The sequence below is a fragment of the Streptomyces indicus genome (assembly GCF_900100315.1).
GTDB classification, from domain to species: Bacteria; Actinomycetota; Actinomycetes; order Streptomycetales; family Streptomycetaceae; genus Streptomyces; species Streptomyces indicus.
In genome coordinates, this window is record NZ_FNFF01000009.1 from 286,019 (window position 1) to 328,481 (window position 42,463).

At 71.2% G+C, this 42,463-nt stretch carries 32 protein-coding genes, 2 tRNA genes and 1 pseudogene (1 of these 35 only partly in view); 15 read left to right on the forward strand and 20 right to left on the reverse strand.

Annotated features, from left to right (window positions below):
* Positions 1-1,327 carry the 5' portion of a trigger factor gene (tig, locus tag BLT97_RS23025; protein ID WP_093613155.1) on the reverse strand. The gene continues 62 nt to the left of window position 1, outside the view, so only the first 1,327 of its 1,389 coding nucleotides appear in the window; it begins with the start codon at positions 1,325-1,327; its stop codon lies beyond the left edge, outside the window.
* A gap of 232 nt (positions 1,328-1,559) precedes the next feature.
* A tRNA-Pro gene (locus tag BLT97_RS23030) sits at positions 1,560-1,636 on the reverse strand.
* 187 nt (positions 1,637-1,823) lie between these two features.
* On the opposite strand from BLT97_RS23030, the gene BLT97_RS23035 reads away from it, so the two are divergent.
* Together BLT97_RS23035 and BLT97_RS39180 are read left to right on the forward strand one after the other, a co-directional pair.
* Positions 1,824-1,894, forward strand: a tRNA-Gly gene (locus BLT97_RS23035).
* A 109-nt stretch (positions 1,895-2,003) separates the two neighbouring features.
* Positions 2,004-3,005 (forward strand): hypothetical protein, encoded by a 1,002-nt coding sequence (locus BLT97_RS39180; protein WP_483883502.1) that lies wholly within the window; start codon positions 2,004-2,006, stop codon positions 3,003-3,005.
* A 44-nt stretch (positions 3,006-3,049) separates the two neighbouring features.
* On the opposite strand, the gene BLT97_RS23045 is transcribed toward BLT97_RS39180, so the two are convergent.
* Positions 3,050-3,991 (reverse strand): hypothetical protein, encoded by a 942-nt coding sequence (locus BLT97_RS23045; RefSeq protein WP_093613159.1) that lies wholly within the window; start codon positions 3,989-3,991, stop codon positions 3,050-3,052.
* A 100-nt stretch (positions 3,992-4,091) separates the two neighbouring features.
* Here BLT97_RS23045 and BLT97_RS23050 point away from each other — a divergent pair.
* A pseudogene (locus tag BLT97_RS23050) lies at positions 4,092-4,616 on the forward strand (class I SAM-dependent methyltransferase); the annotation flags it as partial.
* A gap of 262 nt (positions 4,617-4,878) precedes the next feature.
* Here BLT97_RS23050 and BLT97_RS23055 read toward each other — a convergent pair.
* Both BLT97_RS23055 and BLT97_RS23060 read right to left on the reverse strand, forming a co-directional pair.
* On the reverse strand, positions 4,879-7,170 hold the full coding sequence (locus tag BLT97_RS23055) for a protein kinase domain-containing protein (RefSeq protein ID WP_093613163.1): 2,292 nt from the start codon (positions 7,168-7,170) through the stop codon (positions 4,879-4,881).
* Positions 7,171-7,293: 123 nt separating this feature from the next.
* Positions 7,294-7,488, reverse strand: a complete 195-nt coding sequence (locus BLT97_RS23060; protein WP_093613165.1) for a hypothetical protein — start codon at positions 7,486-7,488, stop codon at positions 7,294-7,296.
* 746 nt (positions 7,489-8,234) lie between these two features.
* Between BLT97_RS23060 and BLT97_RS23065 the strand changes: the two genes are divergently transcribed.
* Positions 8,235-9,341: an acyltransferase family protein gene (locus BLT97_RS23065; protein ID WP_245769489.1), complete on the forward strand. Its 1,107-nt coding sequence runs from the start codon at positions 8,235-8,237 to the stop codon at positions 9,339-9,341.
* A 99-nt stretch (positions 9,342-9,440) separates the two neighbouring features.
* On the opposite strand, the gene BLT97_RS23070 is transcribed toward BLT97_RS23065, so the two are convergent.
* From BLT97_RS23070 to BLT97_RS23100, 7 genes are all read right to left on the reverse strand, one after another.
* On the reverse strand, positions 9,441-10,829 hold the full coding sequence (locus tag BLT97_RS23070; protein WP_093613169.1) for a DUF6177 family protein: 1,389 nt from the start codon (positions 10,827-10,829) through the stop codon (positions 9,441-9,443).
* 295 nt (positions 10,830-11,124) lie between these two features.
* On the reverse strand, positions 11,125-15,102 hold the full coding sequence (eccCa, locus tag BLT97_RS23075; protein WP_093613171.1) for a type VII secretion protein EccCa: 3,978 nt from the start codon (positions 15,100-15,102) through the stop codon (positions 11,125-11,127).
* Between the two features lie 80 nt (positions 15,103-15,182).
* On the reverse strand, positions 15,183-16,226 hold the full coding sequence (locus tag BLT97_RS23080) for a MinD/ParA family ATP-binding protein (RefSeq protein ID WP_245769490.1): 1,044 nt from the start codon (positions 16,224-16,226) through the stop codon (positions 15,183-15,185).
* Positions 16,227-16,665: 439 nt separating this feature from the next.
* Positions 16,666-18,018, reverse strand: coding sequence for a type VII secretion integral membrane protein EccD (gene eccD, locus BLT97_RS23085; RefSeq protein ID WP_093613175.1), 1,353 nt, complete (start codon positions 18,016-18,018; stop codon positions 16,666-16,668).
* Positions 18,019-18,031: 13 nt separating this feature from the next.
* Positions 18,032-18,373: a hypothetical protein gene (locus tag BLT97_RS23090; protein WP_245769491.1), complete on the reverse strand. Its 342-nt coding sequence runs from the start codon at positions 18,371-18,373 to the stop codon at positions 18,032-18,034.
* Between the two features lie 73 nt (positions 18,374-18,446).
* Positions 18,447-18,932, reverse strand: coding sequence for an HD domain-containing protein (locus BLT97_RS23095; protein WP_093613177.1), 486 nt, complete (start codon positions 18,930-18,932; stop codon positions 18,447-18,449).
* Between the two features lie 135 nt (positions 18,933-19,067).
* The gene (locus BLT97_RS23100; protein ID WP_245769492.1) at positions 19,068-19,655 is read right to left on the reverse strand and encodes a hypothetical protein; all 588 of its coding nucleotides are present in this window, start codon (positions 19,653-19,655) and stop codon (positions 19,068-19,070) included.
* Between the two features lie 417 nt (positions 19,656-20,072).
* Between BLT97_RS23100 and BLT97_RS23105 the strand changes: the two genes are divergently transcribed.
* Positions 20,073-21,323: a cation:proton antiporter gene (locus tag BLT97_RS23105; protein WP_093613181.1), complete on the forward strand. Its 1,251-nt coding sequence runs from the start codon at positions 20,073-20,075 to the stop codon at positions 21,321-21,323.
* On the opposite strand, the gene BLT97_RS23110 is transcribed toward BLT97_RS23105, so the two are convergent.
* Complete coding sequence (locus BLT97_RS23110; RefSeq protein WP_093613183.1) at positions 21,280-22,446, reverse strand: PP2C family protein-serine/threonine phosphatase; 1,167 nt, start codon at positions 22,444-22,446, stop codon at positions 21,280-21,282. The genes BLT97_RS23105 and BLT97_RS23110 overlap by 44 nt on opposite strands.
* Before the next feature lie 244 nt (positions 22,447-22,690).
* Here BLT97_RS23110 and BLT97_RS23115 point away from each other — a divergent pair, with 244 nt between their 5' ends.
* Positions 22,691-23,920 (forward strand): GNAT family N-acetyltransferase, encoded by a 1,230-nt coding sequence (locus tag BLT97_RS23115; RefSeq protein ID WP_093613185.1) that lies wholly within the window; start codon positions 22,691-22,693, stop codon positions 23,918-23,920.
* A 45-nt stretch (positions 23,921-23,965) separates the two neighbouring features.
* Here BLT97_RS23115 and BLT97_RS23120 read toward each other — a convergent pair whose 3' ends face one another.
* Both BLT97_RS23120 and BLT97_RS23125 read right to left on the reverse strand, forming a co-directional pair.
* On the reverse strand, positions 23,966-24,775 hold the full coding sequence (locus BLT97_RS23120; protein ID WP_093613187.1) for an Fpg/Nei family DNA glycosylase: 810 nt from the start codon (positions 24,773-24,775) through the stop codon (positions 23,966-23,968).
* Between the two features lie 151 nt (positions 24,776-24,926).
* On the reverse strand, positions 24,927-25,412 hold the full coding sequence (locus BLT97_RS23125) for a ribose-5-phosphate isomerase (RefSeq protein WP_093613189.1): 486 nt from the start codon (positions 25,410-25,412) through the stop codon (positions 24,927-24,929).
* A 164-nt stretch (positions 25,413-25,576) separates the two neighbouring features.
* Between BLT97_RS23125 and BLT97_RS23130 the strand changes: the two genes are divergently transcribed.
* Positions 25,577-27,040: an amino acid permease gene (locus BLT97_RS23130; protein WP_093613191.1), complete on the forward strand. Its 1,464-nt coding sequence runs from the start codon at positions 25,577-25,579 to the stop codon at positions 27,038-27,040.
* Between the two features lie 75 nt (positions 27,041-27,115).
* Here the strand turns inward: BLT97_RS23130 and BLT97_RS23135 are convergent, their stop codons facing one another.
* The gene (locus BLT97_RS23135; protein ID WP_093613193.1) at positions 27,116-27,700 is read right to left on the reverse strand and encodes a biotin transporter BioY; all 585 of its coding nucleotides are present in this window, start codon (positions 27,698-27,700) and stop codon (positions 27,116-27,118) included.
* A gap of 269 nt (positions 27,701-27,969) precedes the next feature.
* On the opposite strand from BLT97_RS23135, the gene BLT97_RS23140 reads away from it, so the two are divergent.
* The 5 genes from BLT97_RS23140 to BLT97_RS23160 all read left to right on the forward strand — a co-directional run bounded on the left by BLT97_RS23140 (position 27,970) and on the right by BLT97_RS23160 (position 33,233).
* Positions 27,970-29,406, forward strand: a complete 1,437-nt coding sequence (locus BLT97_RS23140) for an amino acid permease (RefSeq protein ID WP_093613195.1) — start codon at positions 27,970-27,972, stop codon at positions 29,404-29,406.
* A 151-nt stretch (positions 29,407-29,557) separates the two neighbouring features.
* Positions 29,558-31,051 (forward strand): amino acid permease, encoded by a 1,494-nt coding sequence (locus BLT97_RS23145; protein WP_093613197.1) that lies wholly within the window; start codon positions 29,558-29,560, stop codon positions 31,049-31,051.
* 158 nt (positions 31,052-31,209) lie between these two features.
* A complete protein-coding gene (locus BLT97_RS23150; RefSeq protein ID WP_093613199.1) occupies positions 31,210-31,857 on the forward strand; it encodes a superoxide dismutase in 648 nt (215 codons plus the stop codon).
* A gap of 233 nt (positions 31,858-32,090) precedes the next feature.
* Positions 32,091-32,690 carry a zinc metalloprotease gene (locus BLT97_RS23155; RefSeq protein ID WP_093613201.1) on the forward strand — a complete coding sequence of 200 codons (600 nt, stop codon included), beginning with the start codon at positions 32,091-32,093 and terminating at the stop codon, positions 32,688-32,690.
* A gap of 6 nt (positions 32,691-32,696) precedes the next feature.
* A complete protein-coding gene (locus BLT97_RS23160; RefSeq protein ID WP_143041370.1) occupies positions 32,697-33,233 on the forward strand; it encodes a hypothetical protein in 537 nt (178 codons plus the stop codon).
* Positions 33,234-33,257: 24 nt separating this feature from the next.
* Here the strand turns inward: BLT97_RS23160 and BLT97_RS23165 are convergent, their stop codons facing one another.
* Both BLT97_RS23165 and BLT97_RS23170 read right to left on the reverse strand, forming a co-directional pair.
* Positions 33,258-33,869, reverse strand: a complete 612-nt coding sequence (locus BLT97_RS23165; RefSeq protein ID WP_093613205.1) for a hypothetical protein — start codon at positions 33,867-33,869, stop codon at positions 33,258-33,260.
* Positions 33,870-33,994: 125 nt separating this feature from the next.
* Positions 33,995-34,657: a mycothiol-dependent nitroreductase Rv2466c family protein gene (locus tag BLT97_RS23170; RefSeq protein WP_093613207.1), complete on the reverse strand. Its 663-nt coding sequence runs from the start codon at positions 34,655-34,657 to the stop codon at positions 33,995-33,997.
* A gap of 141 nt (positions 34,658-34,798) precedes the next feature.
* Here BLT97_RS23170 and pepN point away from each other — a divergent pair, with 141 nt between their 5' ends.
* Positions 34,799-37,393 (forward strand): aminopeptidase N, encoded by a 2,595-nt coding sequence (gene pepN / locus BLT97_RS23175; RefSeq protein ID WP_093613209.1) that lies wholly within the window; start codon positions 34,799-34,801, stop codon positions 37,391-37,393.
* Positions 37,394-37,582: 189 nt separating this feature from the next.
* The gene (locus BLT97_RS38625; protein WP_245769493.1) at positions 37,583-38,830 is read left to right on the forward strand and encodes a hypothetical protein; all 1,248 of its coding nucleotides are present in this window, start codon (positions 37,583-37,585) and stop codon (positions 38,828-38,830) included.
* 110 nt (positions 38,831-38,940) lie between these two features.
* On the opposite strand, the gene BLT97_RS23190 is transcribed toward BLT97_RS38625, so the two are convergent.
* A complete protein-coding gene (locus BLT97_RS23190; protein WP_093613211.1) occupies positions 38,941-40,698 on the reverse strand; it encodes a TIGR03767 family metallophosphoesterase in 1,758 nt (585 codons plus the stop codon).
* A gap of 356 nt (positions 40,699-41,054) precedes the next feature.
* Here BLT97_RS23190 and BLT97_RS23195 point away from each other — a divergent pair, with 356 nt between their 5' ends.
* Entirely contained in the window at positions 41,055-41,510 is a 456-nt protein-coding gene (locus BLT97_RS23195; RefSeq protein ID WP_093613213.1) for an NUDIX hydrolase, read from the forward strand.
* 182 nt (positions 41,511-41,692) lie between these two features.
* On the opposite strand, the gene BLT97_RS23200 is transcribed toward BLT97_RS23195, so the two are convergent.
* Positions 41,693-42,463: LLM class flavin-dependent oxidoreductase (locus BLT97_RS23200; RefSeq protein WP_143041371.1), on the reverse strand; the 771-nt coding region annotated here is incomplete at its 5' end.

A 42,463-nucleotide genomic window follows, 5' to 3' on the forward strand; every position in this document is an offset into this window, starting at 1 on the left:
CGGCGGCCTCGTCCTCGTCGTCGCTCAGGTCGACGACCTCACCGTTGGTGTCCTTGACCGTGGCGGCCTCGACGACGACCGCGAGGGCCTTGCCGCGGGCGACCTCGCCGACCAGCATCGGGACCTGGCCGCCCTCGACGACGGCCTGGGCGAACTGGTCGGGGGACATGCCGGAGGAGGCGGCGCGGCGCATGAGGTGCTCGGTGAGCTCCTCCTGGCTGACGTTCAGCTTCTCCTTGTTGACGAGCTCGTCGAGGACGAACTGCGTCTTGATGCCCTTGACCGCCTGCTCCTTGGTCTCGGCGTCGAACTCCTCGACCGTCTTGCCCTGGATCTGCAGGTACTGCTCCAGGTTCAGACCCATCTGACCGAGCTGGTGGTGCTCGAGGTTGTGCTTGCGGGTGTTGACCTCGTCCTCGAGCAGCTTCTCGGGAACGGGGACCTCGACCAGCTCGAGCAGCTTCTCCAGGACGCGCTCCTGGGCCTGCGTGGCCTGGTCGTACTCCTTCATGTTCGCGAGGCGCTTGCGGCTGTCCGCCTTGAGCTCCTCGAGGGTGTCGAACTCGGAGGCGAGCTGCGCGAAGTCGTCGTCCAGCTCCGGCAGTTCGCGCGCGGCGACCTGGGTGACCTTGACGGTGACCTCGGCGTCCTTGCCCTCGGCCGAGCCGCCCTTGAGCTGCGAGGTGAAGGTGGCCTCGCCGCCGGCCTCGAGACCGGTCACGGCCTCGTCGATGCCGTCGAGGAGCTCACCGGAGCCGATGGTGTACGAGACGTCCTTGGCGACGCCGTCCTCGAGGACCTCGCCGTCGACCTTGGCCTCGAGGTCGATCGTCACGACGTCGCCCTCGGCGGCGGCGCGCTCGACCGGGGAGGTGGAGGCGAAGCGCTCACGGAGCTGCTCGACCGACTTCTCGACGTCCTCGTCGGTGACCTCGATGGCGTCGACCTCGACCTCGATGCCGGAGTAGTCCGGGATCTCGATCTCGGGGCGGACGTCGACCTCGGCGGTGAAGTTGAGCGTCTCGTTGTCCTTCAGCTCGGTGATGTCCACCTCGGGCTGGCCCAGGACGTTCAGCTCCGCCTCGTTGACGGCCTGCGTGTAGAACTTCGGAAGCGCGTCGTTGACGGCCTCCTCCAGCACGGCGCCACGACCGAAGCGCTGGTCGATCACGCGGGCGGGGATCTTGCCCTTGCGGAAGCCCTTCACCGTGACCTGCTGGTTGATCTTCTTGTACGCCGCGTCGAGGCTGTCCTTGAGCTCCTCGAAGGGCACCTCGACAGTGAGCCGAACCCGGGTCGGGTTCAGGGTCTCCACGGCGCTCTTCACGGTTCGGTCTCCTTGTGGCTGACTGCTTTAGGTTTCCTGCTGAGCCAGACAGCTGCAGCGGATGCGCGTCGCCGGGAACAACTCGTGGGGGCCGGAGAGGCTCACGTGATGGGGCACACGGGCGCGCAGCTTGCATAGTAACCGCAGCGCGGACGCACCCCAAAAGGTGATCTTGCCCAGGGGCCGAGGTGGGGCCTGGCCGGTGGGCAGAGGTCCTGGCTGATGGCCGAGGTGGTCGGGGTGGCGGGATTTGAACCCACGGCCTTCCGCTCCCAAAGCGGACGCGCTACCAAGCTGCGCCACACCCCGTCGGTGCGACACGTAGGGTACATGCCCGCAGGTCCCGCGGACGCCGCATTTCCCGCGCCCGCCGCCGGCGGTCCACGGGCTTGGACCCGGGCCGCGGATATGGGGTGTGCACCGCACACCGGGGACCCGCTACGATGCAGATGCGCCGCGGCCACTGTCACCTGGTGGTTCCTGCGGTGCAGGCCTTGCGGGCGTAGCTCAATGGTAGAGCCCTAGTCTTCCAAACTAGCTACGCGGGTTCGATTCCCGTCGCCCGCTCTCATGGAAAAAGCCGCTGGTCAGAGGCGGCTTTTTCCATTTCTACAAGATCGTTTGAAGTCTCCGGGATGGGTCACGTCCCCCAACCTCCCCTACAGGGTTTCCGAGAGTGAGACGAGACAGGGCCCGTGCTCCCCGTCGAGGGACCGGATCCGTCCGGCAGCTGAAGTCCGGACGGTACGAGGTTCGGTACACCGGACCGGATGGCAAGCGGCGCAGCATGCCTGGCACCTTCCCCACCAAGAAGGCCGCCGAAGAGGCGTTGGCGAAGGTCACGTCCGAGCGCATCGACAACAAGTGGATCGCGCCTGAGCTGAACAAGGTGCTCTTCAAGACCTGGTTCGTGCCGTGGCTGAAGCGCCACTGCGAGGACAGACAGCCCCAGACAGTGGAGTTGTACGAGCGGATCGCACGGAACTTCATCCTGAAGCCGGTAGGCGGGATCTGCATCGGCGAGATTCCGCTGGGGCGGATCACTCCCACGCTTGTAGCTGAGTGGCGGAGCGCGGTGAAGCGCCAGGTTCACAGGACCGTTGTTGAGCGGACTGGGCAGAGGCAGGCCGCACACCGCAAGGCACACACTGCCGTAGTACAGGCGGCACGAGCCGGAGCACCCCGCGGAGCAAAGAACGCCGCCGAACGGTCCGCCGCCGCGACATCATCGACGGACTCGTCATCACGCTCCAGGAGGCCCGGCTCTCGCTCCCAGAGACCGCGCAGGGGCGTGCGCTCGGTGACAAGCTGCTCGCCTACCGGCACCCCGGTCCCACCGTCCTCGGTGGTGACGCGCACCGCGTTGGTGAACTGGACGACCTCGTCCTGGCCCTCGCCGCCGCGGTGCATGTCGCCGACCAGCGGCCCGGCACACTCCACGTCCCACGAGGCTCGGTCTCCGAGATCGCGGCCGGAGCAGCCACCCGACCCGGCCGCCGCGTCAGCCGTCACGGACCCCGTCCCGAGCGGTACTACGACCTCGGCGGTGGTATTTCCGGTACGACGGCGGCGTACTGAGCCACGACCGACCAAGGTCCTGCGAAGTGAGGGCGGGAGAAGGCCGCAGCCAAGCACGTCACGAAGGTCCGGAGCCACACCGACTACACCGGCGGTGTGATGGGCGGCCACAACGGTGAGGGCAAGCTGTTGGCCACCAGGCACTCAACGGTTGAGTTGCGCATCGCAATATGCGAGCAGCGACCGGCCCAGCGTGAGCGCCTTGTTGTAGTCCATCGGCTGCTGCTGCTGCATCATCGCCGACGCGAACTGCTCCGGCGTGGTATCCGGATAGATCGCGCGCTTGGCGCACGAGCTGTTGATGACATCGGATATGTCATCGTCCGAGCCGCCCGGGTAGACAACCCGCATCTGCTCCATGACGGTTTCGCGCGATGGCGCGTCATCGCTGGTGACGGCGAACCCGATTCCCGTGCCCGCACCGGCGACCACCATGCCGGCCGCCACGGCGAGCGTGACACGACGACGCCACCACGGACGTGAATTCGCCGCGGTGTCGTCCATGCCCGCATCGGCGGTCGGCTCGTCGAGACCGGCGGCCTGCGGGACGGCCCGTGTGCCATGCGACCGGAACACCTTGGCGACAGACGCGACAGTCGTACCCTCCGCACGCATCCGGCGCACACTCAACACCACCAGCACCAGCGCGCAGACCAGCACCAGGTACATGCCTGCGCCGACGCTCGGCTTCACCAGGAGAGCGAACGGGTTGTCGTCGAGGCCATCGGTGAGATGTCCGGTCCAGACGATGCCGTACAGGGCGGCGCATGCAGTGATCGTGGCGAGGAAGGCCGTGGCGGGAGCTGGCCAGGGGTCGGTTCGCCGCGGCCCGTATGCGGACAGCGCGGCAGCAGCAGCCATGAGGATGACGATGCCCGCGGCGATACCTCCCCAGCTGAAGGGGTGCGCGTCGGTGACGGTGAAGCTGATGGCGCCAATTTTGAACCAGGGCATAAACAGGCCCACGATGGCGAGGCCGCTCGCTGCCAGGGTGACCTTTTCCGCGGTAGTCGGCTTGCGTTGCGGCTGGGGTGCAGGTGCCTGGGGCGGGGCAGTGGGCAGCGACGGCATGTCAGTGGTGGGCATACTTCGACTTTACGAAGCGCTTACATGATCCACAGGCCGCTGGAAGTCCCCACGTCCAGGGACGGAAGTCCCCAATGAGAGGGCGTACGGCTCTTGCCAAGGGGACCCGGCGACCGTCCTAGAGATCGGGTGTGGCAAGGGCCGAGCCCTCGCCTATCTGGCCGAAACGGGAATCAAGGCCACGGCCGTCGACCTGTCCCCGGTCATGGTGGCCAAGATCCAAGAGCGATGGGGGCCAACCGGGGCGCGGTTCGAGTGCGCGGAGGTTCTCGACTTACTCGCCGAGAACGACGAGACGTACGACGCGGTGTACGCGATCTTCGGCGCGGCCTGGTTCACCGACCCCACCAAGTTCTTCCCGCTCGTCGCCGAACACCTGAACCCAGGCGGAACCTTCGCCTTCTCTCACCCGCCGGCCATCCCTGGCGCATACGGGCCGCAGGGCATGTACAAGGGCGGCTTCGCCGGGCCAGCGATGTTCACCTACCGCTACTCGTACACCCCGCGAAAGTGGACGGCCCTGCTCCGCCGGACCGGATTCATCCACACCGATGCCAGGGTGCTTGACGCCCCCACCGAGGGACACATCGGAACCCTGATCATGACAGCCCAGATGGGCGGTTGATGATCCCCCCAAGCCTCCCCTACGCATCCCCTAACTGGGGCGGGACTCTGCCCACTCCGGCGCAACGTGGGCGCGGGTCACAACGCACCCGTTGCAGGTCAGCAGCGCGAGTTGGCTTCAGTTGCAGCCGGCGCCCCACCCCGGGTGAGACTTCCAAACTAGCTACGCGGGTTCGATTCCCGTCGCCCGCTCTGCATGGCGAAGGCCCAGGTCGGAGGAGGTTCTCCTCCGACCTGGGCCTTCGCCGTTCGCAGGGGTGGCGTCAGTTCGTCGGGGCCGGGGGCGGTGGCTTGCTGGGCTTCGGGGCCTTGTGAAGGGGGGCCTCGGGGGCGTCCACGTCGATGCTGAAGACCGCGCGGGTGCCGTACGGGATGTAGAGGGCGTCGCCGTGGAGGTGGGCGGTGGGGCCTGTGTCCGAGCCGGGGGTGCCCGCGTCGGCCGGGGCGCCGCGGGACCAGGCGAAGGTGCCGTCAGTGCGGTTCAGGGCCGAGACGCGGCCGCCCGGCGAGACGACGTAGACGTGGGTGGCCGAGGTGGTGGCGGGGCCGGGCTGGTCGAGGCGGGCGTCGCCCCGCCAGAGGCGACGGCCGGTGTCCGGGGAGACGGCGTCGATCCTGCCGTTGGGGTGGGAGAAGTAGAGGCCGTGGGGTGTCAGTTGGGCCACGGCCTCGGAGGACTGCGGTGGGTTCAAGGTGACGGGGGCCACCGCCGGATCGTCGGCGGAGGACGTGCCGGCTCTGGGCAGGCGCCCGGGATCGACCGCGAGCAGGCGGTCGACTGCCGTGTCGTCGGACATGCCCAGGAGCAGTGCCCTGCCCCGGTGTTCGCCGAGCCAGGCGAAGTACCCGGAACCCAGGTCGGTCCAGGTGACCCGGCCCGTGCCCTGGTCGATGAGGCCGATGCGGTAGCGCTCGGATTCCTCGTCCGAGCACATGAGGTAGGCCGCACCTGCGGCCGCGTGCAGGGAGCAGTACTGCCGCGCGGGAAGCGGCCGGCTCCAGCGGGGTTCGCCGGTGCGCAGGTCCAGGAGTGTGTACGAGCCGCCGTTCCTGCCGGTGACGGCGACGAGGCCGTCGCGCAGCAGGGCCGCTCCCCCGGCGTCGGGGCTCGGCGGAGTGACGATGAAGTCGTCGCCGTGACCGGCCTGTTGCTGCCAGCGGGGCCGGCCCGTCGCGGTGTCCAGGGCCAGGATCCGGAAGTGCACGGTGGAGGAGACCTCGCCGTTCTTCTCCTTCGGCTCGTCCGCGTTGGTGTAGACGAAGGCGGTAGTGCCGCGGACGCCGATCAGCGACCCCTCGTCGCCGCTGAAGTCGTCGGGCGTCGGGTCCACCGGGAGCTGCCAGCCGGCCCTGCCGTCCGCGAGGGCGAACTGTGCTGCCGCGAGGTCGCTGCCCGCGCAGACGAGGGCGCGGCCGCCGTCGGCCGCGCAGCCGGCGAAGGGCGTCCCGCTGCCGCCGGCCAGGCGTGACTGCCACGGCCGATATCCGGCCGGCAGTTCGGAGGCCTGGTCGGCGGGGGGATTTCCGTCGTCGCTCCGGAGCGTTCGTACGAGGAAGAAGCCGGCCACGACGGCGAGGGCCACGGCGAATACGCCGAGCACGGCCGCCGGGGAGAGGCGGCGGGACGGGGTGCGGTGGGGCAACGCGGTCGCGGGGGCGGCCCGGCGCAGGTCCGTGGTCGGGGTGTCGGACGGGTCTTCCGGACGGGGTGCGGCGGACTTGCCGGGGGCCGCTTCGGGGAGCGGGAGTTCGCCGCGCAGGAGGGCGAGGAGTTCGGCGGGGGTCGGGCGTTCCTTCGGGGACTTGTCCAGGCAGCGCTCGACGACGGGGCGTAACTCGGCCGGGACGCCGTCGAGTTGGGGCGTGCCCTCGACCACCCGGATCGCCGTCTCGTACGGGCTGTCGCCGTCGAAGGGGCCGCGGCCCGTGGCGGCGTACACGAGGACCGAGCCGAGCAAGAAGACGTCCGCGGGCGGGCCGACCTCGCGCGGGTCGGCGAGCTGTTCCGGGGACATGTAGGGCGGGGTGCCCATGACGCGGCCGGTGTCCGTGAGCGGCTGGCCGTCGTGGAAGGTGGCAGCGCGCGAGATGCCGAAGTCGATGACGCGCGGGCCGTCCTCGGCCAGCATCACGTTGGCCGGCTTGAGGTCGCGGTGGACCACGTCGGCGCGGTGCAGTTCGCGCAGCGCCTCGGCGAGCCCCGTGGCGAGTTCGCGCAGCCGGTCCACGGGCAGCGGCCCGTGCTTGCGGACGTGACCGCCCAGGTTCTCGCCGGGGATGTACAGCGTGGCCATCCACGGCCGGTCGGCCTCCGGGTCCGCGTCGACCACCGGCGCCGTGAAGGCGCCGCTGACCCGCCGCGCGGCCGCGAGTTCGCGGCGGAAGCGGACGCGGAACTCCTCGTCGTCGGCGTAGTGCGCGTGCACCACTTTCACGGCGAGCGGTCGCCCCGAGGCGGTGCGCGCCCGGTAGACGACGCCCATGCCGCCGGAACCGAGCCGCTCCTCGACGACGTAGCCGCCTATCTCCCGTGGATCAGCGTCACGCAGTTCCATACGCGGTGCGCCGCCCCCTCGTCGCCACCGGTACGGCACATCCGGTAACCAGTCCGCCCCGATATGACCGTGAATGCGCACATTGCATGGCGGTGAACGGCGCGATCTGCGTGGACCGCACGCCTAGAACTGGATGTCGTTCAACGTGCGGGCTATCGAGTCCAGGAAGCGTTGGATGTCGTCGGCCATTCCCGTGGACGCGAGGAAGAAGCCGAAGAGGACCGCGACGACCGCCGGGCCCGCCTTGAGCGAACCCCCGCGGATCAACACCACAAGGATGATCGCCAACACGAGCACCGCTGAAAGCGAGAAGACCACAACTGATCACACCCTAGGTCGGTCCGCACTACCGCCCGGAGGCACGCGCCCGCACACCCCCGCCAGAACCATCGTGCCACCAACGGGCCCTCCGTATGCGGCGGGTGACGCATCGTCGGCCACTGCTTTCGCGACCCCGCGCCGCCCCGCTCCCTCGCGGCACACCCCGCGCACGCCGGCGGCACGGCGCCGGAGCGGAGGCGGCAGTAGGGCCGTGCGGCGGCGGCGAACACACACCGGATCCTCACGCGACGGTCACGCGTACGAATTTCCCGGGCACATGCCGCACGCAATTCGGCTTGATCGTTGCCCTGCACACGCGTCGTGTTCGCAGGGAATTCGAATTGTTGCGGCGCGCACAGCAGTTGAAGGGTGCAGGCCGGATCCGTGTGCGCATTCACACCGTACGAGCGGAAGACAGTAGGCGGGTAAAGGGTAAGAAAACAGGCATTTCCCCGGTGTCGGCTGCGGATGTTATGCCCAGATATAGGGGGACAGATGAGGGCATAGGGTGTCGAGAGGTAGGTCACTATTTCGTGCCGGGATCTCTAAGTCGACTTACCCGTAAGCGAGATACTGGCCACGCATGGCGCTCATCACGCAGCTAATTCACCGGAAGGGTTTTACGGATTCAGGACGCCGCGGCTAGGGTGCCTCAGATGTTCCACGCTGCCACTACCCCCGAAGGCGCAGTGCGGTCACAGCACCGGACCCCGCTCCCCCCGACCCGGGAACCGGCATCCGGTGTGCCGAGTCCGCGCCCCCCGCAGAGCGCCCAGGACCGTCCCCCCACGACGGCAGGTGAGAAGAAGCCCGGCAAACAGCGCGACGCGTTCTTCGACAACGCGAAGTATCTGGCGATCGTCCTCGTCGCGATGGGGCACTCCTGGGAGCCCCTCACCGACGGCAGCCGCGCGGCCGAAGCGCTGTACATGGTCGTGTACACCTTCCACATGCCGGCCTTCATCGTGATCTCCGGCTACTTCTCGCGCAGCTTCGACATGCGCCCGGACCGGCTGCGCCGCCTGATGACGGGCGTGGTGGTGCCGTATGTGGTCTTCGAGGTCGCGTACAGCCTGTTCAAGCGGTGGGCGGACGACTCCCCGGACCATCCGATCAGCCTGCTCGACCCGTGGTACCTGACGTGGTTCCTGATCGCGCTGTTCGTCTGGCGGATGACCACTCCCCTGTGGAAGATGATCCGCTGGCCGATCCCCGTGGCACTCGGCATCGCGGTGCTCGCCTCCGTCTCGCCCGACATCGGTGACGATCTGGACATGCAGCGGGTGCTGCAGTTCCTGCCGTTCTTCGTGATCGGGCTCTTCCTCCGGCCGGAGCACTTCCAGCTGGTGCGGCGCCGTGAGGTGCGGATCCTGTCCGTGCCGGTGTTCGCCGCGGCTGTGGCGCTCGCCTACTGGGCGGCTCCGCGGATGACCTCGTCGTGGTTCTACCACCGCGACAGCGCCCAGGAGCTCGGCGCCCCGTGGTGGTCCGGCGTCGTCATGACGCTGGCGCTGCTCGCCTGCTCGCTGGTGCTGACGGCCTGCTTCCTGTCCTGGGTGCCTCGGCGCCACATGTGGTTCACGGTGCTCGGCGCGGGCACGCTCTACGGCTACCTGCTGCACGGCTTCCTGACGAAGGGCTCCAACTTCTGGGGCTGGTTCGACACCTACGCGTGGCTGCACACGCCGCTGGGCCAGATCTTCGTGACCGTGGTCGCGGCCGTGGTGGTGACGCTGCTCTGCACGCCGCCGGTGCAGCGGGCGCTGCGGTTCGCCATGGAGCCCAAGATGACCTGGGCGTTCAAGCGGGATGCGGCGGAGGTGGCGCGGGAGCGGTCGAAGGCCGGGTGACGGGGGCGTTGTCGGTTACGGAAAGGGCGCCCACGATCCGTTCGTGGGCGCCCTTTCCGTGCGCAGCAGAGGCGTTCTTCCCGTACGTACGACGGGAGTTCACTCCCCCTTGAGGTGCCGCATCAGCTTCTCGAAGTCCGTCCAGCCGGTGAGGTCCGAGGGGTCGCCCGGGAGCGGGTAGTACAGGGCGGGGCGGGTCTTGGGGCCGAGTTCGACGGGGGCGGTGCCGAGCGGGGTGCGGCGGGCGCGGTCGCCCGGCATGGCGCGTACCTCGTCGGCGCCGAGCGCGAAGCCCGCGGGGACGGCCGGCGCCTCGAAGTGCGGCGGCACGGCGAGGTCGCGGCGGGCCTTGCGGATCTGGACGAGCAGCGACTGGAGCCGGTGGCGGGTGGCCAGGGTCTCGGCGAGCGCGGGAAGCGCGTCGAGCGGGGGCCGCTCCTCGGCTCCGTATCCCGCGATGACGGTGATGTCCTCCTCGACTCCCGCCTTCGTACGGTTGACGCGCAGGGTCGCGAAGAGGTGCTCGCCGACCGCGTACAGGAGCGTGGGCTCGGGGGCCCGCTCGTGGGCGAGGTCCGTCAACTGGCGCAGGGACCAAGGGAGGTTGACGGGCTCCGCGGTGCCCCAGCCGGCCGGCGGAGCGCTGCGCAGGGCCTCGCAGACGGATTCGAGCGCGCCGCCGAGCACGAGGCGGTCGTCGGCGGGGTGGACGGTGCGGAACTGGAGGGTGAGCTGACGCTCGCCGGTGTCGCTGACATCCTTGAACACTGCGGGCACAGGCGTCGTGCCATCCTCACCGGGCACCGGCTGGAACAGCCCGCCCTGCCAGGCGAGCACCGCGCCGGACAGCCCGTCGTAGTAGCCGCACTCCTCGTCGCGTACGACCCAGCGCGAGGGCCAGCCGTCGAGCGCGGCGCGTACGGCCGGGGTGAGACGGGCGTCGGGCGGCGTCACGATCTGGAGGCCGATGCCCGCCTGCGCCGCCGCGCTCACCGCGGTGGACAGCCAGGCCGTCATGGCGACGACGGGGCGGTCCTGGATGACGACCGCGGCCTTGTCGGTGAGCACGTCGACCGCGCCGCCCGCACCCTCCGAAGTCGCGTGTACGCCCTCGGACTTGACGACATCCAGGGTGCGGGCGGCCTCCGGCGGCCAGACCGCGCCGCCGGCGAGCGAGGCGATACGGGAGACGTAGCCGGCGGCGAGCTGTTCGGCCTCCGCGACGCCGGTGGTGGCGCGGGCCTCGCTCCACCAGTACGGGAGGGCCGGCTCGCGCACCCCGAGCAGCCGCGCGGCCTCGCCGGGGACCTGGACCAGGAGCGGCGCCTCGACGGACACCAGGGGCCGTCCCTGCTCGTCGCACAGCTGCACCACGGCGCCGTCACCGTCCGCTTGGACCAGCTTGTCGGGGCCGCCGGCGAGCAGGCCCGCGAGGATGCTCAGCGGGTCGGGCATCTGCTCGGTGAGGGCGATGACGTCCTTGGTCATGAGTCGTCTCTCTGGGGGGTCACGAGTCGTTTCTCTGGTGGGTCACGAGCCGTCGCTCTGGTGGGTCATGAGTCGTCTCGCTGGTGGGTCACGAGCCGTCGCTCTGGTGGGTCACGAGTCGTCTCGCTGGTGGGTCACGAGCCGTCGCTCTGGTGGCTCTTGGCTGGATTGTCAGTGGGTGTCGATAGCCTGGACGGGCTGGCGCGGCCCCCGGGCGGGAGGGGACTGTCCAGCATCCGAGGTGTTCTGGCCCCGGATGCCCGAGGCGTACGCACCCCGCCCGCCCGAAGCACCCTCACCCCGCATGCACCGTCTGGATCAGCCGCGAAGCCTCTCCCCTGCGTACGAACACCCCGCGTCCGGTGGGCTGTTGGGAGGCGTACACGCCGGGGAAGAGCTGGCCCTCGCTGCGGTCGCCGGCCATGACGAGCGCCGACGAGCCGGACTCGCGCAGCCCCTGCACCATCGGCTCGTACAGGCCGCGTGAGGCGCCCGCGACGCGGCGGGTCAGGACGAAGTGCAGGCCGATGTCGGCGGCCGAGGGGATGTACGGCAGGAAGGGTGCGAGCGGCTGCTGGCCCGCGGTCGTCAGGACGTCGTAGTCGTCGACGAGCACCACGATGCGCGGGCCCGAGCCCCAGCTGCCCGGCTCCAGGTCCTCGCTGTCCTGGGCGTCGTCCGGCATGCGCTTCTCGAGCTCGGTGGCGATGCCCGCCGAGAGTCCGGCGGCGAGCTTGGCGTTGTACGCGTAGCCGCCGCGGTACTCCTCGGGGATCGCGCCGCGCAGCCCGCGCCGCGGATCGTAGACGGCGAAGACGAGTTCGTCCTCGCTGTAGCGCTCCATGAGCCCTTCGGCGACGACCTTCAGGAGGTTCGTCTTGCCGCACTCGCTGTCGCCCATCACGAGCAGGTGCTGGTCGTGGTGGAAGAGGTCGAGCAGGACCGGCTTGAGCGCGGACTGGTCGAGCGCGATCGGCACGCGCCGCGGCTCGGCGGCCGGGCCGGGGAGCAGCTCCTTCTCCAGGACGTGCGGCAACACCCGTACGGGCTGGGCGACTTCGCCGGTCCAGGTGGCCCGGACCGTGCGGGCGGTGCGTTCCAGGACCGCGCCGAGCTCCGCGGTGTCGGCGGAGGAGTCCGTACGGGGCAGGGCGACCTGCGCGAACAGCTTGCCGTCGGTGAGGACGCGGCCCGGCTCGTCCGGCGAGAGGGTCTCGGAGAGCTTGCGGTCGATGCTGGACTCGGTCGGGTCGTTGAGCCGCAGCTCGACCCGGGTGCCGAAGGTGGTCTGGGTGGCGATGCGCACGTCGTTCCAGCGGAGCATGCCCGCCACCACGTGGATGCCGTAGCCGCCGCCGCGCTTGAGCAGGTCTGTGACGGCATCGTCGAGGTTCTCGAAGTCGTCGCGCAGGGCGCCGAAGCCGTCGATGAGCAACACGATCTCGGTGGAGGCGAGTTCGGGCAGCCGCCCGGCCGCGCGCAGGTCGCGCAGCTGCTCGACCGAGTCGATGCCGTGCGCGCGGAACAGCTCCTCGCGCTGCTCCAGCATCGAGCGCACCTCGTCGACGGTGCGGGCAGCCCGCTCGCGGTCGGCGCGGCCCGCGACCCCGCCCACGTGCGGCAGGCCGGTGAGCGCCTGGAGGCCGCCGCCCACCAGGTCCAGGCCGTAGATGCCGACTTCCTGCGGCGTGTGGGTCAGGGCCAGGGAGAGGGCGAGGGAGCGGAGCAGGGTGGTCTTGCCGGACTGCGGGCCGCCGATGACCGCCGCGTGACCGCCCGCGACGGTGAGGTCCAGGATCCACTGGCCCTGCCACTGCTTGGTGGGGTCGTCGAGGAGACCGAGCGGCACCCGCAGCGGGCCCTGGCGGCCCCGCAGCTGCGTACCGCGCGCGCCGACCTCCACCGGTCCTGCCACCTTGTCGAGGGCGACCGCTTCCGGGAGCGGGGGCAGCCAGATCTGGCGCACGGGGTCGGTGGGCGCGTTCTCCAACTGGGAGACCAGGACGCCGAGTTCGGTGGGTCCGGTCTCGCGGCGGCGCATCTGCGGTTCGGCGGGGCCCGCGGCCGCGTCGGGTTCGGCGAGGGTGTTGTACGCGTCGTAGGCGAGGGCGAGCGGGCCGGTGTCCTCCTCGTCGCGGGCGACGGGTCCGCGGTAGGCGCCGGAGACGTACGAGGCCTTGAACCGCTCGTAGACCGACATGTCGACCTTCAGATAGCCGAAGCCGGGCAGCGGCGGCAGGTGGAAGGCGTCGGTGGTGTCGAGCACGGTCCGCGACTCGTCGGCGGAGAAGGTGCGCAGGCCCAGGCGGTACGAGAGGTACGTGTCCAGGCCCTTGAGCTTGCCGCCCTCGATGCGCTGCGAGGACAGCAGCAGGTGGACGCCGATGGAACGGCCGATGCGGCCGATGGAGAGGAACAGGTCGATGAAGTCCGGCTTGGCGGTGAGGAGTTCGCCGAACTCGTCGATGACGACGAACAGGTGCGGCAGCGGGTCGAGGTCGGGGCGCTTGGAGGCGCGCAGGGCGGCGTAGTCGCCGATGTCCGCGACGTTGCCCGCGTCCTTGAGCACCTGCTGGCGGCGCTTGACCTCGCCGGCGAGTGAGGCGTGCACGCGCTCGACCAGGCCGGCCTGGTTCTCCAGGTTGGTGATGACGCCGGCCACGTGCGGGAGGTTCGCGAAGGGGGCGAAGGTGGCGCCGCCCTTGTAGTCGACGAGCACGAGGGAGAGGTCCTCGGGCGGGTGCGTGGCGACGAGCGCGAGCACGAGCGTACGCAGCAGCTCGGACTTGCCGGAGCCGGTCGCGCCCACGCACAGGCCGTGCGGGCCCATGCCCAGTTCGGAGGACTCCTTGAGGTCGAGCAGGACGGGCTCGTGGTTGTCGCCGATGCCGATGGGGACGCGCAGGAAGGCGCGTTCGCCGCGCGGCGCCCAGAGCCGCTCCAGGTCGAGCCGGGCCACGTCCTCGATGCCGAGCAGCTCGGCGAAGTCCACAGGTCCCGACAGGGGTGCGTCGGCCATGGACTCGGCGGAGAGCCTGAGCGGCGCGAGCATTCGCGCGATGCCCTCGGCGCCCGGCACGGTCACCTCGTCCACGGTGCCATGCGCGCTGATCGGCTCGGCCTCGCGCAGGTCCTCGATGACCACGCGGTCGCCGTCGACGGTGATACGGACCGACACCTGGCCGGGCTCCTGCACGCGCTCGGCGAGCAGGTGCAGCACGGTCACGCCCATGTCGCGCAGGCCCACCGCCTCGTCGGGGCGCGGGAGTTCGGCCGCGTCCTCGCCGTAGCCGTCCGAGACGACCAGCAGGCGCGAGGACATGGCGAGGGCGTTGCGGTCGGACAGGCCGCGGCGGACCTCGGCCGCGTAGGAGGCGCGGCGGCGCAGCTCGGGGGCGATCTGGCGGGCGAGTTGGGAGGGGGAAGGAGCGATGCGGCGGGCGGCGACCGGACCGTCGAACTGCTCGCTGTCGAGCAGGTGCGGCAGCCACTTCGCCCACTCCCAGTCCGGCATCCGCTCCCCCGGCACCGCGAGCGCCATCGCCACGTCGTCGGGGGCGTGGGTGGCGGCGGCCTGCACGAGCAGGGCGCGGGCCACGCGCAGGGTGTCCTCGCGCGGGCCGACCACGCTGATGTTGCCGACGCGGTCCAGCGGGACGGTGAGCGGGAGTTCGGTGCCGGTGCGGAAGCGGTCCATGAGCGCGGACGCCTCGTTGAGCATGAACTTGTCCGGCGGCGTGAGCACGGAGGAGCCCTGCTGCTGGATCTTGAGGTCGCGTACCGGCATCTCGCCCGTGCCGACCCGTACCCGCAGGAAGTCGCCGTCCATCCGGCGCCGCTCCCACAGCCGTGCCGGGTCGCGCACGATGTCGTACAGCGCCGACGGCGGCGGGTTGAGGATGCCCGCGCGCTCGCGGCGCTGCTTCTCCTCGCCGGAGAGCTCCTCGCGCAGCTCCTCCAGGTATTCGAGGTAGGCCTCGCGCTGGGTGCGGCGGGTGCGGCTCGCCTTGCCCTTCTGCGAGAAGACCAGGACGACCGAGCCGATGATGGTGACGATCAGGATGAGCGCGCCGATCGCGGCGAACGCGCCGTTGCTGCGCAGCACCGTCATCATCACGACCGAGGACATCACACCCGCGACCGGGAGCAGCGAGGTCGCGATGTTGCCGCCCTTGCCGTCGGGCAGGTTCGGCGGCGCCTCGATGGTGCGGGCCTCGGGCGCGGCGGCGGGCCGCGTGGTGCGGGCCGGGCGGTGGATCAGTCGGGTGCTCATCGGGTGCTCATCGGCTTCTCGTCTGCTTCGTCGGCTTCGTCGGCTTCGTCGGCTTCGTCGGCTTCTTCTCGTACGACGGCTCAGCGGCGCTTCTGGGACAGCTGGAACACCTCGGCGGCGAGCCGGGTCGCCGCCGTCCTCGTCGGGTGGGCGAGCAGTTCGGTGCGGATCGCGCCGCCGGAGGCCAAGTGCCGGTCGTAGGGCAGGACTTGGACGGCCGCGCCGGTGGCCTTCAGCTTCTCGGTGGCCTTCGCCAGGTCGAGCCCGCCGTGCGGCACCTGCTCGGTGAGCACGACGACGGTGCCCTCGATCATGTGCCGGGGCAGGCCCTGCATCCACGTGAGGACGGAGTACGTGGACGTGACGCCCTCGAGCGTGGCGGGCGCGACCAGGATGCGGGCCTGGGCGGCGGACAGGGCGGTGCGGGCCACCTCGGCGGGCAGTGTCTCGCAGTCCACGACGGTGATCCCGAAGTAGCGGCGCAGCGAGACCATGACCTTCTCGTACGCCTTCAGGTCCAGCATCGCGCCGATCTGGCCCTGGCTGCCGGGCAGCAGCCAGGCGTTGTCGGGCAGTTGGACGAGGTAGCCGGTCACGTCGAGCAGGGACATCTGCGGGACGACGATCGAGGCGAGGTCGCCGGTGGTCCAGCGCAGGGCCTCGGCGCCCACGCGCAACGGCAGCGTGCCGAGCGCGGGGTCGGCTTCGACGAGGAGCACCGGGTCGTGGCGGTAGTGCGCGTAGGTGGTGCCGAGCAGCGCGGCCACCGTGGACTTGCCGGCGCCGCCGCGGATGGAGGTGACGGCGATCTGGCGGCCGGTGGTAACGGGGGCCTGGAGCAGTTCGCCGAGCCGCTTGGCGTCGGCGACCTCCTTCGCCGCGGACGAGGACACGGTCCTGCGGACGGCGCGCAGGGCCCGGGTCGCGAAGGGCTCGCCGTGCCGGGGCTTGCGCCGCGCGGCGGCGAGCTCGCGGTCGAGCACCTGCCAGGAGTCGGGGGTGTGGGCAGGGCCCTGGGTGTACGGGGAGCGGGCCTCGTTGTGGGGAGGGTGGGGGTGCTGGTGGGGCAGGGGGTGGGGCTGGGCGGGTGGCTGGGCCTGGGCTTGGGCAAGTGGCTGAGCCACTGAGCCATGGGCCGGTGGCTGGGCCTGAGCAGGTGGCTGGGCCACACCCTGCGCAGGTGGCTGAGCCACCGGGCCACGGGCAGGCGGCTGGGCCTGAGCCTGGGCGGGCGGCTGAGCCACACCCTGCGCGAGTGGCTGAGCCACTTCCGGGGCAAGTGGCTGAGCCACCGACGGCTGAGGCGGCGCCACCGGCGGCTGGGACTGCGCCGTCGAAGGCTGAGGCTGGGACGGCGGAGGCGATTGCGGCTGCTGGGGAGCGGACGGCGCCCGGCCCTCCGTACCCCTCAGGTCGCGCAGCACATCGCCCTGCCAGTTGCCGCCGCCGTTCGGCGTCTCCGTGCTCACTTCCCTATGCCCCGTTCCCCTAGGAGTCCCTGCCGTGCGCTCACTGTCCGCACCGCCTTCGCCGCCTTCGTCGCCCTCACTGCCGTCAGCGCTCTCAGAACTTGTTCAGCAGCTGCCCGTACACACCGAACGCGCCCACCGCGAGCGGGAACAGCCCGATCACGCCGATGGACTCGATCAGATCGGCGATCCTGCGCAGCCGGACCACCACATGCTCGGGCGGCTGCACGGCGAGCACCAGGAGCGGCAGTAGGGCGGCCCCGCACAGCACGGCCAGCGGGCCGATCCCGTCGGCGTGCTGCATCCACAGGATCACGAGGCGCACGACGAGGAAGCCGGCCGCCGCGAACAGCGCCACGACCTCGGCGACCAGCGGGAACGCCCTGGCCCGCGACAGCAGCACCACGGCGGTGAGCGAGGCGAGCAGCACGGTCCACACCGTGGGCTCGGCCGCGGTCAGCAGGACACCGGCGGCGGCGGCCGACAGGGCGGTGACGATGGTGGCGAGGGCGAGCCCGCGGTGGGTGGCGGCGAGCGCGCCGGCCACCTGGTGCCGGCTGACCGAGGCGCCGCCCGACCTGCGGTCGTCGAGGCCGGTGAGCCCGGAGGCCATCAGCGCGAGCCGGGGCAGCATGCCGAGCAGGATCACGGAGACCACGGCCATCACGGCGCCGAGCCGCGCGGGGTCGTCCTGGAGTGCGGCGACGCATTCCCAGATCAGCGTGAACGCGCCGGTCGCAGCCGCCCCGATCAGCCCGCCGCGGCCGAGCGGTGAGAAGAAGCCGAGCAGCAGCTGGGTGAGGACGAGTGCGCCGCCCACCGCCGCGGTGCGGACCTCGCCGGACCAGGCGTGTGCGTCGGCCGCGGTCCAGGCGGCCAGCAGGCCGAGGACTCCCGAGGTGAGCAGGAGTGCGGTGGCGAGGCCCCGGTTGCCGCTGCCGATCTTCGCCACGAGCGCGCCGGCGGCGGCCAGGACGAGGGTGGCGACCAGGAGCGCGGTCGCGACGGACGCCAGGTCGAACTCGGCGCGGGCGAGCAGGGCCGTGATCACGGTGAAGACGACGGTGGCGACTCCGGCGCTCGCCCTGCGGGCCGCGGGGCGCCAGCGCCAGGCGCGCAGATCGAGGTCGTCGGCCACCTCGTCGGTGACGTCGTGCACGACGGGGGCCGGGGGCGCCGCGTGCGCCCGTACGAGACGGAGTACCGCGCCGTCGGCGACCTCGGCGGAGGAGAGGGTGCTCTCGTGCGGCAGGACGGAGCCGTCGGAGGTGATCAACTGCCGGGTCATGGGCCGGGCGGCGGCCCGGTCGTCGAGCAACTGGAGGATGTCGGGCAGCAGTTGCCCTATGGGCGTGTCCGACGGCAGGACGATGTCCGCACGCCGGCGCTCACCGACGAGGGTCACTCGGCTGAGTTGCGCTCGGGAACTCGTTGCAGTGCTCACCACTTACCGGAACCTATCATCGCGAAGTCGAGGCGGACGGTGGGTTGTTGGTGCCGTATTGCCCGAAATGCCCGGTCGGCCAGGTCGGCTCGACGACCTCGTGACCGACCAGCTTCTCCTGCTTCTGCTCCTGCTTGCGCTGCTCTTCCTTCTGCTTCTCCATCATGTTCTGCACGAAGGACCAGCCCACGCAGCCCGCGCAGATCACGGCCGCGATGGCGATGCCCGCGAAGACCTTGCCGAGCCGCTCGTCGGCGGTGCGGCGGGCGCGCTGCGCGCCGAAGAGGAGGGCGTCGCGCAGCCGCCGCCGGCGTACCGACACCGACTCCAGCAACTGGCTGTCGTAATCCCGCGCCATGTCCCGTGGCCGTCCCTGTGCCTATCGCTTCCGCTTGCCGTGCATCCCGAACGCGCTGCGCGTCCTGTGCGCCCTACGCGTCCTCGGTGAGACCGAGGAGCTGCCGCATCCGCGCGTACTTGCGCGCGAGCCGCTCCTGGGTTGCCGGGTCGAGTACGGCCCTGCGCTCCGGATCGGAATTGTGCGCAAGATCGGCCGCCTTGACGAGACGGGCGCCCGGGGTCGCGAGGATACGCGCCGCGTACGCCTCCGCTTCCTCGCCCTCCCTTTTGGTGAGGGCGAGCACGATGGCCTTGGTGGCGGGCGTGAGGGCGGCCCGCTCGAGCCACTCCTCGCTGAGCGCGTGGTCCTCGATCGCGTCGTGCAGCCAGGCCGCGGCGATCTGCTCGTCGCTGCCGCCCCGGGCACGGGTGCCTTCGGCCACGGCCTGCAGGTGCTCGACGTAGGGCCGCCCGGCCTTGTCGGTCTGCGTGGCGTGGGCACGGCGCGCGACGGCCTCGACCTCGTCGAGACGCATCGGCTGCGGCGGCGACTGCGGCGACTTCTGCTCGTACGACATGACGCTCCCCCTCGGCTTTGCCTCCGCAACATAAGGCATGAGGGAAGGGGAGGTACAGCTCGCGCCGGGGCGGGTGGGGTGGGTCACGCCGCGGCCCGGCGCCCGCCGCACCGCGCCCCGGCGGCCGCGCGGCTGCTATTCGGCGAGCGGATCGCCGAAGAAGACCCCGGAGATGATCACGAAGGCGATCCAGAGCACCGGGAGGAGTCCGACATACGACAGCGGACGCCTGTGGAGCGGCACACCGGCCGGCACCTGGGGGCCGTGCTGCCCGGGCACCGGCGGCTGCAACGCCTTGACCTTGCGCCGGGCGAAGAGGTTCCACAGCAGGGTGAACGGCGTGAAGAAGACCAGCGAGAACGGGCTCCACCAGCCCTGCCACAGCGTCTTGCCGGTCGTCTCGCGGTAGACGGCCTCGCCGCAGGCGGCACACATGAGGCCGTCGAACTTCTGGAAGCGCATGAGGATGAGCAGGCCCTGATGGGCACGGAACGTGACGTTCGCAACGGGTGCGCCGCCGCAGAAACGGCAACCGGCGTGTGCGGCCTGCTGGTTGGGGTGGCCCCACTGCTGGTGCCCCCACTGCGGATGTCCTTGGGCGGGGACGCCCTGCTGGGGGTGCGCGGGCTGCTGCGGAGGGGGAGCCGCCTGTGCGTACGGGTTCGGGCCCTGCTGCGCGTACGGATTCTGCTGCATCGGCTGCTGCTGCGGTGGCGTGGTCACCGGGGTCCCCCTGGTTGGTGCGTGGTGGTGCGCGGCCGGCCTGAGCGGATGCCTGCTGCCGCTTGATCGTTCGCAGGGGCATGCCTATCAGGCCATACGTTGCTTGTGCAACGGCTACTTGCCGGTACCCGCGCGCCTCCGCGCACTCACAACGCCGCGCTCCGCAGGGCCGCACGTGCCGGCAGATGGGTCGCCAGCAGGCCGAGCGCGAGGGCCGCGGCCGCGAAGGAGCCGTAGGCGGGCGAAGAAGAAGCCACGACCCCGCGTGGCCCGCGTGGGGGTCAGCACCAATAGTTGCCACGTAAACACTTTGGTAAGCTAACTATTGACGAGTTCTTGACGCCTTCTTTGCTCACGACGCCTTCGTTTCTCACGACAGGAGGAAAGCCCATCGGACACGCAGACACCCTGATAGCCATGGGCGGCGCCTTTCTCGCCGCCGCGGTCCTCGCCCGGCTCGGCGGCCGGATCGGACTGCCCACCATCCCGCTGTTCATCCTGGCCGGGATCCTGCTCGGCCCGCACACCCCCGGCATCGTGCTGGTCGCCGACCCGCACGACCTCGAGATGCTCTCCGCGCTCGGCCTGGTCCTGCTGCTCTTCTATCTCGGGCTCGAGTTCCACATGGACGACCTCAAGGCGGGCGGCCGCAAGATGGTCGTCGCCGGAGGCAGTTACCTCGTCCTGAACGTCGGCGCCGGCCTCGGTTTCGGATTCGCCCTCGGCTGGGGCACCTCCGAAGCTCTGGTCCTCGCCGGGGTCCTCGGCATCTCGTCCTCCGCGATCGTCACCAAGGTCCTCGTCGACACCGGACGGCTCGGCAACCCCGAGACCAAGCCGATCCTCGGGATCATCGTGGTCGAGGACATCTTCCTCGCCCTCTACCTGGCCGCGCTCCAGCCGATCCTGTCCGGCGCCGACTCGCTCGCAGCGGCCGTGACCGACGGCGGCAAGGCCTTCGCGTTCCTGCTGCTGCTCGCGCTCGCCGCACGCTTCGGCACCCGCATGGTCGGCAAGCTCTTCGCCACCCGCGACGACGAGCTCCTCGTCATCTCCTTCCTGGGCGCCGCCGTGTTCATGGCCGGGGTCTCGGAGTGGTTCGGGGTCGCGGACGCGATCGGCGCCTTCATGGTCGGTCTGATGCTCGGCAGTACGGCGTCCGGCGAGCGGATCCGCAAGCTGGTGCACCCGCTGCGGGACGCGTTCGGCGCGATCTTCTTCTTCGCGTTCGGGCTCTCCATCGACCCGGGTGATCTGCCCGTCGTGCTGTGGCCCGTACTGATCGCCGTGGCCGTGACGCTGGCGATGAACGTGGTCGCGGGACTCGCCGCGGCCCGCGTCTACCGGTTCGGGCCCGGGCCTGCGGCCAACATCTCCACCACGCTGCTGGCGCGCGGCGAGTTCGCGCTGATCCTCGCGACGATGGCGGCCGGCGCCGGACTCGACGACCGGCTCTCGCCGTTCATCGCGGGATACGTGCTGCTGCTCGCCGTCCTGGGCCCGCTGGCCGCCGGCCAGTCCCACTGGCTGGCACGGGTCCTGCCCGGAAGGCCCGGGACGACCGGGGAGACCGGGAACTCGGGGAGCACCGGAAGCACCGGTGAGTCCGGCGCAGCCGCCGAACTCACGCCTCCCGGCACAGCAGAAGCAGTGCTCGATCGTCGTTGACGTCCTTGGCGACCGCCTCGATCAGATGCCACGCGGCACCGTGGAAGCCGCCCGCGACATAGCGGTCGGCTTCCCCGGTGAGGCGGTCGATGCCCTCGGCGAGATCGCGGTCGGAGGTCTCGACCAGGCCGTCCGTGAAGAGCATCAGGACGTCACCGGGCCGCAGCGAGCCCTTCACCGGGTCGAACTGCGCACCGTCGTACACCCCGAGCAGCGGACCCTCGGCGTTCTTCTCCTCCCAGCGGCCCGACCCCGCGTGCAGCTGGAGGGCGGGCGGATGGCCCGCGGAGAGCAGCTCGTAGTCGCCCGACTCGAGGTCGAGGGCGAGGTGGATCGAGGTCGCGAAGCCCTCGTCCCAGTCCTGGCGCAGCAGATAGCCGTTGGCCGCCGGCAGGAACTCGTGCGGCGGCAGCGAGCCGAGCAGACCGCCGAAGGCGCCGGACAGGAGCAGCGCGCGCGAGGCCGCGCCCATGCCCTTGCCGGAGACGTCGGTGAGGACGACCTCCAGGGTGCGGCCGCCGTTCGTACGGGCCGCGCAGACGAAGTCGCCGGAGAAGGACTGGCCGCCCGCGGGCCGCAGCGCCATCTCGCGGTGCCAGCCGGCCGGCAGCGTGGGCAGCTTGCTCTGCACCCGGATGCGTTCGCGCAGGTCGAAGAGCATCGTGCCGCCGCGCCGCCACGGCACACCGACCCTGCTGCGGAACTGGGCGATGAGCAGCCCGAAGAACCCGCAGGCCGCGACCACGAGCACGATGCCGGGCGTGACCGTCGCCGGACTCTCGTGGTACGGCCCGAGCACCACCGACTCGACGATCAGGGCGGCCGCGGCGGCCGCGTAGAGACCGAGCAGGCTCGCGGGCCGGAGCAGCAGCCCGCCCGCGACGATCGGCAGGCAGAGCAGCGCGGGCGAGAACCACACGGGTATCGCGAGCGTGCCCGCCGTGATCGCGGGGATCATCAGGAGCAGGCCGGCGAGCGCCACCCAGTCGGAGCCCTCGCCGCGGAAGTAGTCGACCCCGGATTTGCGCAGCCCGACGCGGGCCCGGTGCCACCGCTTGCGCATCCGGGCCGGGAACGTCTCCGCCTCCGCGCGGTCCGCGCGGGCGCGCTGTGCACCGGTCATCGTCCGTGGACCCTATCCACCCCGGGCCGCCCCGCGCACGGGAGGTCCGCCTTGTCCCCCGCACGAGCGTGGCCGGTCACACCCGGTGTGACACCGGGATCACGGCAGGTGGTCACCCGCGCACCACCGTTCACGCGCGCCCGGTTCCTCCGGATTGCGCCCGTGTACCGGGGAAGGGCGCCCCCATGCCGGATCGCGCGGAAAATACCTCGCCCGTCTCGCGGGCGGCTGATAGGCAGAGCGTATGACTCTTGAGATCCGCACCCTGGACGCGAACGACTGGGACCGCTGGTTCACCCACCTGGAGACCGCCTTCGGCGGGGTCCGGTCCCCTGCGCAGGAGCGGGAGTTCGACCAGGCCGTCACCGAGACCGAGCGCTCTCTCGGCGTGTGGGACGGCGACCAGGTCGTCGGCACCGCGGGCGCCTTCTCCTTCCGTATGGCCGTCCCCGGCGGGGCGCTGGTGCCCGCGGCCGGCGTCACCATGGTCAGCGTGGCCGCCACGCACCGCCGCCGCGGCCTCCTCACCTCGATGATGCGCCGCCAGCTCGACGACGTGCGCGCCCTCGGCGAGCCGCTCGCGGTGCTCACGGCCTCCGAGCCGGAGATCTACGGGCGCTTCGGATACGGGATCGCCACCCAGCAGCTCAGTGCGGAGATCGACAGCACACGGGCGCGGCTCGCGGTGCCGGCGGGCACGGACGCGGTACGGCTGCGGCTCGTGGACGCCGAGGAAGTGCTCGACCGCTGCGAGGAGTTGTACGCGCGGCTGGTGCCGCTGCGGCCCGGGATGCTCGCGCGGCTCGACACCTGGCGCGCGGGCATGCTCATCGATCCGGCCGAGCAGCGCGAGGGCGCCTCGCCGTTGCAGTGCCTCGTGGCCGAGCGGGAGGGCGAGCTGGTCGGGTACGCGCGCTTCCGCACCAAGCCCGAGTGGGAGCCCGCGGGGCCGCGCGGCACGGTGAAGGTGCACGACCTGGAGGCCGTGGACGCGGCCGCGCACGCCGCGCTGATGCGGCACTTCCTGTCCATGGACCTGATGACGAAGGTCGAGCTGCGCAACCGGCCGGTGGACGACCCCTGGCAGCACCTCGTCTCCGACATCCGCCGCTGCAACCTGCGGCTGCGGGACTCGCTCCACGTGCGGCCGGTCGAGGTCGGTGCGGCGCTCGAGGCGCGGACGTACCGTACGCCGGTCGACGTGGTCTTCGAGGTGTCCGACCCCTTCTGCCCCTGGAACGAAGGGCGTTGGCGGCTCACCGGGGACAGCGTGGGCGCCTCGTGCAAGCGCACGGAGGACGCGGCGGATCTCGCCCTGTCCGTACGGGAGTTGGGGGCGGCGTATCTGGGCGGGTTCAGCCTGGTGTCGCTGGCGGCGGCGGGGCGGGTGGCCGAGCTTCGGCCCGGCGCCTTGGCACAGGCTTCTCTGGCCTTCGGGTCGGATGTGGCGCCCTGGCTCCCGTACGGGTTCTGAGCAGCCCGGGCCCGGTTCAGCGGGACTGGCAGCCCAAGCGGCGGCTCAGCGGGACTGGCAGCCCGGGCACCAGAACAGGTTGCGGGCGGCGAGATCGGCGGTGCGGATCTCGCCGCCACAGATGTGGCAGGGCTGCAGGGCCCTGCGGTACACGTAGACCTCGCCGCCGTGGTCGTCCACGCGCGGCGGACGGCCCATCGCCTCCGGGGTGTGCTCGGGGCGCACGGTGTCGATGCGGTTGAGGCGTACGCCCTCGCGCATCAGCTCCACCAAGTCGGCCCAGATCGCGTCCCATTCGCGGCGCGTGAGGTCCTTGCCCGCGCGGTACGGGTCGATGCCGTGCCGGAAGAGGACCTCGGCGCGGTAGACGTTGCCGACGCCCGCGATGACCTTCTGGTCCATGAGCAGCGCGGCGATCGTCGTACGGGAGCGGCTGATCCGCGCCCACGCCTTGTCGGGGCCGTCCTCCGCGCGCAGCGGGTCGGGGCCGAGCCGCTCATGTATGGCCTGCTTGTCGCCGTCCGTGATGAGCGCGCAGGTCGTCGGGCCGCGCAGATCCGCGTACGCCTTGGCGTGCAGGAGCCGCAGCCGCACCGTGTCGGTGGGCGGGGGCGCGGCGGGGCCGCCGAAGTTCAGCTTGCCGAAGAGGCCGAGGTGGATGTGGATCCAGCCGAGCCGCCCGAAGCCGAGGAAGAGGTGCTTGCCGTGGGCTTCGGCGGCGGTGAGCATGCGGCCGTCGAGGAGTGCGGCGCTGTCGGAGAACTTGCCCTGAGGGCTGGTGACACGGAGCTTGCGCCGCAGGAAGCGCTCGCTGTGGTCCTGTGCGAGGCGGTGGATCGTGTGCCCCTCAGGCACGGGGGTTCTCCTTCGGACGGGACTGCCGACACAGACGCTGACGCCGGCACAGACGCTGACGCCGGCACCGACACCGACGCCGACAGGACGGCGGACGCAGGCGTACGAAGACGGGCCGGCCGGAGCCGACCCGTCGTCCGTGCTGCGGGAATCAGCCCTGCGGGTGGTGGGCCGGGATCGGGGGGAGTTCGCGGGTGCGCTCGTAGTCCGCGAGCATCTCGATGCGGCGGGTGTGGCGCTCCTCGCCGGAGTACGGCGTGCTGAGGAAGATCTCGACGAACTTCGTCGCCTCCTCCAGGGTGTGCATCCGGCCGCCGATGGACACGACGTTGGCGTTGTTGTGCTCGCGGCCGAGCGCGGCGGTCTGCTCGCTCCAGGCCAGGGCGCAGCGGATGCCCTCGACCTTGTTGGCGGCGATCTGCTCACCGTTGCCGGAGCCGCCGATCACGATGCCCAGGGCGTCCGGGTCCGCGGCCGTCTTCTCGGCGGCGCGCAGGCAGAACGGCGGGTAGTCGTCCTGGGCGTCGTAGATGTGCGGACCGCAGTCCACGGGCTCGTGGCCGTGGGCCTTGAGCCACTCGACGAGGTGGTTCTTGAGTTCGTAGCCGGCATGGTCGGAGCCGAGGTACACGCGCATGGGTCCGAGTGTGGCACGTCGCCGAACGGGTAGTCGCGCCCGGGTGTCCACCGCGGCTCTTTTCGCAAGGTCCTTGTGCAACGATCCGGAATCGGGACTTCCGACTCTGGCGTGGGACCGCTTAAATGCGAGGGCTCGTAACCCGAGAACCTAAGGATTCACGCATGACCTCGCAACCGTCCCTTGCGAAGGAAGGCGTCAAGCAGCCCCACAAGGGCGACGACGTGTCCCTCGCCGACGGCTCCGGAGGCCCTGAAGGCTCCGACGGCCTCAAGGCCGGCCTCAAGAACCGCCACCTTTCGATGATCGCGATCGGCGGTGTGATCGGCGCCGGTCTGTTCGTCGGCTCCGGCTCCGGCATCGCCGCCGCCGGACCCGCCATCCTCATCTCGTACGCGCTCGTCGGCGTGCTCGTCGTCTTCGTGATGCGCATGCTCGGCGAGATGGCCGCCGCGAACCCGTCCTCGGGCTCCTTCTCGGAGTACGCGGACCGCGCGCTCGGCCGCTGGGCCGGCTTCACCATCGGCTGGCTGTACTGGTTCTTCTGGGTCGTGGTGCTGGCCGTCGAGGCCACCGCGGGCGCGGTGATCCTCGAGGGCTGGATCCCGGCCGTCCCGCAGTGGGGCTGGGCCCTGATCGTCATGGTGGTGCTCACCGCGACCAACCTGGTGTCGGTCGGCTCCTACGGCGAGTTCGAGTTCTGGTTCGCCGGCATCAAGGTCGTGGCCATCGCCGCGTTCGTGGTGATCGGCGGCCTGGCGGTGTTCGGTCTGCTGCCCGGCTCCGACAACCCCGGCGCGGGCTTCGCCCACCTCACGGACACGCAGGGCTTCCTGCCCAACGGCGCGGGCGCGATCCTCACCGGTGTCCTGATGGTGGTCTTCTCCTTCATGGGCAGCGAGATCGTCACGCTCGCGGCCGGCGAGTCCGAGGACCCGCAGCGCGCGGTCACCAAGGCGACCAACAGCGTCATCTGGCGGATCGCCGTCTTCTACCTCGGTTCGATCTTCGTCGTCCTGACGCTGCTCCCCTGGAACGACAAGTCGATCGTCGAGAAGGGCAGTTACGTCGCGGCCCTGGACTCCATCGGCATCCCGCACGCCGGCCAGATCATGAACGTGATCGTCCTGACCGCCGTGCTCTCCTGCCTCAACTCGGGCCTGTACACGGCCTCCCGCATGGCGTTCTCGCTCGGTGAGCGCGGCGACGCCCCGAAGTCCTTCGCGAAGGTCGAGGGCAACGGTGTGCCGCGGACCGCGATCCTCGCGTCGGTCGTGTTCGGCTTCGTCGCGGTGGGGGCCAACTACTTCTGGGAGGACACCGTCTTCCAGTTCCTGCTCAACTCCTCCGGCGCCGTCGCCCTCTTCGTCTGGCTGGTCATCGCGATCACCCAGCTGAAGATGCGCGGGATCATCCTGAGCGAGGCCCCGGAGAAGCTGGTCGTGAAGATGTGGCTCTTCCCGTTCCTGACCTGGCTGACCATCGGCGGGATCGTCTTCATCTGCGGCTACATGCTGGTGGACGACGCGGGTCGCGAGCAGATGCTGCCCTCGCTGGGGGTCGCCGCCCTGGTCCTGGTGATCGCCGTGGCCCGCGACCGGATGCGGGCGGGCGCAGCCGAGCGCTGACCGTACGGAACACGCCGAAGCCCTCCCCGTGAGCTGCACGGGGAGGGCTTCGTCGTACGCGGAGGAGAAGGCGGTTCAGCCCTTGCGGCCCACCAGCTTCCACGCGGTCGGCAGCGCGCCCATCGCCAGCGCGGCCTTGAGGGCGTCGCCGATCAGGAAGGGCACGACGCCCGCGGACAGCGCGGCCGGGAAGGACAGGCCCGTCGAGGCCATCAGCCACGGCACGCCCACGGAGTAGATGACGGCGGAGCCGAGCACCATCGTGCCGGCGGTGCGCAGCACCGAGCGGTCGCCGCCGCGGCGGGCCAGTGCGCCCACCATGCCGGCGGCGAGCAGCATGCCGATCACGTAGCCGAAGGAGGCGCCGCCCCAGCCGGAGGTGCCGCCCTGGAAGACGGGCGCACCGGCCGCGCCGACCAGCGCGTAGAGCGCGAGCGAGAGCAGACCGCGGCGGGCGCCGAGCGCGGTGCCGACGAGCAGCGCGGCGAAGGTCTGGCCGGTGACGGGGACCGGGGAGCCGGGGACCGGCACGGAGAGCTGCGCGGAGAGCGCGGTCAGCGCGGCGCCGCCCACCACCAGCGCGGCGTCGCGCACACGCGAGGCGGGCAGGAGGTCGGCGAGGACCTCGCCGGGACGGGTCGCGACAGCTGCGGTGCTCATACGGACTCCAGGGGGACGGGCAGGTGGGACCCCGCACGACACGGGTTCGGGACACCGTGACGCTATCCCAGCGGTCAACGCTCGTTCACCATCAGCCGTCGACAAAGCGGCACTTGAGGCCTTCGTGAGGTCCGCACAAAAACTAGCCCGGGAGCCCGGGCCGGGTGACCTCCGTCACTAGGCGCTACGACGCCTGCTGACCGTTTTGCGCAAATCAGCGCACGCGGGCGAGACTGTAGGGTCCCGCCAATCCGTCCCGAGAGCCGACCATGCACGAGACCCCGCCCGCAGGCCCCGCAGAACCGCAGGGCGCGAGCTCGCTGACCGAGGCCCCCGAGCCGCTCGGCCACGGCCTGAAGCAGCGCCATCTGACGATGCTCGGTCTCGGCGGCGTGATCGGCGCGGGCCTGTTCGTGGGCTCGGGCGCGGGCATCGCCGTCGCGGGCCCCGGCATCATCGTGTCGTATCTGATCGCGGGCGTGCTCGCGATGCTGGTGATGCGGATGCTCGGTGAGATGTCGGCGGCGGTCCCGGCCTCGGGTTCGTTCTCCGTGCACGCCGAGAAGGCGATCGGGCGCTGGGCCGGGTTCAGCACCGGCTGGCTCTACTGGTTCCTGCTCGTGGTGGTGCTCGCGGTCGAGGCCACCGCCGCGGCGCAGATCGCGCACGGCTGGGTGCCGGGTGTCGCACAGTGGGCCTGGGTGCTGATCTTCATGTCGGTGTTCACCGTGGCGAATCTGGTCGCGGTGCGGAACTTCGGCGAGTTCGAGTTCTGGTTCGCCGCGCTCAAGGTGTTCGCGATCGTGGCGTTCCTGCTGCTCGGCACCCTCGCGATCTTCGGGATCCTGCCCGACACCGACCCGGTCGGCTTCACCAACCTCACCGGCCAGGGCGGCTTCCTGCCGCACGGCTGGGAGGGCGTGATCTCCGGAGTGCTGGCGGTGATCTTCGCGTTCGGCGGTCTGGAGGTCGTCACCATCGCGGCCGCCGAGTCCGAGGACCCGGCCCGCTCGGTCTCGCGCGCGGTGCGCAGCGCGGTGTGGCGGATCCTCTTCTTCTACGTGGGCTCGATGCTGGTCATCGTGACCGTGCTGCCGTGGACCGCGCAGAGCGGCAAGGTGAGCCCGTACGTCACCGTGCTCGACGCGATCGGCATCCCCTCGGCGGGCCAGATCATGAACATCGTGGTCTTCGTGGCCCTGCTCTCGGCGCTGAACGCCAACGCGTACGGCTCCTCGCGGATGCTGTTCTCGCTGGCCGAACGCGGGGACGCGCCCCGCGCCCTGCTCAAGGTCAGCCCCGGCGGTGTCCCGCGGGTCGCGGTCCTCGCCTCGGTCGCCTTCGGCTTCGTCTCCGTCCTGCTGAACCTGAAGTGGCCGGACTCGGTCTTCCACTACATGCTCAACGCGGTCGGCTCCGTGCTGATCTTCGTCTGGGCGCTCATCGCGGTCGCCCAGCTGCGGCTGCGCCGCCGCATCGAGCGCGAGGCACCGGAGAAGCTGATCCTCAAGATGTGGGCCTTCCCGTATCTGACGTGGGTGGCGCTGGCGGGCATGGCGGCGATCGTGGGCCTGATGCTCACCGACGCGACGGCCCGCCCGCAGCTGCTGTGGTCGGGCGGCGCGACGCTGCTCGTGATCGCGGTCGCGCTCGTACGGGAGTCCGTGCACGGTCGGCGCGGGTCCGCACAGGACAAGCGGAAGTGATCCCTCCAGGGGTGTGACCGCCCCGGTACCGCGCGTGAGCAAAGCGTCCGGATTCCGGTCGGCCCGTACACCTCAGCGGACCGACCGCCCAGACTGATCCCTTGCTTATGCAAGGAACATGACACCCACGCACGTTACGGATCCCCCTGCGATGACTCCGCCCTCCGCATCCGCGCCCGCCAAGGACGCCCCGGCGACCGGTGCGGCAGCCGCCGATGCGCCGTCCGGCGCCGAAGCGCCCGCGCTCCGCCAAGGACTCAAGCAGCGCCACCTGTCGATGATCGCGCTCGGCGGTGTGATCGGCGCCGGCCTGTTCGTCGGCTCGGCCTCGGCGATCGCCGCCGCCGGCCCGTCGATCATCGTGGCGTACGCGATCTCCGGCGCCCTCGTCATGCTCGTGATGCGCATGCTCGGCGAGATGGCCGCCGCCAACCCGGCCTCCGGCTCCTTCTCGGTGCACGCCGAGAAGGCCATCGGACCGTGGGCCGGCTTCACGGCCGGCTGGTCGTTCTGGTTCCTGCTCTGCGTGGCCGTGGGCCTGGAGGGCATCGGTGCCGCGCAGATCGTCCACGGCTGGATACCGGGCGTCCCGGAGTGGGCGTTCGTCGCGCTGTTCATGCTGCTGTTCTGCGTCACGAACCTCATCTCCGTACGGAACTTCGGTGAGTTCGAGTTCTGGTTCGCCACGCTCAAGGTGCTCGCGATCGTGGCCTTCCTGGTCATCGGTGTGCTCGCGATCCTGGGCGTGCTGCCCGGCTCGGACGCCAAGGCCCCGGGCCTGAGCCATCTGACCGGCGACGGCGGCTTCTTCCCGACCGGCACCGAGGGCCTGATCGTGGGCCTGCTCGCGTCGGTGTTCGCGTACGGCGGTCTGGAGACCGTCACGATCGCGGCCGCCGAGTCGGAGCACCCGGTCAAGGGCGTGGCGAAGGCCGTGCGCACCGCGATGTGGCGGATCGCCCTCTTCTACGTGGGCTCCATGGCCGTCATCGTCACGCTCGTCCCGTGGAACGACCCGGCGCTCGCCTCCGGCAAGGGCTCGTACGTGGTGACCCTGGAGTACCTCGGGCTGCCCGCCGCCGGCCAGATCATGAACGTGGTCGTCCTGATCGCCCTGCTGTCCGCGATGAACGCCAACATCTACGGCGCCTCGCGCATGGCCGGTTCGCTGGTCTCGCGCCGGCTCGGCCCGCCGGCCCTCGGCCGGATCTCGGGCGGCGTGCCGCGCATCGCGGTCATCGCCTCCTCGGCCTTCGGCTTCTTCAGCGTGCTGCTCAGCTACTGGTACCCGGAGACCATCTTCGCCTGGCTGCTCAACATGATCGGCGCGATCATCCTGGTCGTCTGGTTCTTCATCGCGGCGGCCCAGCTGCGGATGCGCCGCAAGCTCCAGCGCGAGGCGCCGGAGAAGCTGGTCGTGAAGATGTGGCTGTTCCCGTGGCTGACGTGGGTGGCTCTGGCCGGCATGGCCGTGGTCTTCGTCCTGATGGCACGCGAGGAGGGCACGCGGATCCAGCTGTACTACACGGGTGGTCTGACGGTGTTCCTCGCGGTGATCGGCTACGCGCTGCAGCAGTCCAACAAGCTGAAGGACCTGGAGGCGAGGGTGGCGAAGTTGGCGGCGCGCGAGCCCGCCGGGTCCTGACCCTCCCCCGCACCCAGCGAAAGCCCCGCCCGGACACCCGGGCGGGGCTTTCGCGTTCCCGCGATCATGACGCCCCCTATTGGTGCTAGCCTGCACTTGCAACTAACTTGCAATAAGGACCTTGCGATGAGCGGCACCGCAGGAGGGGACCGATCGCCATGCCCGTCTACACACTCCCTGAACTCCCGTACGACTACTCCGCACTCGCGCCCGTGATCAGCCCGGAGATCATCGAGCTGCACCACGACAAGCACCACGCGGCGTATGTGAAGGGGGCGAACGACACCCTGGAACAGCTCGCGGAGGCGCGGGACAAGGAGACGTGGGGCGCGCTCAACGGCCTGGAGAAGAACCTGGCCTTCCACCTCTCCGGCCACATCCTGCACTCGATCTACTGGCAGAACATGACGGGCCCGAAGGAGGGCGGCGGCGAGCCGCTCGCGGCCGACGGCGTGGGCGAGCTCGCGGACGCGATCACCGAGTCCTTCGGCTCCTTCGCGGCCTTCAAGTCCCAGCTCACCAAGGCCTCGGCCACCACGCAGGGTTCGGGCTGGGGCGTGCTCGCGTACGAGCCGGTGAGCGGCCGCCTGATCGTCGAGCAGATCTACGACCACCAGGGCAACGTCGGCCAGGGCTCCACGCCGATCCTCGTCTTCGACGCCTGGGAGCACGCCTTCTACCTCCAGTACAAGAACCAGAAGGTGGACTTCATCGAGGCGATGTGGGCGGTCGTCAACTGGCAGGACGTGGCCCGCCGTTACGCGGCCGCGAAGGACCGCTCGTACAACCTGCTACTGGCGCCCTGACGCGCGCCGCAGCACCTATGACGCCCTGCTCGTGATCGTCTTCTCAACCTTCACGGGGCAGGCGGAGAGAAGGAGAGCCCCCGCGGTGACGTGAACCGCGGGGGCTCTCCTAGCAGGAACGGTCGACGAGGACGCACACACCCCGAGGTCGGCCCCGACGCCTGAGCGCTCGGCGTGGACACCACACCCCTTGACCTTCGTGACCAGCGATCAGCTCCCTCGTTGCGTGGGTCATGCACGCCACTCGCCGCCACCTGGGGCCGACGGCCGCCCTCGTCACCGCCTGCGTCCTCACTCTGGCCTCGACTTCCGCACCGGCCACGGCGACTCAGGAACGGGCGGCGGCTCCCGCGAAGTGTCTGGGCGGGCGGGCCGACTCCCGGGGGCACTCCTCCGTCGACGGAGGCGAGATCGCCTGGGAGGACGGGACCTCGTACGACGACGCGCGTCGGCATGCCCACAAGGTGTGGTCCTCCAGCGGACTCGACCGGGTGAAGTTCCCGCAGGACGACGCCGGTCGGATCGCGGATTTGGAATGGTCGGACGTCAACAGGACCGCCGGCTTCTGGAAGGACCGCCTCGGACACTGGCAGGGGCGATCCGGCGCAGATGCCATCCGTCTGAACAGCGCCTATCTCGGCAGCGGCAAGCGCTACGGCACGAGGACCGAACGCCGCACCATCGCCGCCCACGAGTTGGGCCATGCCCTGGGCTTCTGCCACAAGGACTACGCCTGGTACGACACGCTGATGGCCCGCTACATCGGCAACATGGCCAGGGGCGGCAAGCCCAGCGCACAGGACCGCAGGAACTACCACCGGCTGTGGGGCTGAAGCACGATGAGGACGAGAACAACCCGCGCTGTCACGGCTGTCGCAGCCGCTGCCCTGGCCGGCACCGCGTGGACCGTGTACGGCGGCTTTCGCGACGGCGTCGGCTCGGTCGCTGCCGGGGAATCGGCTACCGCGTACGATCCCGGCGACCCGCGCCAAGTCGCCGGGTCGGCGGACGACGTGTTCCATGCCGAGGTGCTGCGGCACACCGGGCGACGGGTCATCGCCGAGATCCCCTCCGACGTGTACGAGGTCCGGGTGCTGCACGCCTTCAAGGGCGGCCTGCGCGGCACCGTCACCATCACCGAGGACGTCGGGCACGGGCCCCTGACGCCGGGTGCGGCATACGTCCTCGCCACCGCCTCCTGGGCCGGCGAAGCCTCCGGCATGCACGCGCTTCTGGAGCACGACACCCCCGCGACACCCGATCTGAGCGCCCCGGCCTCCCCACCCGCGGGCCCCGCCGCGAGGGTCGGTGCCACGGTCGGCGAGTACTGGGAATGGGCCGTGGCGCACCAGGTCGACGTGACGCCCGACAGCTAGGGGTCCGCGCCCTGGCCCGTCCCCTCAGCCTCCGTCCACGAGCCCGTCCAGCTCGCCCACCGCGTCGAACTCCCTTGCCAGGCCCGTCTCGTGGAGGCGGGCGAAGGGGGTGAAGGGGATGCCGTATTCCGCTTCGCCGCGGTCGAAATTCCAGGACTTGTGGGCCTCGAAGCGGTAGGTCACCTGGCCCGGTGTGCGGTCCGCGCGCACCTCGACCGTGCCGCGCAGGCGGTACGAGACCCCGCGCAGGGCCAGCCACAGGTCGGTGTCGTCGTGGCGGGTGATGGCGACCCCGCGCCAGCCCGTGTCCGCCGGGTAGGTGCCGGGAGGCAGGTCCGCGGCCCGTTCGCGCCAGATGTCGAGCTGTTCGTCGACCGCGGTGCGGACCACCGGGAGGGCCAGGAGGGCTCGGGCGTCGAGGCGGTACGGGCGGCCCGTGCCGCGCAGGTAGTGGCGCAGGGCGCCGGACGCGGTGCGCCAGCCGCAGGCCCGCCAGAGCGGGGGCAGGGCGCGGGTGGCGAGATGGACCGCGTGGTCGGTGAGGCGCGGCCGGAGCGAGGCGTACGGGGCGTTGTCGTTGGGCAGGCGCGGGTCCTCGCGGCCGCCCTCGGTGCCGATCAGCGTCGTCGTCCCCATACGGGGACGCTAAGCGAGGGCGCGGGCCGCCGCCTCCCGGAGACGTCCGGGAGGCGGCGGCCCGGGGGTGTCACGCCGGGAGGCGGCGGTCCGGGGACGTCATGCCGGGCGGCGGTCCGGGGGTGTCACGCCAGGTTCGAGAAGTCCGGGCCCTTCTCGCGCGTCCGCTTGATCTCGTAGAAGCCGGGGGTCGAGGCCACGAGGAGCGTGCCGTCCCACAGCCGGGCCGCGGCCTCGCCCTGCGGGGCGGGCGTGACGACCGGGCCGAAGAAGGCGATCTGCTCGCCGTCGGCGCCGGGCACCGCGATGACCGGGGTGCCGACGTCCTGGCCGACCTTGTCGATGCCCTCCTTGTGGGAGGCGCGCAGCTCCTTGTCGTACGTGTCCTTGTCCGCGTAGTCGAGGAGGGAGGCGGGCAGGCCGACCTCTTCGAGCGCGGCGGCGACGGCTTCGAGCGTCGCGCCCTCGCCGCGGTTGTGGAAGCGGGTGCCGATCGCGGTGTACAGCGGGCCGACCACGTCGTCACCGTGCAGCTGCTGCGCGGCGGTGACCACGCGTACCGGGCCCCAGCCCTTCTCCAGGAGCTCCTTGTACTGCTCCGGCAGATCGTCGCGGCCCTCGTTGAGCACCGACAGGCTCATGACGTGCCAGCGCACCTTCACGGGGCGCACCTTCTCGACCTCGAGCATCCAGCGCGAGGTCATCCAGGCCCAGGGGCACAGGGGGTCGAACCAGAAGTCCGCGGTCACGCTCTCGCTGGACGGGCCGCCGGCAACCTGCTCGGACATGTCACTCCTCGGAAGTACGGTCGGGATCTGCCTCGGCGAACACCGTCGCACGCGGGGGCATTCCCGGACGCCGGGGCCCCGGCGCGCGTGGCAGGATCGTAGGCATTCGAACACCGACGTACACGCCACAAGGGAGTGCCCGTGCCCGGAGAGAACCTGTCCCGCGACGAGGCCCGCGAGCGGGCCGCGCTGCTGTCCGTCGAGGGCTACGAGGTCTCGCTCGACCTGCGGTCCGCGGTCGGCGACGCGGGCGCACCGGCGGACGGTCCCCGCACGTTCCGGTCGGTGACGACCATCCGCTTCCGCTGCTCCGAGCCGGGTGCCTCCTCCTTCGCCGATCTCATTGCGCCGAGCGTCACGGCCGTCTCGCTGAACGGAGCAGACCTCGACCCGTCGGAGGTCTTCGACGGCTCGCGCATCGCCCTTGAGGACCTGCGCGAGGAGAACGAGCTGGTGGTGGACGCGCAGTGCGCCTACAGCCGCACCGGCGAGGGCATGCACCGCTTCGTGGACCCGGAGGACGGCGAGGTCTACCTCTACACGCAGTACGAGCCGGCCGACTCGCGCCGTGTGATGACCTGCTTCGAGCAGCCCGACCTCAAGGCGCCCTTCCGGATGGAGGTGCGCGCGCCGGAGGGCTGGACCGCCTGGTCGAACGGGGCCGGTGAACTGACCGACGGCGTCTGGCGGTTCGCGGAGACCAAGCCGATCTCCTCGTACATCACGGCCTTCGTGGCGGGCCCGTACCACTACGTGACGGACACCTACACGCGCAAGCTCGCGGACGGCTCGACCCTGGAGATCCCGCTCGGCGCCATGTGCCGCAAGGGGCTCGCCAAGCACTTCGACGCGGACGACGTCTTCCTGGTCACGAAGCAGGGCCTGGACTTCTTCCACGAGCACTTCGACTACCCGTACCCCTTCGGGAAGTACGACCAGGCCTTCGTGCCGGAGTACAACCTGGGCGCGATGGAGAACCCGGGCCTGGTCACCTTCCGCGAGGAGTTCATCTTCCGCGGCAAGGTCACGCAGGCCTCGTACGAGCGGCGTGCGAACGTCATCCTGCACGAGATGGCGCACATGTGGTTCGGCGACCTCGTGACCATGGAGTGGTGGGACGACCTGTGGCTGAAGGAGTCCTTCGCGGACTTCATGGGCTCCTTCTCGATGGTGGGCGCCACCCGCTTCACCAACGGCTGGATCACCTTCGCCAACAACCGCAAGGCGTGGGCGTACCGGGCCGACCAGCTGCCGTCCACGCACCCGATCACGGCCGACATCCGTGACCTGGAGGACGCGAAGCTCAACTTCGACGGCATCACGTACGCGAAGGGCGCCTCGGTGCTCAAGCAGCTGGTGGCGTACGCGGGCCAGGACGCGTTCCTCGAAGGCGCCCGGCGCTACTTCAAGCGGCACGCGTACGGGAACACGCAGCTGGGCGATCTGCTGGCCGTCCTGGAGGAGACCTCGGGCCGCGACATGGCCAAGTGGTCGCGCTCCTGGCTCCAGACGGCGGGGGTCAACTCCCTGACTCCGCAGGCCACTTACGACGCATCGGGCCGAGTCGTCGAGCTCTCCGTGCTTCAGGAAGCCGCGGAATCGCACCCGACGCTGCGTCCGCACCGCGTGGCCGTCGGCCTCTACCGCCGTACGCCCGAGGGCACCCTGGAGCGGTACGCGCGCGCCGAGGCCGACGTGGACGGGACGCGCACGGTGGTCGCGGAGCTCGCGGGCGCCGAGAAGCCGGACCTGATCCTGGTCAACGACGACGACCTGACGTACTGCAAGATCCGCTTCGACGAGGGCTCGCTCGAGACCCTCCGTGCGCACCTCGGTGACATCACGGATCCGCTGGCGCGCGCCCTGTGCTGGTCGGCGCTGTGGAACCTGACCCGTGACGCCCTGATGCCGGCGCGCGACTTCGTCTCCCTCGTGCTGGCCTTCTCGGGCCGCGAGTCGGACATCGGCGTGCTCCAGATGCTGCATACCTGGGCCCGCTCGGCCCTGGTCAACTACGCGGCGCCCGGCTGGCGTCCGGAGGGCGAGCGGCTGCTCGCCGAGGGTGCGCTGCGCGAGCTGCGCACCGCCGAGCCCGGCAGCCAGCACCAGCTGACCTGGGCGCGCTTCTTCGCCTCCGTCGCGTCCTCGGACGCCGACCACCAGCTGCTCGAAGGCCTCCTCGACGGCTCGGCCCGGATCGACGGCCTGGACGTCGACCAGGAGATGCGCTGGGCGTTCCTGGAGCCGCTGGCCGCCGCGGGCCGCGCCGACGCGTCCGTACTCGACGCCGAACTCGCCCGCGACGACACGGCGTCCGGCAAGCGCCACCACGTCCGCTGCCTGGCCGCGCGCCCCTCGGCGGCGGTCAAGGCGCAGGCCTGGGCGGAGGTCGTCGAGTCGGACGCGCTGTCCAACGCCCTGGTGGAGGCGACGATCTCGGGCTTCACGCAGCCCTCGCAGCGCGAGCTGATCGCGCCGTACGCGCCGAAGTACTTCGAGGTGATCGAGCGCATCTGGTCGGAGCGCTCGATCCAGATCGGCATGGATGTCGTACGGGGGCTGTTCCCGGCGCTCCAGGACTCGGTGGCCACCCTGGCCGCCACCGACGACTGGCTGTCGGCCCACGAGGACGCGGCACCGGCGCTGCGGCGTCTGGTGCTCGAAGCGCGGGACGATCTGGCGCGGGTGCTGCGGGGGCAGGCCTGTGATGCGGGGGCCGCTGCGTCGGCCGGATAGGTCCGGTGGGAATACGGGCGGCGGCGGGGCCGAACTGTGACACTGCGGTCCCCCGCTGCCCGTAACCCCCATCCGGACCAGCCCTTCTCGGCACTCGAACGTCCGTCCTTTAGTGCAGAATTGTCCGGTTCATGCGACGGGACGGTAACAGGGGTTAGAGCGCCGTCACTCAGCGGGAAACCCCTGGCCATGAACCACAACACCCCGCTCTCCCCCCGCCCCCTGCACCACCTCTCCGATGTCTCGCGCCGCGTCCTGAGCGCCGCCCAGCTGCGCAGCCACGGAGTGTCCGCCGCCGAGACCAACGCCCAGTGCCGGCCCGGCGGTCCGTGGCAGCAGGTGCTGCCCGGTGTGTTCCTGCTGCACCCCGGCCCGCCGACCAGCGAGGAGCGGCTGCACGCCGTGCTCCTCTACTCCGGCCGCCCGCCCGGGGGCCCGGTGCCCGGCGTCACCGCGGGCGGCACCGGCACCGCCCCGGGCCTGAGTACCATCCCGCCGCAGACCGGCGCCCTGTCCATGCCCCGGCAGTCCGCCGCCTCCGCGGCCGCCGCGTCCCTGCCGCCCGCGGCGCGACCACCCGTCGAGCGGTCCGCGGACGAGCGCCGCTCCATGGCGGCGCACCCGTCCTCGTACCACCGCAGGAAGGCCCAGGCGCAGGGCGGCGGTTCGCCGTCCGGGTACGAGGACGTGATGATCACCGGGCTCGCGGCGCTCACCCTGCACGGGTTCTCGGCCGCTCCCCCGCTGCTCTCGCTCGACCGGATCGACGTGCTGGTGCCGCGCACGCGCCGGCTGCGGTCGGTGGGGTTCGCACGGATCGTACGGACGCACGCGATGCCGCAGGCCCAGGACGTGACGGGACTGCCGATGGCCCCGGTGCCGCGGGCCCTCGCGGACGCGGTCGCGCAGCTGACCGACGCCGGCGCGGTACGGCGGCTCCTGATGGAGGCCGTGCGCGGCGGGCACTGCGAACCGGCCGCTGTCGTACGGGAGTTGAACCACGCACGGCTGCTGACCCGGCCCCACGTGGTCGACGCCGTGGACTCGCTGCTCGCCGAGGGGCGGGCCATCGCCGAGGACCGGCTGTACCGGATGGTGGCCGAGTTCGGTCTTCCCGACCCGCTGTGGAACGTGGACCTGCGGCTGCCGGGCGGCCCGCACCTGGGGGGTGTGGACGCGTACTGGCCCGATCAGGCCGTGGCGGTGGAGCTGGACACCCGCGCCACGAGGCAGGGCCATCGGCAGGATGAGGACGCGCTGTGGTCCGAATACGCCCGTAAGCGGGAGCACTTGGAGCGGCTCGGGATCACCGTCGTGCACCTCACGCCGCGCAAGCTGCGGGACTCGCTGGAGCAGCAGGCGGCGGTGGTGCGCACGGCGCTGATGGCCTCGACCGACCGGGAGCCGGCCGCGTATGTGGTGGTCCTGCCCCGCTGAGTGAGGGGTCGCGGTCCGGGGGCGGGGCGCGTGCAGGAGGGGAGAGGGGTGGGTTCCGGCCGTGCGACCGGGGCCCGCCCCTCCAGCGCGCGCCATCGCCTCGGCCTGACTCACCGCTTGCGCAGCAGCAGTTCCGTGTTGCGGTCGTAGGACTCGCCGAGCAGCTTCGGGTTGCGGCCCGGGGCGTTGAAGGACAGCTCGCGGTACAGGGACGCCAGGCCCGTCTGCGAGAGGTCCTCGTACGAGGTGCGGTGCGGGGCGGCGGACTCGATGAGCGTGGTGAACAGCGAGAGCGTGCCGTCCTTGTTGTCGGCGATCTCGATCACGCGGGCCAGCTGCGGGTAGTCCGTGTGCGAGGCGGTGCTGATCTCCCAGAAGGTGCCGCGCGGGCGGATCCGGTTGCGGTGCGTGTGGCCGTTCACCCAGGCCAGGACGCGCGGATGCCGCTTGAGCAGGCCGACGAGCTCCTGGCCGGCGTGGCGGGCCTCGCCGGGGCGGGCCGGGTCCGGGCGGGTGTTGCCCATGGACGCGCTGGTGTGGTGGCTGAAGACGATCGCGTACCGGCCGTCCTTCGCGGACCGCTCCAGGGTGCGCTCCAGCCAGTCCCACTGCGCCTGGCCGAGCGAACCCTCGTAGTGGCCACCGGAGTTGGTGGTGTCGAGGCTGATGCCGAGGACGTCCTCGGCGATGTCGAAGCTGTAGTAGCGCGTGCCCGCCTCCAGGTTGGCCCGCGTGTAGCCGTGGCCGACCGGCCCTGGGCCCGTGTACACCGGGTCGAGGTGCGCCTGGACGTACTCGCGCGGCGAGAAGGGCGCACGCGCCGAGTCGGGGGTGACCGGGCGCAGGGCGCGGCGGTGGCTGCGGATGAGCTCCTTGAAGTACGCGCCCTTGGGGTCGTCGCCGGCGCGCACGGTCTTCCAGAACCGGTCCGCCTCCGCGGGGTCGATCTCCATCAGCTTGCGGGCGCCGGTGGAGAACTCCGCGAACCAGGAGTCGCCCGCGAAGCAGCCGCCCTGAAGGAAGTCGTGGTTGCCGACGGTGGAGTACCAGGGCACGTTGAGCCCGGGGCTGCGCACCGCGCCGATCGCCGCGTCGAGGAAGCCGGGCACGTGCGGGAAGCCGGCCTTCTTGTCGGCGTCCCGCAGCTCGCGGTCGGGGTGCCAGTAGAGCGGCAGTCCGGAGTCCTGGACCCCCTCGTAGCGGCGCGGGTCCCCGCTGTTGGGGACGATGACGCCGCCGCTCATCGCCTTGAGGAACCAGTCGAGTTCGCACCGGGAGTTGTTGTCCGTGTTGTCGCCGGTGGTCATGACGAAGCTCAGGGGCGCGCCGGTGGCGGGCGCGCCCCTGAGGGCGTTGACGCGCTCGACCAGGGAGACCACGCCCTGCACGGACAGCGCCTCGTGCGGGCGCCAGGCGCTGGCGGTCTCGGCGCGCAGGAACTCGTAGCGGTTCGGGTGCTGGGCGTCGACCACGTGCAGATCGGTGAACTGCACGAACGCGGCGAGCGTCCGCCGCCGCCCGTCCCGGCCCTTCTTGGCCGAGGCCATCTCGCCGCGCGTCAGGCGCGGCCAGGCGGGCCCGCTGCCGAGCCTGCGGTAGCCCTGCCCCGATACCGGCGCGGCGACCGTGCTGAGCGTGGTGCCGCGGCGGTACGGAGCCGGCGGGGCGGCGGGCGCGGGGCGGTTGGTCAGCTGCCCGAGGGGCTGTTCGGGCCGGGCGGCCCGCGCCTGGTGGCCGCCGTCGGCCAGTCCGACGGCGAGGCCGACCCCGGTCGTCGCGGAGAGGGCGCCCGCGGCGGCGAGGAAGGAGCGGCGGGCGAGAGGGGAACGGCGGTCGAGGGCGGTGACGACAGAGCGTGTGCGCGGCATGGCGCGTCTCCCCGGGTGCGAACGCGGTTCGCGGGGCGCCCGGCCGGCGGTGCCGCCGAACTCCCCGCTCGTACTGGATCGTTGGCAGCGGGGATGACCTGCGCGTAAACGAGGACGCAACGCCGCGGGCCGATCACCGAACGTGGATCTCGGCGGGCCGCGGGTGTCATGCCGGGCTCATGCACGGCTCGTCGGTCCGACCGGAGCCGGTCACTCCGTGTTCATCTGCCGGGGTACGCCGGGCACTTCCGCCCCGCGACGCGGCCGGGCGCGGCCCTACCGCACCCGGGGGCTCCCGGCCGACGTTCGGCGAACGGAGGTCAACATCGCGGTGTCCTGCCCTTAACGTGTGCAGGGTGCACAAAGAGCTGAGGGTGGCGGCCTACGCCGTCTGCGTACGCGACGGACAGCTCCTGCTCGCCCGCTGGGTGGCCGGGGACGGCAGCAAACGGTGGACCCTGCCGGGCGGCGGCATGGAGCACGGCGAGGATCCGTACGACACGGTGATCCGCGAGGCCGAGGAGGAGACCGGGTACGCAGTGCGGCCCGTGGCGCTGCTCGGTGTGGACTCGATCCGGCGCCGCTATCCGCGCAAGCTCGGCACCTTCGCCGACTTCCACGGGCTGCGCCTGGTGTACGAGGGCGAGATCACCGGCGGCGAGCTGCGCCACGAGACCGACGGCTCCACGGACATGGCGGCCTGGCACCCGCTCGACGCGGTCTCCGGTCTGCCGCGGGTCGGCCTCGTGGACGTGGGGCTCGGGCTGTGGCGGGGGCGCCCGGCGGCGGGGCGGGTGGACGCCGAGCGCTGAGGGAAGGCGCGCGCGGGCGGACGCCGCGTACGGACGGCGCCCACCAAGGCACACGCGGGCGGACGCCGCGTACGGACGGCGCCCACCAAGGCACACGCGGGCGGACGCCGCGTACGGACAGCGCCCACGATGGTGCGCGAGGGCGGACGCTACGTCCGGACGGCGCCCGCCCCCGCACTCCCCTACCGGCCGCCCGCCACGAGCAGCGGCGCGCCGCCCGGCGCGGAGGCGGGCCGGCCGTTGGTCAACGGCCGCCCGGTGCGCGGGACTTCACCGGTCAGGCCGCGCGCCACCAGCTCGGGGATCACGCCCTCGCCGAACCAGTACGCCTCCTCCAGATGCGGATAGCCGGAGAGCACGAAGTGCTCCACGCCGAGCGCGTGGTACTCCTCGATCCGGTCCGCGACCTCGGTGTGCGAGCCGACGAGCGCGGTGCCCGCCCCGCCCCGCACCAGGCCGACACCGGCCCACAGATTCGGGGCGATCTCCAGCTTGTCGCGGCTGCCGCCGTGCAGCGCCAGCATCCGCTGCTGGCCCACCGACTCACTGCGCCCGAGCGCCTGTTGGGCCGCGGCGATCGTCTCCGGGTCGAGGTCGTCGAGCAGCCGGTTCGCCACCCGCCAGGCCTCGGCCGAGGAGTCGCGGGAGATCGAGTGCAGCCGGATGCCGAAGCGGACGGTGCGCCCCTCGGCCTCGGCGAGCGAACGGATCCAGTCGATCTTCTCCTTGACCTGGGCGGCCGGTTCGCCCCAGGTGAGGTAGACGTCCGAGTGGCGGGCGGCGACCGGCCCCGCGGCGGGTGAGGATCCGCCGAAGAAGATCTGCGGCAGCGGGTCGGGCGGCAGCGCGGTCAGGGCGCCGTCGACGCGGTAGTGCTCGCCCGTGAAGTCGTACGGACTGCCGGACCATGCCCCCCGTACCACCGAGAGGAATTCATCCGTACGGGCATACCT

What these genes read in the sequence shown, in the direction of transcription:
- BLT97_RS23045 (WP_093613159.1), bottom strand. Translation starts at nt 3,991, where the DNA reads ATGCCCACCACTGACATGCCGTCGCTGCCCACTGCCCCGCCCCAGGCA.
- BLT97_RS23055 (WP_093613163.1), bottom strand. Translation starts at nt 7,170, where the DNA reads ATGGAACTGCGTGACGCTGATCCACGGGAGATAGGCGGCTACGTCGTC.
- BLT97_RS23070 (WP_093613169.1), bottom strand. Translation starts at nt 10,829, where the DNA reads ATGACCAAGGACGTCATCGCCCTCACCGAGCAGATGCCCGACCCGCTG.
- eccCa (WP_093613171.1), bottom strand. Translation starts at nt 15,102, where the DNA reads ATGAGCACCCGACTGATCCACCGCCCGGCCCGCACCACGCGGCCCGCC.
- BLT97_RS23090 (WP_245769491.1), bottom strand. Translation starts at nt 18,373, where the DNA reads ATGGCGCGGGATTACGACAGCCAGTTGCTGGAGTCGGTGTCGGTACGC.
- BLT97_RS23095 (WP_093613177.1), bottom strand. Translation starts at nt 18,932, where the DNA reads ATGTCGTACGAGCAGAAGTCGCCGCAGTCGCCGCCGCAGCCGATGCGT.
- BLT97_RS23105 (WP_093613181.1), top strand. Translation starts at nt 20,073, where the DNA reads ATGGGCGGCGCCTTTCTCGCCGCCGCGGTCCTCGCCCGGCTCGGCGGC.
- BLT97_RS23110 (WP_093613183.1), bottom strand. Translation starts at nt 22,446, where the DNA reads ATGACCGGTGCACAGCGCGCCCGCGCGGACCGCGCGGAGGCGGAGACG.
- BLT97_RS23115 (WP_093613185.1), top strand. Translation starts at nt 22,691, where the DNA reads ATGACTCTTGAGATCCGCACCCTGGACGCGAACGACTGGGACCGCTGG.
- BLT97_RS23125 (WP_093613189.1), bottom strand. Translation starts at nt 25,412, where the DNA reads ATGCGCGTGTACCTCGGCTCCGACCATGCCGGCTACGAACTCAAGAAC.
- BLT97_RS23130 (WP_093613191.1), top strand. Translation starts at nt 25,577, where the DNA reads ATGACCTCGCAACCGTCCCTTGCGAAGGAAGGCGTCAAGCAGCCCCAC.
- BLT97_RS23135 (WP_093613193.1), bottom strand. Translation starts at nt 27,700, where the DNA reads ATGAGCACCGCAGCTGTCGCGACCCGTCCCGGCGAGGTCCTCGCCGAC.
- BLT97_RS23140 (WP_093613195.1), top strand. Translation starts at nt 27,970, where the DNA reads ATGCACGAGACCCCGCCCGCAGGCCCCGCAGAACCGCAGGGCGCGAGC.
- BLT97_RS23145 (WP_093613197.1), top strand. Translation starts at nt 29,558, where the DNA reads ATGACTCCGCCCTCCGCATCCGCGCCCGCCAAGGACGCCCCGGCGACC.
- BLT97_RS23150 (WP_093613199.1), top strand. Translation starts at nt 31,210, where the DNA reads ATGCCCGTCTACACACTCCCTGAACTCCCGTACGACTACTCCGCACTC.
- BLT97_RS23155 (WP_093613201.1), top strand. Translation starts at nt 32,091, where the DNA reads ATGCACGCCACTCGCCGCCACCTGGGGCCGACGGCCGCCCTCGTCACC.
- BLT97_RS23160 (WP_143041370.1), top strand. Translation starts at nt 32,697, where the DNA reads ATGAGGACGAGAACAACCCGCGCTGTCACGGCTGTCGCAGCCGCTGCC.
- BLT97_RS23165 (WP_093613205.1), bottom strand. Translation starts at nt 33,869, where the DNA reads ATGGGGACGACGACGCTGATCGGCACCGAGGGCGGCCGCGAGGACCCG.
- BLT97_RS23170 (WP_093613207.1), bottom strand. Translation starts at nt 34,657, where the DNA reads ATGTCCGAGCAGGTTGCCGGCGGCCCGTCCAGCGAGAGCGTGACCGCG.
- BLT97_RS38625 (WP_245769493.1), top strand. Translation starts at nt 37,583, where the DNA reads ATGAACCACAACACCCCGCTCTCCCCCCGCCCCCTGCACCACCTCTCC.
- BLT97_RS23190 (WP_093613211.1), bottom strand. Translation starts at nt 40,698, where the DNA reads ATGCCGCGCACACGCTCTGTCGTCACCGCCCTCGACCGCCGTTCCCCT.